Genomic DNA, 45,597 nt, shown 5'->3' on the forward strand with positions numbered 1-45,597 from the left:
GACCAGTAGGTGTACCCGGAGTAGTACACCACGGTAAACGAGCCCTCCCACTGGATGGTCCCAGAGTTCGTTGCGGTGTCCACGTCTCCCGTGCCACCAGAAAATTGGACGTAGTTTCCAGAACTCACACCTGCAGTGTTGACGCGCTCGCCTGCAGGCGTTTGGCATTTGTTGTCCCACGTAATCGGCTGTGTGCCACCATCAGCGGTGGGGCGCAGAATCTTGACATTGCCATCCTGGGCTTTGAACAGTCCGCGCTTTTCGGCGTCATTCGGCCACAGTGAGGATCCCCCGTTGTCAGCCGCCACACCTGCGGAAAGGAAGTTGCACGAACCGGGCAGGTACGCACCTGACCCGGACTCTGCATTGATTCCCCACGTCAGAACGGCGTCTGAGACTTCTAATTTAGACGAATCAGCTTCGGAAGTCCCAGACTCGCTGTTCGGTGATGCCAAGGCTGCTGTACCTACGAGTAGTCCTGTAGCGAACACCAGAATCAAGATTATTGTTCCAGCTGCCACCCATGCGGCTATTGATCGCTTCAACGTGTTTCCTCCTTTGACTCTGCCCAGTCGTCAGCGACTCGCTCCATAACAAGTGTTGGAGCGTTCCCACTGTCTGTGTTGGCTGTTGCTCCCTGGGAATGCATGTGCTTCCCTCTAGCTGCAGACTGCCGTTGCTGATCACCGGAGGAGCTCTCTTTGTCCTCGATAAGTTCAAAGAATCGCATGGGTCCTCGTGACGTCTCATTTTGTGTGTTCGGCTGCTGTGTGTACGAGTATTGTTTGCTGATTACCGGATGACGCATTCCCGAATCATGCATGTCAGCTCGTGCGATCTTGGTATCAACAGTTCTCTCGTATTTGCGCGTGCGCGCCTCTTGTTTCTCACGGAACTTCTGCAGTCTGCGTTTACGTTTCTGCTCCGCAGCAATAGCGCGCTTAGCTCTCCGAGTACGGACACGCTCAAGCGCCTCGGGGTTGACTCCTAGAAGCAGCGACTTCACAGCCATGTAGGAACCGACTCCCACTGCCAGAGCAACTGCGCAGATGGCGAGAACAACACCGATCATCAGCAGAAACACCATGCGGTTGGCATTCGTGTTGAATGCATCAATCTGATCGGGCTCCAGCAGCGGCCCTGAAACTGGCTGTTGTCCACCCGCTGTTCCCGGTGCCGGCGTGGCGGGGGCTTCTGCGTCCTTCTGGTCCTTGTTGTCCTTCGAAGCATTGTCCTTGGGTGCAGCTGACTCTCCGGTAGCGCTGTTGTTTTGCGCCTGTTCGCCACCGGACTGGCCAGCTGCTGCCGCAACCGGGAACTCAATCGGCGTGAAGGTTTCGTTCTGTGCGTTCGACACACCGTGTGCGCCGATCGTGATGATGCCGCAGCGTTCACGCGTGCAGTCAACATCAACCGGATTGCGGTCACGGTCATAGGACGTGAAGCGAGCGCCCGGCAGGATGATCTCGGATGACCACGTGCCGTCGGCCTTCAGCGTGCCGCCGTTGGCAGCGTGCGCTGTCGACGATCCTGGGAACGTGACAAAAAGCTGATAGCCCACCGGATTCGATTCATCGTCATAGGCGTAGCGCAGGTTCGTGCCCGTTTTGCCGCCCTTGCTGGGCTGCCACGTGCCTTCGGCAACACCGAACAGAACATAAATACCGCCGAAGCCGTTCTGCACCGACTGGAAACCGCTGCCGGAGAGTTTCAGGGTCGAGGTGCCGTCAACAGAAGGCGTGCCCGACACAGAAACCCGGGCGGCCGCCTCGGCAGGTTCGGGAGCGACAGCGGCACTAGCGAAGGCGCCCATGCCGCCTATGAGAACAGCGGCAGCCGTGGCTGCCAACCGCCGCAGACCGAGCCGCTTCTTCCGGCTGCCCGGTGCGTGTCCAGGCTGATTCATGACATGTCCTTTCTGGAAGGGCGAACCGGCACCACGAGCGGTGAACCGGATATCGGGTCGGTGAGAACAGTGACGGGATGGCCGTAGGCTTCGCTGATCCGCTCGGCTGTCAGCACGTCTTCCGGTGTGCCGTCAGCAGCAATGCGGCCGTTGTTGAGCAAGGCAATGCGGTCTGCGTAGGCTCCGGCCAGGTCAAGGCTGTGCAGAACCACAACAACAGCGGAGCCGGTGGCCGCGTATTCACGTGCAATCGTCAGCACAAGTTCTTGGTGGCGGATGTCCATGGCTGCTGTCGGTTCGTCCAACAGCAGAATCGGGGCTGCCTGTGCAAGGACGCGGCCCAAAGCGGCGCGCGAACGCTCACCGCCGGACAGCGAGGTGAAGGTGCGGGAAGCAAAGCGGCTCGTATCCGTGCGCTCCAGCACCGCGGACACGATCTTGTCGTCATCAGCTGCCGCCTGCGTCCGCTGCCATGGGGCTCGGCCCATTTCGACGACCTCGAGCACCGTGAAGGGGAAGGACACATCGACCTGCTGCAGCAGAACAGCCCGGCGCATAGCCAGTTCGCGGGTGTTCCAGGCATAGGACGGGTGATCGTTGATGGTGACTGACCCGGATTCTTCCTCAACATCGCCGGTGATGACACCCAGCAGGGTGGACTTCCCGGCGCCGTTGGGACCGACAAGAGCCAGCACCTCGCCGGCCCGGACCTCCAGGCTGGCCCCCTCAAGCACTTTTCTTTCCCCGTCATAGGACACCGTCACGTCGTCCACCGACAGAACCGTGCTTCCAGGTGCGGGTACTTCCGGCAGACGACTTTCGCGGGCCTGACGCAGCTTTTCGATCATGCCCAGCCTCCTGCCTCACGACGGCTGCGGCGCAGCAGGTAGAAGAAGTACGGACCACCGATCAGCGCGGTGAGCATGCCAATCGGGAGGTCAGCGAACTCGATGAGCGTACGTGCAGCAAGATCAGCAAAGGTCAGCAGTGCCGCGCCGCCGAGCACTGAGGCCGGCAGCAGTAGACGGTGGCTTGGTCCCAACAGCATGCGCATCAAGTGGGGAACGACCAGACCAACGAAGGCGATGATGCCGACAAACGCAACAGCCGCACTGACCAGCAGAGCCGACAGGATCATGGCGTACAGGCGCAGACGTTCAACATCGACACCCAGGTGGCGGGCTGCCTTTTCACCCAGCGACACCAGGTCCAGGCCGCGGGCGAGGAACATCGTGAGGAAGATTCCCACGACCACCAGCGGAACGACGATCGCAACCTGTTCCCACCGGCTGCCGTTGAAGCTGCCCATCTGCCAGAACACGATCTGCTCACGTGCCTGCGTGGGGGCCTTGAACACGATGAACGAAATGAGCGCACCGGAAATCGCGTTGACCGCAACACCCGTGAGGATCAGGGTGACGACTTCCGTCCGACCGTTTGACCGCGCCAACACGTACACCACGATGGTGGTCACCAAGCCGCACACAAACGCCAGGAGCGGAACCGTGAATCCGCCCAGGAAGCTCAGGCCGTGCAGAAAGGCGAACGACGCACCGACGGCAGCACCGGAAGACACTCCGATCGTGCCCGGTTCAGCCAGCGGATTTCCGAAGATTCCCTGCATAACCGCACCCGCTATAGCCAGGGCAGCGCCTACGAAAACCGTCAGAACGATCCGCGGGAAGCGCACTTCCCACAGAGCCTCAGAACCGAACTCGTGCGACGGACCCGGCAGCCAGTTGATACCCACCGACTGCAGGACAGATCCCACAACCTCCTTCGGCGGAATGAACAGCTGACCCAACATTGCCGAAAGCAGAGTTCCGCCAAGTAGCAACACCGTCAAAGTTGTGAAGACGGTCGTTACCCAGGCAGCCGAAACCCTCCCGTAATTCTTCTCACTGTGCCTGCCCCCTGGAACCGGGGTGGCAGGTGTCGAAGAAGTAGAGCGGGAGCGGCGCCTCGTGTGCGTTTCTTCCAAAGGCGAACCGGCAAAAGGTGCGGGAGCATTGACACGCTCGGCAGATCTGGAATGAGTAGTGCTCAAGAGTTCTCTCCTTAGGCGTCCGCTTCAGCGGACTCTTCCTGTGGGACGTAGGCGTATTCGGGGGTATGGACCGCAGTGCCCAAGGCGGCGATGACCTCCGCAGTGCGGGGGCCGAAGCTCATCACCTCGTAGTCGCTCATGTCGACAATCCGACGGTTTTTGCCGGCGGGTGTCTGCGCAATGCCCGGCAGCTTGAGGGCTTCATCGATACCGCCGACGCTCTCCAGGCCCTTCGTCATGACCAAAATGACGTCCGGGGCCGCTTTCACAAGCGCCTCAGCGTTGGTTGGGGACATGCCGGAAAAGCCGACTTCAGTCGCAACATCGCGGGCGCCAATGGCCTGAATGAGGGAATCGGCGCCGGAACCCTTGCCGAACCAGTAATAGATGTCGCCACGCAGATACAGGAACACCGTGCGTGGACGGTCGGCCGGGTTGTCCGGGGCAAGCGCATGGATTCTCTTTTCGGTTTCAGTAATTTCTTCGTCCACGCGCTTAGCCAGTTGCTCACCCGCATCCTGCAGGCCCAGCGCCTTTGCAACCGCAACGATCTGCGGGCTGACACCCTGCACACCGTCCTCCGTCGCAGAAGGAATGAACACCACCGGAATGCCGGCATTGCGTAGTTGCAGTTGGACGTCGTAGGGGCCGATGGTCGAATCCGTTAGCACCACGGTGGGTGCCAGATTGAGGATCGCCTCCGCGTTGAGTTCGTGCCCATTCTGAGTGACCAGCGGAAGCTCTTTTTGTCCCGGCATGAGTGATGACATCTGGGTGGAAACATCTCGGCCGATCAAATTGCAACCCAGGCCCAGGCCGACAACCGCGGCGGCCAACCCGCCGTTCTGGTTGACCGCCAGAATTCTCGAGGTGTCACGCACCGTCTGTTCGGGACCATCGTCCGAGGTGACGGTCACTGGGAGGGTTTGTTGCTGATCTGCGAAATCTGCAATTGGCCGGATCTCGGAGGCCCGAGTGTAGGCGGTAGTCGGGCCGTGGATCTTGCTGACCGGTAGCTTCTTTGAGCTGGGAACTTCCGGGATGTCCGGAAGTTGCGCCGCAGGGGTTGCCGGTGGGGGAACACACTCGTTGGAGTGAGCAGCATTGAGCGTGCCGATGTTGTGGAAACCGTTGTTCCACAGGAAAAGCCCAATTGCGAGCACCGCTGCGGTCACTGTTACACGGCGTTTGGTCCGGCGAGGTACACGCCACCTCGTGCGGTTGTACCAAGCTTTAACGTCGGGCTCTGTGTCCCGACGTTGAGCTCGAGATGTGATTTTCATTGCATGTTTCTCCGTGCCAGTGCGTTGGACGCTTTAAGCGAACTATCACTGATCTGTGAATTGACTAACAGGTTACGCTTAGCTAATGATAGCCTTACCTAAGTTACTTAGGTCAAGTGACTATGTCGTAAAAGATTGCGAGCTGTAAAGTGCCGCATCACGTTCACAAGGAGAACCATGAAGTCATCATCAAGCGCGCCTTCGCGCTTTAGCTGGCGCGCCGGCGTGGCCGGAAGCGTGGCACTCGCGTTGGGAGGCGCGGGACTGTTGTTTGCTCATCCCGCTCAGGCAGCAGAAGTGAATGTTTCCGACGCTGTCTTCAGCTGGGGTATTAACGCCGAATCCGGTGCAGGTGCTTTCGCTCCAGGCACATGTAATTTCTTGTCCGCCGGCGTATCCGGCAATGCCGGGCAGTCCTCACCGTGGTCGAAGGAAGATGCCGAAGCTAAGAAGCTGTTCAGCCCGGACGAGGGCAACGTCAAGATCCTGCGTCCCACCGCTGATGGTGGCACACAGCCGATTACGTGGGACAACAAGTGCCAAACGCCTGCAGGTGAGCGCGTCAACACGTGGAACGGCGAAAACGCCAAGCGGTCGGGCAACTTTGTTGAGATCTCCGGCGGTAAGGGCACAATCGACCCTGAAACGAACTCTGGGACCATCCAGTGGGAGGGCTCGTTTACCGTGGTGTACTACTCCGGGTACACCTACTGGTCGGTGAGTAACCCGAAGCTCGAGGTGAATAACGGCAAGGGCAAGATCACCGGAACCTTCTCCGGCTACGGGACCGACATGGCAGACCTTTCCAAGTGGGAGAAGCTCAAGCCTGTTGAAGGCACCATTGCCGACTTCAAGAACAACAAGGTTGAGCTCGATGAAAACGGCTTCACCGTCACTCCTGACTACGAAGGTGTTGACAGTGGACAGCCTGACCAGAATAAGGAGAAGGACGGTTGGGGTTCATTCCCCAAGAGCTGGGTGGACTTCAACGTACAGACAGGCCAGACCCAATACTGGTACACCTCCGGCGGGGCCGCGGACCCACGCAAAAAGCCGACTGAGATCACCGTGGAGTACACGGCTGAAGAGCCCGAACCGCAGGTCGATGAAGAGACGATTAAGAACACCACCAAGAGCACGCCCTCTGTTTCTGACGAGGGCCTGACGGTCAATGTGACCGGCGAAGGCTACGGCGTGCTGCCCAAGGCCAGCACGGGCCGCGACGCCAACGGTGTTTACGTCGCCGTTGTCGACCGCAAGGTCAAGAACAGCGAAATCGAACTGTCGCGTCCGTCCGCTAAGGCGGCTTCTGCTGCGATGTCGTCGAAGGAACCGGTTGCCGTTGAATACGTTCCCGCTGACAAGATCAAGGACGGCAAGCTCGATGCCAAGGTGACCGCAGCAACAGACAAGCTAAACGAGGACACCGACTATGATACCGTCGTGTGGGTTGCTCACGGCAACCCGAACGACGACACGGTCCTCTACCGCTCCAACATCAACCTCGACGAGGAGCAGAAGAACGCGCTGTTCCCTGCCGAAGACCCCAAGGACCCAGAAACGCAGGACCCCAAGGACCCGGAAACGCAGGCCCCACAGGAACCGGAAACGCAGGCCCCACAGGAACCGAAGGAACCTGAAGTTCCAGACACTAAGGAACCCGAGGTGCCTGAAACGCAGGAGCCAAACGAACCCGGCACCCCAGAGAACGGCAACGATGAGCCGACTGACCCGGACACGAAGGAGCCCGAGGTGCCTGAGGCTCAGGAGCCAAACGAACCGGGCACTCCGGAGAATGGCAACGGCGAGCCGACGGACCCGGAAGTCAATGACCCCGAGGTGAAGGAACCGGAAGTGAACGAACCGGAAGCTCAGGGCCCAGAAGGCCAGAATCCTGGTGCGGAAGCGCCCGGAGCGGACGGGCCCGGCGCCGCAGAGACTTCAGGCTCGCAGGGGAGCGACGCTAAGCCGAGCCCTACCGCTTCCAATTCACTGCCGCGTACCGGTGGCACTAATCTGGCGGTCGGAATTGCAGGAATCACATTGCTTGCTGTTGGTGCTGTCGCCATGATTATCTCCAGTCGTCGAGCTTAAATAGAGATCTGACGATACTGGCGCGACTCTTCCCGGCCGGTCGGGCTTTTGCCCGGCCGGTCTTGCGCTTTTCATAAACAACGTGCCTTGCGGAATGCTCTTATCAATCCAAGCAGAAATACCGGGCTAAATGCCGTGTGAAACCGCTCACTTTAAGATAACGTGAGTGAATGCTGAGTAAGCATTGTAAGAATTTCAGGGTGTCACGCTCTCAACGTGGCTAGCGTGACACTTGTGTTTCCTAGTTTGGAGTACGCATGTCAGTTCTCACCAGGTCCGGTATCACCGCACCTACGTCGTACAACCGCTGGCTCATCCCACCAGCAGCTCTCGCAATCCACCTGTGCATTGGACAGGTGTACGCGTTCTCGGTTTTCAAAATGCCACTCGTCGAGCACTTCAACACGGGTGAAGTTGCAGTCGGATGGATCTTCTCGGTGGCTATCGCCATGCTCGGTATCTCGTCTGCAATCGGTGGAACATGGGTCGAGAAAGTCGGTCCACGCCTGTCCATGCTCGTCTCAGGTGCTTTCTGGGTCATTGGGTTCTTTGTTGCGTCGATCGGTATCGCAACAGGTCAACTGTGGCTTGTTTACTTCGGTTACGGTTTCCTCGGAGGAATCGGACTCGGAATTGGGTACATCGCCCCAGTCTCAACCCTGATCAAATGGTTCCCTGACCGTCCAGGGCTAGCAACTGGGCTCGCCATCATGGGCTTTGGTGGAGGTGCACTTATCGCTTCACCAATGTCTAACCAACTCATGGTTGCCTTTGGTGGCGGCGACTCCCCAGAAAACCTGGTCGCCGGCGTGTTCCCCACCTTCATTGTTTTGGCAGTTGTGTACGCCGTCGTGATTGCTCTTGGTGCCTACGTTGTTCGCGTTCCACACCCAGACTGGAAGCCCCAGGGATGGGACCCTGCATCCGTGAAGTCAAAGTCGATGCAGACCACCCGCCACGTTACCGCACGCAAAGCCATCTCAACTCCTCAGTTCTGGTTGTTGTGGGTCGTGCTTTTCACCAATGTGACCGCGGGTATCGGAATTCTGGAAAGCGCTTCACCAATGATCCAGGACTACTTCTCGCAGATCACACCGGCATCTGCTGCCGGGTATGTTGGGCTGCTGTCCTTGGCTAACATGGGTGGCCGCTTCCTATGGTCATCCGTATCGGACATCACCGGACGTAAGTTCATCTACATTGTCTACCTGGGCGTTGGAGTTGGCCTCTACCTGTTGGTCGCGCTGATCGGCCACGGTTCCCTTATTCTGTTCATCTTGGCAACCCTGGTGATCCTGTCGTTCTATGGCGGAGGATTCGCGACCATGCCCGCCTACCTCAAAGACATCTTTGGCACTATGCAAGTGGGTGCGATCCACGGTCGCCTGCTCACCGCGTGGTCAGCCGCAGGAGTCGCTGGACCACTCATTGTGAACACGGTGCTTGAAGCCCGTCGCAGTACTGGAGCTGAAGGACCGGCTCTTTACCAATTGAGTCTGTTCATCATGGTGGGTGTTTTGGCGGTAGGTTTCATCGCAAACGCGCTCATGCGTCCTGTCGCTGACAAGCACTACGCAAGTGACGAAGAAGTTGAACAGATCGCGGCAAGTCATAACCTCAAGACAGGTGAAGACGGTGGTATCGCCGTGAATGCCGGAAACGCGCTACACACTGCTGCGGCGTGGGTCCTCACGGCGATCGTGACAGTGGGCTTGGGTTACGGCCTTGTACAGATTGTGCTGAAATCCCTCCAGCTCTTCGTCTAAAGCCGTCTCACCACGGGTCAACGCCTGTGCAGTTAATCCGCAGTTACTTCGACTGGCGCTTGACCTGCCACGCTCCTGCTAATCCCAGCACCAGAAACAGGGCGGCAGCCAGGAGGACCCACGAAACAGCTGACGCAAAGCCTTGAGTTAATGCGTCCACTACAACAGGGGTCTGCTCACCTAACGGTCCGGCAGGCCCCTGCGACCGTAACTGCGCCAAAACAGTACCTGCCGAAACACGAGTGGCCTCAGCTAGCCGGTCTACCTGAGCTCCCGTGAACCCGGCTGAAGCCAGAGAACCCGGCAGGGTAATCGCCAAAGAAACCGCTAAGGTTGCGCCTGCAACCGCGGTTCCCAAAGCCGAACCGATCTGCCTCACTGTGCTCTGCGTCGCCGAACCTTGGCCAGACACATCCACAGGAATATCTTGTAGCACCGTACCTGTCAGTTGCGCAGAAGCCAGACCAAGCCCCACGCCATACACCGTTAGTGGTAACGCTACGACCCACCCTGGTATCCCAGGATCAACAAGGAACGCCAACACGACAACGCCAAACACCTCTAGCCCTAGACCAATCAGCACCGTGCCAGGCGCACCGAACCTTCTCGCCACATGACGCGCGGCCGCACCTGACACAAAGGCACCAACAGCCATCGCCGCAAGCACGAGGCCCGCCCCCATCACGCTCATACCCAGGGCGCTGATCAGGTACAGCGGAAGGACGAAAATGATTCCAAATTCGCCCACAGCAACCATGGCAGCGGTGAGGTTACCCCAGGAGAAGGTCTTGTAACTGAACAGGTCGAGGTCGAGAAGAGCGTCGCGCTGAACGCGGGCTCTGTGTTTTTCCCACAGAACAAAGAGAATGATCGCAACGATCGACACCGCCAGGGCAACAGGCACAATTGAGACCGGTGCGGAAACCGGCCAGACCCACCCCAGAACGCCGAAATCGGAACGGGGTGTCCACCAACCTAAATCGGGGCCCTCAATAATCGCAAAAACAAGTGCCCCGCATCCTATCGCGCTCAAGAGCGCGCCATCGACATCCATCCCCGGAAGCTTTTTGCCCCCTCGGGTTTCTGGCACAGTAAACGCGGCCGCCACAATCACCAACAAACCAATGGGCAGATTCACTAAGAAAATCCAGTGCCACGACACCCACTGAGTTAAAGCGCCGCCCGCCAGCGGCCCAACCGCAGCGGCACCAGAAATTACGGCACCCCACACGCCGAAGGCCACCGCACGTGACTTACCGCGGAACACCGCATTCACAGTGGATAATGTTGACGGCATAATCAGTGCCGCACCAACTGCCTGGACTGCCCGGGACAAGATGAGCACACCCGCAGTTTGAGAAAGCGCGGCCAGAAGACTTCCCAGAACAAACACAGCGGTTCCAGCAATGAACAGTCGTTTGCGTCCCCAACGGTCCGCCAGATTCCCTGTCGTGAGAAGCAACCCAGCAAGCACGACTGCGTATAAACTATTTACCCACTGTGCGTCCGTGAGGTTCAAACCCAGATCACGAATGATGGTCGGCAAAGCGACCCCAACGATGGTTCCATCGAGCACAATGAGGCCCAAACCTACAGATAAAACAGCGAGCCCGAACCAGTCACGTCGTGACGGCTGTTGAAATGCTTTGTTCACATATTCATACAACCACTCGCGGAGGTGCTAAACATCGCGCCAGGGGTTGACTTCTCAATCAACTAAAAGTTGTACCGCTGCCTCAAAATCTTCATCACTCGATACACCAGTGGTTCCATACAACTCACGGTTCTGCTCAATCGCAACGAAACCCACCACAAACGAAACCAGCCTCTCAAGGATCGTCTGGTGCGCCTCGGGAAAGGTGGCGCGCACCGCGCCCTGAAGAACCTGAGGCGTGACTTCCTCACCTTTGAGCGCGAACGCCAACAAGAAAATCTCAGCGCCATCCCGATATGACGCAAGTACGCGCCGCAAATGGACAGCCACCTGCGTGAACGTGTGCGGGGGAGTGCCACACGCTTGATCCACCTGCTCCGACATGCGGCGCGCAACCAAAATAAAAACCTCCTGCTTATTAGCCACATGCCAATACAGCGCAGACGGTTGCACATCGAGTTCCCGGGCCAGACGACGCATAGACAGGTCGCCCAAACCGAACTCAGACGCGATCTTTAACGCCGCGTCAGTAATGATGTCGGTACTCAGAGCCATATCCCTTAGCCTACGTTTGGATTGCCTTTCCTTCCTGGTTGAAAAGGCTTGAATGTTCAAGAATATCCACATGGGAACACTACTTCGCCGATACATGTGGGTCGTCCTGACGTGCGTCATCGCATTGTTGTACGGGGTCTTGGCTCTGTCCGGGCAGAAAACCCTGGGCACCTGGATCGGTGGAGTGTACGTAGCGATCTTCATCGTAGTGACCCTGGTGGGCATGATCCGCGATATTGCCCGTGGAAACTGGGGTCTGGACATTCTTGCTGTCGTCGCAATGGTGTCCACCTTAGCTGTAGGTGAAGTGCTCGCATCCATCATTGTGGTCCTCATGCTTTCTGGGGGAGAAGCTCTTGAGGACTACGCTCAGCACCGGGCGGCACGCGACCTAGAGAATCTTCTCAAACACTCACCGGCAATCGGCCACATCCTTGAGGGTGGCACGCCCAGAGACATTGATGTCGAAGACGTTGAAATCGGTGACCAACTTCTTGTTAAACCTAACGAAGTCGTTCCAGTGGACTGCACGCTCAAAAGCGACACCGCGAGCTTCGATGAGTCGTCACTGACAGGTGAGAGCCTGCCTGTGACCAAAACTGCAGGCGATGAGATTCTCTCCGGTGTGGTCAACAGCACCACCGCAGTGACAGTTACCGCAACAAAGCAAGCTCACGAATCACAGTTCCAACAAATCGTTGCTCTCATGAGCGAGGCGGAAGAAAACCGTGCACCTATTGTGCGCCTCGCAGACAGGTACGCAATTCCGTTCACCGTGCTATCCCTGGTCATCGGTGGTGTTGCTTGGTTTGTCAGTGGCTCGGCTACCAGGTTTGCTGAAGTGATGGTGCTGGCTACCCCGTGTCCGCTGCTCATTGCGGCCCCAGTTGCTTTTATTGGTGGTCCGGCACAAGCGTCGCGCAATGGCGTAATCGTGAAATCAGGCGCGGTCCTCGAACAGCTCTCCCGCATCCAGTCGGCACTCTTCGACAAGACCGGCACGCTTACCCGCGGAACCCCCGAAGTCACCCGCGTTGTCCCGGCGCACGGCTGGGACGAGGAGGAACTCTTGCGGTTCACCGCCTCGGCGGAACAGTACTCCACCCACGCGCTTGCACGCGGAATCATCGAGGCCGCTAGGAATCGTAACCTCAGCCTCAGCGACACCGACACGGCAGACGAAGTTGCCACCAATGGCGTGTGGGCTGTTATCGACGGCCACGACCTGCGCGTAGGTAAAAAGAGCTTCATCGAAGAGTCGGTGGGCTCCATCGAAGCACCTACGTTGGAGCCTGGCGAAGGAGCTGCCTTCGTCGCCATCGACGGCGCCTATGCCGGAACAGTCATGCTGGCGGACCAGATTCGCCCAGAAACACCTCGGGTCATATCCTGGTTGCGCGACAACGGTGTCAAAAACGTTTCAATGCTCACCGGCGACAACGCTCACACTGCCCAGCACATTGCGCAACTGGCTGGCATTGACGATGTCAAGGCTGATCTTCTGCCACCTGACAAAGTTCGGCTTGCCGGCGAAACCAAGCCCAGTCCCGTCCTCATGCTAGGTGACGGGATTAACGACGCCCCGGTTTTGGCGCGCGCTGACGTTGGGCTGGCTATTGGGGCTAAGAGCGCAACAGCCGCGTCCGAGGCGGCAGATGGTGTGATTTTGCGTAATAGTTTGCGCTCGGTTGTGGAAGTCCTTGCGATCTCAAGGCACACAGTGTCTGTTGCCCTGACCGCTATTTGGTTGGGCATCATCTTGAGCGTGGGGTTAATGCTGGTGGCCGCAACGGGCGCTATTCCTGCCGTGTTTGGTGCGTTGACGCAAGAGATTGTGGACCTTGTAGCTATTTTGTACGCACTGTTGGCACTCCGGAGCCCTCGAACGTTGAAGAAACTGCGTGAAGAAGAGCACACTTCCGTGTAATTAGGTGAAGTGTGATTAGGTGAAGTGGCGCGTCAGCGTTAAGATGGACGGGCAGTTTTGCACCGGGATATGGCGCAGTTTGGTAGCGCGCCTCGTTCGGGACGAGGAGGTCGCAGGTTCAAATCCTGTTATCCCGACCATTGTGTAAGGCGGAATGTTTAGACCCGGCTGTGTAAAGTCAATACACGTGCACACAAAATTTACCGGAACCGTCACCCACTTGTGGGTTGGAAAAGCCCAGTGGCAGAACTACTCGGGAAGAGATATCTTCACCGGCGCTCATAAGCATCTCGTTGACACGATCGCGGTTCACCCTCATGGCGCGGAAGGCGATGAACAGGGCAACCGGAAAGTACACGGTGGCCCAGAAAAGGCCCTCCTGCTCTACACTTACGACGATTACACGCAATGGGCGGCTGACGGCTACCAATTTCAGCCGGGGAACTTTTTCGAAAACGTCACGATCGACGGCATTGCCATGCGCGACATTCACCTGGCCGACACCCTGCAAATAGGTGAAGTCACAGTGCAGGTCTCCCAGATTCGCCGGCCATGCACAACACTGGCGCACCGGTGGAACATGAAAGAGCTACCCCGCCTAGTACAAAGCACGGGGCGCAGCGGGTTCTATGTGCGCATTCTTCAACCCGGCACCATACGAACTAATGACCCAGTGACATTCATCAAGCGGGAACCGCGAAGCGTGGCTCTGCCCGAGGTCAACCGGGTTATGAACATCGACCGCACCGACGCTCAAGGAATTCGCGCCCTCATCGACGCACCAGGCATGCCACCACGGTGGGTGGAGCAGCTGCAACGTCGCCTTTCTGGCTACGTGACAGACGAATCTGCTCGCCTAGGCGAGTAGGTGTGCCTAGACGAGCAGATGTAGAGTCGAGGATTCTTATGACTCGCGCAGTTTGCGCTTGAGGATCTTACCTGCCGAGTTCTTTGGCAACGCGTCGACGAAGTGAACAGCCTTAGGTGCCTTGAAGGCTGCCAAACGTTCCTTGACGTGCTCGATCACCGTTGTCTCGTCAAGCTCCTGGCCTTCCTTCACAACGACGTAGGCAGTGATCGCTTCGATCCACTTCTCGTCCGGCTGACCAACAACAGCTACCTCTTCAACTGCGTCGAGTTCGAAAATACTGTCTTCAACCTGACGACCTGCGACCAGAACACCACCGGTGTTGATGACATCCTTCACACGATCAACAACCTTGATATAGCCCTGCTCGTCGGCCACAGCGAGGTCACCAGAGTGGAACCAACCTCCCGCAAAAGCTTCTTCAGTGGCTTCTGGTTTGTCCCAGTAACCCAGGCACAGCTGAGGCGAGCGGTACAGAATCTCTCCCTGCTCACCAGGTGCGACGTCGTTGCCTTCCGGGTCAGCCAAACGGGCTTCCACAAACGGAACGGGACGACCAGCAAAGTCTGGGCGCTCGTCGTGTTCCTCCGGGCGTAGAACAATCGCCAGGGGACCAAGTTCGGACTGCCCCATGCAGTTGTAGAACCCGAGGTTGGGAAGAGTTTCACGCAGCTTTTTCAGGATTGGTCCCGGCATGATCGAAGCACCATACATGGCACGCTTTAAGCTGGACAGGTCACGGGTCTGCAGGTCTGGGTGGTGAGCGATTGCAACCCATACAGTAGGAGCAGCGAAGAACGCCGTGATCTTTTCACGCTCAATGATCTCTAGCAGCTGCCCAGTCACAGGTGCAGGCACGATGATGTTAAACGAGCCCTTCATCAAGGACGGGATCAGCAGAACGTGCATCTGCGCGGAGTGGTACAGAGGAAGTGCGTGCACCCAACGGTCGGACTCTTCGGGGTCCAGCGTCAGCAATGCTGACTGGTATTCGGTGAGCAGGGCGCGGTGCGTCATGATCGCACCCTTGGGGAGGGAAGTGGTTCCCGAGGTGTACAGGAGCTGGGCAATGTCCGTGTCGACGACGTCGAACTCGCCTGGCTCCGAAGGCTCTACGTCTGTCTGCTGTGCAACTTCCAGGAGGTCTGCGAAGGGAACAATCTCTACGTTCTCAGCCTTTGCCGATTGCACGTGGCGAATGAACTCACTTCCCACGTAGACGCGCTTTGCACCCGAGTTTTCCAGCATGTACTCCAGCTCTTCACGGGTGAGCTGGTAATTGATAGGCACGTGAATGAGTCCGGCGCGTGTACACGCCAAGAACAAAATGGCAAACAGGTCGCTGTTCTTGTCAAACGCTGCCACACGGTCGCCTTTTTCAAGGCCTTGACTTACCAGGTGGCGAGCCACAGCGGTCACTGCTGATTCCAGCTGCGCATACGTCCATGAACGGTCATCGAAAACGATTGCGGTCTTGTCTGGGACGCGTGACGCGGAGCGGCGGATAACGTCGGAGATCGTGTTGCGGTTAACAGATGTGATTGAAGTCATAAAAAGAATCCAACCACCAGATGCGTGCGAATCATAAAAGATGACAAATATTTCAAAACTTGAGACGTGTCACGTGCTCAGGTACACCGTTAAGCTCACGCGACATATGAAAGAGTAGAGACATGACACACGCGACACTTGCAGACATCATCGCGCACATCGAAGAACTGTGGCCCACCGAATACGCCGAATCATGGGACTCCAACGGCCTCGCAACCGGTGATCTCAACGCTCGCGTGTCCACGATTCTTATGGCTCTTGACCCCATGGACGCGGTGATCGACGAAGCAGTTGCTCTCAACGCCGACCTGCTCTTCACCCACCACCCGCTTCTTCTCCGCGGTGTCACCAGCGTCGCTGCACACACGTTAAAAGGCGGTGCCCTTACCCGGCTCATTTCGCATGGCATCGCACAGTACAACGCGCACACCAACGCCGACTCAGCGCAAGGTGGCGTATCTGACGTCCTGGCCGACATGCTAGAACTCACAGACCGGCAGCCAATCACCTCGGGCCCCAACCACGCAGAAGGCGTTGGCCTGGGACGCGTAGGAACCCTTCCTAAACCCCGCACAGTCTCAGAACTTGCATACACTCTTGCCCGCTCAACACCAGCAACTAAAACCGGAATCCGCGTGGCCGGAGACCCCAACGCGACCGTCTCACGGGTAGCCGTTTTGGCAGGCTCAGGTGACTCCCTCTTCGACGAGGTCCGGGCCCACGGCGCTGACGTCTATGTCACCTCGGACTTGCGTCACCACCCTGCAACGGAAGCCCGTGACACCTCCCACAGAACAACCAACACGCCACACCTCATCGACGTGGCACACTGGGCGGCCGAATCCCCATGGATGAGCATTGCCGCAACTCAGCTGGGGGAGAAGCTCAAAGAGAACGGCTTTGACGTCGACATTCACGTCTCCACCACCCGTACCGACCCATGGGACCTGCGCATTGCATCCCATGACGACGCCTAAGGAGAGGACGGCCATGGAACTCACGCCTGAACAGCACAGCGCCACCCTTGAATGGATTCGGGTATCTGCACAACTGCGCAAGAACCGGGCAGACGCACAGCAAAAAGAGCTCAAAGAGGAACTCACCGCGCTGGTGGCTCAGCACAAGGAACAAGCGGGGAAGATCGCAAAGTTGAACGCCCACCGTGAGGCCGTTCAAAAGCAGGTGCGCGAACTCAACGCACGTAGCACCGACCTCGAAGCGGAAATCAGCGGGCGCGAACAACGGATGAACGACGGGACTGGGCTCACGTCAAGCGACCTGGTAGCGATCGGCAAAGAGATCGACACGCTCAAGGAAAAACTGCAACGCACAGAGGACGAACACCTTGCGGCCTTGCAAGAAGAAGAGCGCGTTACTTCCGCAGTGGAAACCGCCACGGAAGAAGGTCACGCGATCGCCGCGCGTGGAAAAAAGCTCCAAGAAGAACGCGCGCGCACAGCCACAACGCTTGACGCTCAGGCCCAAGAGCTTTCGTCACAACTGGCGGGGCTGGCGAAGAACATGGGGGACTTTGGCACTCAGGTGACACAACGCGCCCAGGACGGGCCCGGAGCTGCCACGTTACGCGCAGGCAGCTGCGGCGGGTGCGGTGCGGCACTCAGCGGAACAGCCCGTGACGCCTTGGCAAACTCAGGCCCGTACAGTGTGGCCGAATGCGAAGAGTGCGACAGTTACGTCATCAAGGAAGGGTGAACTCTCAGACCACAATCGTGATCTCAGGGTGGTCGTGCTCGACAGTGAACGCCTCCTCAAGCGCGTCCACCACGCCTTCGGGAGTCGTGGGTATCTGCTCGTCTCGGTTTAGCAGGTGTCGCGCCACCAGCCCACGTGTATGTTTCGCGTTGTGTGAAACAGTTTTGCGCACCCCGTCAGCCTCAGTGACCACCTTGACTGGAAGCGTATTCGCCCCCGGCCACGCATGCCGGTAAGTACCCGAACGGCAGTCGACAACGACCTCGGCGGCCCACGCGTCATCCAAAACCGGTGACAGCCGCTTCTTCCACCACGTAGCGAGCTTGGGAGTCATGGTGTACCGGTAGGCAGGAATATGATCACGCGCATTCACCACACCAAACAGGGCGCTGCTGATGAACACCGCGTCCAAGCGATCCTCATGTGTCACCGTGTCCGCGTCCAAGGCCGTGTAAAGGACACCCGTGTATGTGTTGATGGCAGGCCCGGCCGAGGCGGTAAAAAGTTCCGTATTGCGTTCCACTTCCGGCGCCAAGCGTTGACTCACACCTAACTCTTCCCACCCGCGTTCGCGGGCAGAAATCTCCATGAGTGTGTCACACATGTGTGAGCGATCCTCAGTGAGTTCTGGGAAAGACAGCTGGTCAAGGTTCAGCGGATCGCCGTGCGTGTGCGGAGTCTTGGATTCCGACGGAGGCAAAAGAATAATCACACGTCGATCCTAAGGTAAAATGTTCCGCTGGACAGGTCGTGGGACGACTACGTGAAAACGAGGAACGTCCGGGCTCCACAGAGCACGGTGGTGGGTAACGCCCACCCGGGGTAACTCGCGGGAAAGTGCCACAGAAAACAGACCGCCACGTAAGTGGTAAGGGTGAAAAGGTGGTGTAAGAGACCACCAGTGTTCCAGGTGACTGGAATAGCTTGGTAAACCCCACCGGGAGCAAGATCAGACAGACAGCGTAGGCTGCTCGCTTAGCTGTCGGGTGGATCGCTTGAGCGCCGTGGCAACACGTCGCCTAGATAGATTGTCGTCGCGTGGACGCGGGTAACTGCCCCACGTACAAAACCCGGCGTATACGCGGCCTGTCCCTCACAGGTTTTTACCGGCCCGGATCATGCGTGCTGGTGCGCGAACAGCGCGGCCCCCACGATCCCTGCGTCATTGTGTAACTGTGCCGTGACAACGGGGACTGGCACGTCGATGAGGTGCAACCACGACGCGTGCTGGGAGGAAATCCAGCCACCCACAATGATGAGTTCCGGATTCGTTAGGAGCACGATCTGGTCGAGGTATCTTTGCAGGCGTCCGGCCCATTCTTCGTACGTGAGCCCTTCGCGGTCTTTTGTGGACACAGAAGCGTAGCGTTCACCATTTTTGCCGTCGACAGTGATGTGGCCCAATTCGGTGTACGGATATAGTTCGCCACGTGTAAACAGGGCCGACCCGATCCCGGTCCCCAAAGTGAGCATGAGAACTGATTTGTCCTGGGCCTGTGAACCCGCGCCAAAGCGCATTTCGGCAAGACCTGCAGCATCTGCGTCGTTCAAGAACAAGCACTGCGCACCCGTCACGGATGAGAAGACGGTCGAAACATCTTCTCCGATCCACGATTGGTCCAGGTTCCCTAAAAAGGTCACCTTTCCTCGGCGAATTGATCCGGGGAAGGCAAGCCCAATGGGCAGTGACCGTATTCCGTCAGGGATCGTGTGGCGTGAGCGCTCTTCAAGTTCGTTGAGAGCCTGGCCTACGGCCTTTGCCACATTCGTAGCCGTTGAAGGCTGGGGAGTGGGAATGCGAAGCTGTTCGTCCATGAGGGTGCCTGTTGCCCAGTCCACACATGCGACTTTGATGCCAGTTCCGCCAATATCAATTCCCACAGCCCACTGCTCTGACACGGCTACTCCTCGTTATTCCTGATCGGGCAGGGTCAAGATCTCTGATCCGGTTTCGGTCACCACTAGGGTGTGTTCAAACTGGGCAGAACGTTTGCGGTCCTTTGTCACGATTGTCCAGCCGTCGTCCCACGCGTCGTATTTCTCAGTGCCGAGGTTGAGCATGGGTTCGATCGTAAAGATCATTCCCGGCTCCATGACTTCGTTATGTGCAGGGGCTGCGTCGTAGTGGGGGACGATGAGTCCTGTGTGGAAGTCTCGGCCTACACCGTGCCCGGTGAAGTCGCGTACCACGCCGTAGCCAAAACGATTAGCGTACTTTTCGATGACGCGACCGATGACGTTGATTTCACGCCCAGGCTTTACGGCCTTGATGCCCCTCATGGTTGCTTCGTATGTGCGTTCCACCAGGAGTTTCGACTCTTCGTCAACGTCACCGACAAGGAACGTGTAGTTGGTGTCACCGTGCATATCGCCGATGTACGCAGTGATGTCTAGGTTAATAATGTCACCGTCTTGAAGGACAGTGGAGTCAGGGATGCCGTGGCAAATCACTTCGTTGACAGAAGTACAGATGGACTTGGGGAAACCACGGTAGCCCAAGCATGACGGATACGCGTTGTGGTCGAGCAAGAATTCGTGTGCGATCTTGTCAATCTGGTCAGTAGTCTTCCCGGGGATACACGCTTTTCCAGCTTCCACGATTGCGTTCGCGGCGATCCGTCCAGCTATCCGTACACGTTCAATTTCTTCATCCGTGTACATGTTTCCGCCCAAACCTTCAGTGGGTTCACGCTTGCCCACGTACTCAGGGCGTGGAATTGAAGACGGGACGGACAGCTGAGGCGAAACAGTGCCTTTAGTGAGGTTACCAATCGAAGTCATGATGCTTCCATGATAGTCATAGGGGCCCAGCTTATGGCTGGACCCCTATGTGACTCGTCATAAACTACTTGAGAATCTCGTCGACCGGTGTGAACTCCATGTTGAACGCTTCTGCAACTGCGTCGTTCGTGACATGACCCGCGTCAGTGTTCAGACCCTTTGCCAGTGCAGGGTCCTTGCGCATGGCGTCCTTCCAGCCCATCGACGCAATCTTCGTTGCGTACTGCAGGGTTGCGTTCGTCAATGCACGCGTGGAGGTAGCGGCAACAGCGCCCGGCATGTTTGCCACGCAGTAGTAGATCGAGTCGTGAACCTTGAACGTGGGGTCGTCGTGAGTTGTAGGACGCGAATTTTCAAAGCATCCACCCTGGTCGATCGCAATATCAACCAGAACCGATCCCTTACGCATGTTCTTCACCATGTCGTCTGTAACCAACTTAGGCGCACGCTTACCAGGGATCAGAACAGAACCGATTACCAGGTCGGAAGTCGACAGAGCCCTCTCGATCTCATAAGCGTTCGACACGGTAGTCTGCATGAGCGAACCGAAGGTCTCGTCAATCTGACGCAGACGTGCAATGTTGATGTCGATGATTTCCACATGCGCACCCATGCCTGCAGCGATTCGGGCCGCGTTCGTGCCAGCGACACCAGCACCAATTACGGTGACGTGGGCGCGTTCAACGCCCGGGGTACCTGAAAGAAGAACTCCGCGACCGCCTCGGGGTGAAAGAAGCTCAGCGGCACCTACCTGCGGGGCAAGGCGCCCAGCGATTTCCGACATGGGCGCGAGGAGTGGTAGCCCGCGGTTTTCCAGCTGGACCGTTTCATATGCGATAGAGGTCGTGCCAGCTTCAAGAAGTGCCTTGGTGAGTGGCTCGTCAGCTGCCAAGTGCAGGTAGGTGAACAGTGTGAGGTCTTCACGCAAGAAACCGTACTCAGATGCGATAGGTTCTTTGACCTTCATAACCATCTCGCCGGCTTTCCAGGTTTCTTCCGCTGTATTGGCAATCTGTGCGCCAGCCTCGATGTACTGTTCGTCAGAGATAGCCGATCCAACACCCGCGCCTTTCTGCACAGTCACCGTGTGACCAGCGCGAACAAGCTCAGTGACACCAGCAGGAGTGACTGCGACGCGGTTTTCGTTGTTTTTGACTTCTGTGGGGACTGAGATATGCATCCGTTCTCCTTTGTTCGTGACGCACGTGTGCAAGGTCTTTACTCAGCAGTTCGAACAATACTCACTCATGCACAGTTATCCAAAATGCGGACTTACCGTTGTTTTTTCAGATCTTTTGTGTGTCGGTCGCGATACGCTGAACGCGTACACCATTGATCGGAGGGAGCTCTCATGGCAGACACCGGTGACGAAAAGTTCTTCTTCAATTTGGAGACTGGCCAAGTCGAAAAAGGCAAGGTCAGTGCGTGGGATAAACGCATGGGCCCATACGACACACAAGAGGAAGCTCAGCAAGCTCTCGAAACAGCTCAAGAACGTACCCGTGAGTGGGACCAGGACGATCAAGAGTGGGAGAACAATTCATGACCGACCACCGTCGCTATGTGCTCCAGACCATCGAGGACAAGGATGTCCGGTTTATTCGATTGTGGTTTAGCGATGTGCTGGGACGGCTGAAGTCTGTAGCGATCGTTCCGGCGGAACTCGAAAGCGCATTCGATGAAGGTATCGGTTTCGACGGGTCATCAGTTGAAGGCTTCGCACGGATCTATGAATCCGATATGGTTCTCAAACCTGACGCTTCGACATTCGAGCTCCTCCCGTGGCGAGGAGGAGACGACCCTACAGGCCGTATTTTCTGCGACATCAACACCCCTGAAGGTGTTCCTGCTTCCGCTGACTCAAGGCAAGTGCTCAAACGCACAATGGAGAAGGCAGCCCAAATGGGATTCACCTTCTACGTCCACCCAGAAATTGAGTTCTACCTGTTCAAGTCTGGTGAGCTCAACGGCCAACCCCCTGTTCCCGTCGACACAGCCGGATACTTTGATCACGTCAACGGCGGAACAGCCAACGACTTCCGACGTGCAGCGGTGCAAATGCTCGAAGAGATGGGCATTTCTGTGGAGTTTTCCCATCACGAAGGTGGGCCGGGGCAAAACGAGATCGACCTACGGTACGCCGACGGCCTCACCATGGCTGATCACGTGCAGACTTTTAAGACCGTCATCAAAGAGGTTGCACTAGAACGTGGCGTCTACGCGTCATTCATGCCTAAACCCTTGGCGGATGAACCTGGCAACGGCATGCACACGCACATGTCGCTGTTTGAAGGCGATGACAACGCATTTTATGAACCAGGCGCACGCTATCAACTGTCCAAGATTGGCCGGCAGTTCGTCGCCGGGATCCTCAAACACGCGCCGGAATTCTGCGCTGTCACCAACCAGTACGTGAACTCGTACAAGCGTCTGTGGACCGGCCACGAGGCTCCTAGCTTCATCTGTTGGGGCCATCGCAACCGTTCGGCGTTGGTCCGCGTTCCGCAGTACAAATCAGGCAAGTCGTCCTCAGCGCGCATTGAGTACCGTGGCATGGATTCTTCGGCTAACCCGTATTTGGCGTATTCCGTTCTATTGGCTGCGGGCCTGAAAGGGATCGAAGAGGAGTACGTGCTTCCTCTCGAGGCCGAAGATGACGTGTGGCAGCTGTCCAATAACGAACGTCGTGCCCTTGGCATTGAACCTTTGCCGTCGAGCTTGTCGCATGCTGTACACAACATGGAACACAGTGAACTTGTCGCTGAAACCCTGGGCGAAGAAGTGTTCGACTACTTTTTGAAGAATAAGCGCGATGAGTGGTCCCAGTACCGTGCTCAAGTGACACAGTTTGAGCTGTCTCGCCACTTCAACTCCCTGTAATGCGTAAAAAAGATCCTGCTCGTCAACGCAGTCAGGCACTTGAGCGAACGCAACGTTTCTTGGGCCAGTTTGATGAAATGTTGGGCACGGAACTAGCTCAGGATCCGGAAAGTGCGCTGGCTGCGGCGGCTGACCGGGATTCGGCCGCACTTGGCCTTGTGCGGATTGCCGAGACGTGCCACCAGAACGACATTAACCTGCGACAGCTACTCGACGAGTCGCCCATTCTGCTTAATCGGCTGATCATCGTCTCCGGTGGTTCGGAAGCAACAGTCGACCACCTCGTTCGCTGGCCACAGGTCATCCGCACTCTGGCACATGAACCGGACTTCATCGACTCACTTGCTTCGACTCCAGAGGGCCTCGAGGACACTTTCACTGAAGCGTTAGCGGACCAGGGATCGTTGCTAACGGGGGAGCAGGGTATTACTGTCCTTCGTCGCACGTATCGGGATTTGGTGACTCGTCTTGTTGTGCAGGATCTTGAGCATTCGCAGCCAGAAGAGATTGTGGAGGATGTCACCCGGGTTCTGTCAGATTTGGCTGCCGCGGTCTTTCAGGCCGCGTATAAGATCGCCGAGGTCGAACAGGGGGAGCGTCTACGTGCCCGTATCGCTGTTGTGGCGATGGGTAAGTGTGGTGCGCGCGAACTTAACTACGTGAGCGATGTCGATGTGATTTTCGCGTATGCGCCACGTGAAGGTGAAGAACTCGACGATGAGGTTCGTGCACAGGCCACCGATTTGGCAACCCGGGTTACTGAACTGATATCTGGGGGCGCACATGAACCGGCGCTGTGGGAGATTGACACAGCTCTGCGTCCTGAAGGTAAATCGGGGGCATTGGTTCGCACGATCGACGAGTTCGTTCAGTACTACCAGAAAGTTGCGCATAACTGGGAGTTCCAAGCGCTTTTGAAAGCCCGTCCGATCGCTGGTTGCCCAGAATTGTGCGAGCAGTTTGAGGATGACGTGTCACCGTTTGTATGGACGGCCGGTGCGCGGTCCGGTTTCGTTTCTGAAGTGAGGTCCATGCGACGTCGTGTGGTGTCGCTGATCCCTAAGAACGAGCTGGACCGGCACATTAAGCTTGGTCCCGGTGGCTTGCGTGACGTGGAGTTCACGGTGCAGCTTCTGCAGCTGGTTCACGGCCCGCACGATAAGGACCTCAGAGTCCGCTCGACCGGTGGTGCTCTCCGCATTTTGAGCTCGCACAACTATTTAGCGTCGCATGAGGCACGTACACTGGCATCGGCATATAGGTTCATGCGCGTTGTTGAGCACCGCTTGCAGATTCCGCGCATGGCTCGTGAAGCGGTTCTTCCGGAACGCACCAGCAAGCTCAGAGCGTTAGCCCGAAGCGTGTATCCGGTCGAGGAGCGCAGTGTTGACCGTTTGAAGAAGGAACTGGCGGGGCACATGCGCGCGGTGAGAGCGCTGCACAAGCAGATTTTCTACCGTCCTATCCTTGATGCGGCGACGGGAAGCGCGCAGATGTCAACCGTGAGCGAGGCAGTTGCGCGTGACCGATTGACAGCTTTTGGCTATCAGGATCCCGCCGCGGCTATGCGCCATATTCGCGCACTGTCCACGGGTTTGAACCGGGTGGCCTATGTGCAGCGTCAGGTTTTGCCAGCGCTTCTTGATTGGTTCTCCCGAGGTGTCGACCCCGATGCTGGCTTGGTGGCGTTCCGTAGGTTGTCAGAGGGACTGTCACACACCACGTGGTACTTGGCTATGCTGCGCGACTCTGGTGTGGCCGTCAAAAACATGGCCCGCGTTTTGTCGCTTTCTCGTTTTGCATCTGATCTATTGATTTCGCACCCCCAGTCGGTCCAGTGGTTAGGAAACAACGAACGTTTACAGCCCAGCGAACCGGACGCAATCGCTACCCGCATGCGCGAACGCAGTCGTCGGCGCGATGACGGAGTTGCTGCTATTCGTAAGGTGTATGGCGAGGAGATTCTCCGCACGTCCTTGGCGGACACCTTGGGACTCTACGACTTGGACACTGTCATGACAGCCCTGACCAACGCTATGGACATCACCGTGCACCAAGCGCTTTCGCACGTGCGAATGAGGCTCGACGCGATGTCTGGCATTGACGACTACCGGTTCTGCATCATAGCGATGGGGCGTCTAGGGGGCGCGGAAATCGGCTACTATTCGGATGCCGATGTGATGTTCGTATATGAGCCCGGTGAGACGCTCACCCCGGCTCAACGCGAAGCTCTTCCGTCACATGCCAAACAGGTAGCTCTGACCCTGACGTCAGAGCTTGAAACCAGGTCTGCTGAACCCATTGTGGATATTGACGCCGATCTGCGTCCCGAAGGTAAGTCCGGGCCATTGGTTCGTACTCTTGCGTCCTATGCAAAGTACTATTCCGCATGGTCCGAACCGTGGGAGGCGCAAGCACTTTTGCGTGCTCGGCCAATCGCCGGAGATGAAGAGCTGGGGCAGGCATTTACTCGGCTTATTGACCCGCTGCGCTACCCCGAAGAAGTCCCGGAGTCCTCGCTTATGCAGATGCGTCGGTTGAAAGCGCGCATGGAAAGTGAACGCCTTCCCCGAGGTGGTGACAAGAAACGCCACCTCAAGCTAGGGACCGGCGGGCTCAGTGACGTTGAGTGGACCGTCCAAATGTTGCAGCTCCAGCATGCTCACACGCACCCAGGGCTACGCACAACATCCACCCTTGACGCTCTGCACGCCGCCACCCAGAACGGGCTCATCGACGAAGACTCAGCTCACAAACTTGAAGCCGCGTGGACAATCGCTTCACGTGTGCGTAGCGCTGCTGTTCTTTACAAGGGTCGCGGTTCAGACTCTCTTCCCACTGACGAAACAGAACTTGAAGCAATCGCGCTTCTCTTGGGTTACGAACCAGGTGGCGGGTACCAACTCGTTGACGACTATTTGGGTGCAACGCGCAGGGCCCGAAAAGTCATGGAACACGTGTTCTTCGGGTTCGAACCGGAAGACATTTAACGTGCGTCTTCGCCAAAGTTGAGTCCCAAGAGCGCGTTTTCAACGACCTCGGTCAGGGCGGGGTGGATCCACATTTGCCCACGGGCCATGTTGTCAGCGGGAATCTTGAACGCCATAGCCTGCACAAAAAGCTGAACCAGCGAGGCGGCTTGCTCACCGATGACGTGCGCGCCAAGAATTTGCCGGGTGGTTTTGTGGGCGAGTACCTTCGCAAAACCAGGCGCGTTTAACGCCCACCCGAAAGCAACGCCGCCGTACTCACATGTGCTCGACACATAATCAACGCCTTCTTCACGCAACTGCTCTTCTGTCGCACCCACGGAACCGATCTGTGGGTGACTAAACACGGCTGCGGGGATCACGCTGTGGTCGGTGCTCACAGGCGTTGGTTCAAGCCCTACATCTACCAGAATGTTGTGCTGTACAGTACGAGCTTCGGCGTTGGCAACGTGCTTCAGCAAGTGTTCTGAGCACACGTCACCCAGTGCCCACACCCCATCAAGAGGTTCACCGCTTGATGACATAACGCGTTGGTACTCGTCGACGACCAGCCGGTCACCGTCTGTGGTGGCGTCCAAGGCGTCTACGTTGAGTGCGTGAGTGGAACGCGTGCGACCGACGGCTACCAGCATGAGGTCGGCTTCCACCGCCGAGGTGTCCGCCCCCTCCGCACGCCCCGTTTCCTTGAGTGTGAGGGTGACTCCGTCTGCTGTGTCAACGGATTCAACTTCTACTCCGAAACGCACGTTGACGCTTTCACAGAATTGTTGCGTGAACGCCTGGGAGACGTCGTGGTCGTGATTACCTAGCAATCGGTTTCCGCGGGCCAACACGGTGACCTCGACACCTAGAGACGAGAAAATGTGCGCGAACTCCACAGCAATAAAACCTGAACCAACAATCACGAGAGAACGTGGGAGTGTAGGGATCCGCATGATCGAGTTTGAGGTTTTGACAGGGTAGTTTTCTGTGTCGACCCGGTCCCAGTCCAGACCAGTGGCCTTGAGTGGAGTGGGGGAGGACCCGGTAGCGATCACTACGCGTTCAAAGGTGAACGTGTCACCGGAGGCGGTTTGGGCGGAATTACGGCCGGTAAAGTGGACACGCTCTGGATACACCGTGACGTTGTCGAGTCGATTCGTGCGATAGTCTCGACCGTCCGCTTCGATCGCGTCGATACGGCCGAAAACCCTGTTAGAAAGCCCGGGCCAATCAACGCCGTTAAAACTCGTCTGCAGATTCAGATGCGTCGAATCTGTGGAACTGTGCGCGACCTCGGCCGGATATACGAGCATTTTCGTAGGAATGCACCCAACGTTCAGGCACGTCCCTCCAAACAACCACTCTTCAGCGATCGCAACCTTGAGATGGCTGAAGCGGTCGTCAACGATTGAGTTCCCAGAACCCGTCCCAATAACAAGAAGATCAAAATGCGCCATAGAAAAAGCATATACACCGGCCTTGAACAGCCGGTGTATATGCTCAGCGACTCTATGTGCTCAGTCGTTCGTTGCTGTTACAGAGAGTAGTACAGTTCGAACTCGGTGGGCGTTGGGCGAAGACGCATCACGTCGATTTCGTGAGTGCGTTTGTAGTTGATCCACGTGTCGATGAGGTCATCGGTGAACACGTCTCCCTGTGTGAGGAAGTCGCGGTCGTTGTCGAGTTCATCGAGTGCCTCTTCCAACGATGCGGGCACGTGCTTGATGTCCTGCAATTCCTCTGGCGGGAGCTCGTACAGGTCCTTGTCGACTGGTTCTGGTGGCTCAATGCGGTTACGAATTCCGTCTAAACCAGCCATGAGCTGAGCAGAGAACGCCAGATACGGGTTGGACGAAGGATCCGGTGCACGGAACTCCAGACGCTTGGCCTTAGGGGAGTCCCCGGTGACTGGAATGCGGATCGCAGCCGATCGGTTACGCGCCGAGTACACCAAGTTGATAGGGGCTTCGTAGCCAGGAACCAGACGGCGGTACGAGTTGATGGTGGGGTTGGTGAATGCCAGAACAGCGCCCGCGTGTTCGATGAGGCCACCGATGTACCAGCGGGCGAGGTCCGAAAGCCCGGCGTATCCGTTTTCGTCGTAGAACAGAGGCTTCCCGTCTTTCCAGAGCGACTGGTGGCAGTGCATTCCCGAACCACTGTCGTCCATGAGCGGTCGAGGCATAAACGTGACCGTCTTGCCCCACTGTTCAGCCACTGAGCGAACAATGTACTTGAAGTCGAGAAGCTGGTCGCCCGCCTTCTGCAAAGTGGCGAACTTGTAGTTGATTTCCTGTTGCCCAGCGGTTCCGCATTCGTGGTGCGCACGCTCCATCTCAAACCCGATCGACTCGAGGGTGAGAGAAATCTCATCACGAATATCCGCGTCTTTGTCCTGTGGGCCCGCTGCGAAATATCCGCCGTTCATGGGGGTCTTGTAGCCCAGGTTGCCACCAAGTTCTTCGCGCCCGGTGTTCCAGGCGGCTTCTTCCGAGTCAATCTTGTAGAAGCTGTGGCCTGGTGTTACCGAGTAGCGAATTTCGTCGAACATATAGAACTCGGCTTCTGCGCCAAAGAACACGGTGTCCGCGATTCCCGTGGACTTCAAGTAGGCTTCGGCCTTGGCCGCGACCTGACGGGAGTCGCGCGAATACGGTTCATCGGTAAACGGATCCACAATCGAGTGGTTGACAACGAGTGTTTTCGCATCGCGGAACGGGTCGATGTACGCCGAGCTGACATCGGCGAGCAACTTCATGTCTGATTCGTTGATCGTTTGGAACCCGCGAACTGACGACCCATCAAAGAGTAAGCCGTCTCGAATCTCATCCTCCCCGTATGCACTAGCTGGAAGATTGAAACGTTGCACTACTCCCGGCAGGTCACAGAACCTGACGTCCACAAACTTCACGTCGTGATCTGCAAGATAGGCAACTAGTTCACTTGGTGTCGAGAACACATTTACTCCTAATCGGGTTTTTCACCAGTGATTCGAGTTTAACGGCCTAGCATGAAGGAACCATGTCTGAATTGTTTCGCGCGTGTTTCGGCCCGGCCGAATTGGGTATTTCCCGAGGTGGGTAAGAGTGAGGGCGATGGGTGCCGGTGGCAGGGTGCACAGGTACACTGGGCGGGTGACTCGAACAGCAGGCTCGCAGTCGGCCAACGACTACCCAGGTAAGAAGTACGGATTCCCTCAGTCGGGACGAGGTTCCGTCGCTCCCGTCATTCGTCGCTTGGGGGCGCTCTTCATTGACTGGGGGATAGCCTTTGGCTTTTCTGTTCTGTTTTTTGACAACAACGAGTGGGTCACTTGGGTGCTGTACTCGCTTGAAGTGCTCATTATGTTGCCACTGTTGGGGTACACGATCGGGTACCGAGTTTTCGGCCTGCTGCTCATGACAACAGAGGGTCAAAAAGTGAACGTGCTACGTGTCCTGTTACGTCACCTTGCGTTCTGCCTGGTGATCCCGGCGATCATTTATGATCCTGACCGCCGAGGTCTCCACGACTACGCAGCGAAATCGGTTGTGGTTCGGAGTTAACTTAGCGACCTCGGATTGCGCGACGGTCGGGACGCGCACGGTTAGGGTCAATGCCCTTGGGGATAGGTGGCCGGCTGGTCATCGATCCCAGTGAGGAGAGGCGTTTGCGAACTGCCAGAACTTCGTCCTTGTGCAGTTTGCGTGGCAACTTGTGCACGGTGGACACAAGGTTGTCCATGGGCACCTGGTCCTTACCCTCGCCTGCTTGAATGATGGTGACAGGCACATTCGGAAGCACACGCTCGTGACGCTTGCGCTCTTTTTCAAGCATCTTGTACGTGCGATTAGCCGGGCCTTCGCTGACAAGCACAACACCACCTCGGCCGGTGGAGCGGAACACCATGTCCTTGGTGCGCGGATCAACCGCGATGGGCTGTTCATCCATGAGCCAGCTCCTGCGAGCCGAGTTCAAAACAGCGCCAATCGCACCGGGCTTCCCACGCATTTCAGCAAACGCGGCTTTCTCCGCGTAACGTCCCAAAATCCACAGGGCAAAAACAATACCGCCCATGAACCCGAGGATTCCCCATAGCCACACGGGTGGAAGGAGGAGTCCAATGAGCACACCCACAAGCGTGATACCCGCGACCGCGGCAAGCATGATCCACGGAAGCGCTGGGTAGTGTTTGCGTGCAAGCTTAAACACTTCGCGCATCTGCGCGATGCGACCGGGATTTGCAGGGTCCTTGGGTTTACGTTTGAACAGTCCTCGGGAACGTTTTTCTTTGTCAGCCATAGTCTCTCGTTTGTGTACTTCTACTTCGACCTAGAATTTTACCTCTTCGCCAGCACCAAACGTATCAACCACCGACTGTGCCTCCTGCTTTGCAGGGAATTCCTTGTCGAGGTGACTTAAGTGAGCAGGGATTTCTTGTCCACGTTTACGCATCGCACCAGCCCACAGGCGTCCTGCTCGGTAGGACGAACGCACCAGCGGACCTGACATGACACCCAAGAAGCCGATCTCCAGGGCAGCGTCACGCAGTTCAACGAAGTCCTGTGGCTTGACCCAACGGTCGATGGGGTGGTGGAGAGAGCTGGGCCGCAGGTACTGGGTGATGGTCACGAGGTCGGTTCCCGCTTCGTGCAGATCGCGTAGAGCTTCAATAGCTTCTTCGTTGGTTTCGCCCATTCCCAAAATAAGGTTCGATTTGGTGATGAGCCCGGCCTTGCGTGCTTTTGTCAGCACTTCAAGCGAACGTTCGTAACGGAAAGCGGGGCGAATGCGCTTAAAGATCCTTGGTACTGTCTCGAGGTTGTGGCCCAAGACTTCTGGTCGCGATGAGAACACTTCATCGAGGGCGTCGTCCCTGTTTTGGAAGTCAGGAATGAGCAGTTCGACACCAGTTCCCTGACCGTCCGGGTGTTCAAGGGCGTGAATCCGGCGCACAGTTTCGGCGTAGATCCATGCACCGCCGTCCGGAAGATCATCGCGCGCAACACCGGTCACGGTTGAGTAGCGAAGGCCCATCTTGGCTACCGACTCTGCAACACGTCGCGGTTCGTCGCGGTCGAGCTCTTGTGGCTTTCCGGTGTCGATCTGGCAGAAGTCACAACGACGCGTACACTGCTCGCCACCGATGAGGAAGGTTGCTTCTCGGTCTTCCCAGCATTCGAAGATGTTCGGACAGCCGGCTTCTTCACACACCGTGTTGAGCTTGGAGTTACGGACTAAAGATTTGAGTTCGGTAAACTCTGGCCCGATGTTTGCTTTAGCCTTGATCCACTTAGGCTTGTCCTCAATAGGCGTTTGCTGGTTACGTGCTTCAACTCGAAGCAGTTTGCGACCTTCAGGAGCAATTGTCACTTTTTAATTCCTTCTTATGCGGTGATGTGTTCGTTCAAAAGTTCAATCAAGCGGTCTGCTACGTCGCTGGGGTTGACGGTTCTACCAATCTCTGCAGAAATTGACGTGACACCAGCATCAGCAATGCCGCATGGAACGATCATGTCGAATCCTGCGTTGGAGTTCGAGCAGTTGAGGGCAAGACCGTGCATGGCCACTCCCTGGTGGATACGAATCCCGATCGCTAAAATCTTGCGTTCTGGTTGTGTGTCGGTTGCTGGCAACCATACCCCCGAGCGTCCTTCGACCTGGCCTGCCTGAATACCGTATTCGGCCAACAGGGCAATGCCGGCCTTTTCGATCTGATCCACGTACAGGCGAACCTGGTGGGCTTCACGCAGGCGGTAAATAGGGTAGACAACCAGCTGGCCGGGGCCGTGCCACGTGATTTTCCCACCTCGGTCGATATCGATAACAGGAGTACCGTCCTGAGGTCTCTCGTGGGGTTCTGTGCGTTTGCCAGCTGTGTACGTAGCGCTGTGCTCGAGCACGAGCAGGGTTGATTCCCGTGTCCCATTCACCACGTCGCTGTGGTACTGGTTCTGCACGTCGAGTGCATCTGTGTAGTCAACAAACTCGGGAGCGAAACCCAACTTTTCGACAATGAAAGCCATACCGATAACCCTAGACCGGATAGTGTCGACACCCAAATACAAAGTGACGAACATGACACTCTAGTTTTTCTTACACTCACAAAGTATGCTAAATAACATCAAACGATATCAAACAGCGTTGTTTGGTTGTTGAAAGCATGAACGGATCTAGTGTCATGGAACCCATCGAAGAATACTTACGGAACCTCCATAAGAAGAACAACAGCAGCACTTCTCAGTCATCCGACCCTCCCAAAGAGGAGGAACCTGAAGCACCTGAACCATTGAACGAGCATTCACCTGACGCGGCCAACGCGCCCACAACGGAGTTGCCAACGGTTGTCGCCGCACTGCGAAAAAACGAACCGGAAGGCACTCAAAAGCGGGGTACTCCCAAACAGAGAAGTCGTACACAACCCACCAGAAAAAACAGACGCACCCAAAAACGACCTCGGCGCTATGACCTCATTATCATGGCTGCAGGAGTGGTACTCGTTGCTGTGATTGTCATGCTCGCCTTTGTTCCACGGGGCAGTGAGCAGACTGTTGCCCAAAGCGCTCCTAGTGGTTCGGAGAAACGACCAACTCACGAAGAGTCAGCCCATGATGCCGTGATTCGTTTGTGCAATGAACGAGCTCTGGCCTTCAGTACGGCCGATGAAAAACTCTTGCGCTCTCTTACCGTGGACGGTTCACCTGCACGGCAGGCAGAAAAATTCGATGATCTTCACAAGTACGGGGGAGTGGACATCGCAATTGACGCTACCGACATCGACGTGGCCAGCGAGACGAATGATTCTGCCGTCGTTACCGCAACAGTCACCGCTCACCCGGAGAAGGGCGTGCGTCTGACACTCACACTCAAGAAGGTGGACAAGCGGTGGCGCGTTTGGGAGGTCACAGAGTAGACATAGATAAACAAAGCGGGAGGTGCATACACACCTCCCGCTTTGTTCTTAGCTCGACTTACAGGTCAAGGTCAGCTTCGAAGTTTCCTTCTTCCAAACGAGCCTTGATGGTCTGCAGGAAGCGACCTGCGTCAGCACCATCAACCAGTTCGTGGTTGTAGGTCAGCGGCAGGTAGACCATGTCGCGGATCGCGATGGACTCTTCGCCGTCCTCAGTCTTCACTACGACTGGGCGCTTGGTGATCACACCGGTGCCCAGAATTCCCATCTGAGGTGCATTGATGATTGGCGTGTCAAACAGCGCGCCTACTGAGCCGATGTTGGTGATGGTGAAGGTTCCACCAGACAGTTCATCGGGTCCGATCTTTCCAGAACGCGTGCGCTCTGCAAGGTCGTCGATCGACTTCGACAGTTCAGCCAGCGACATTCCACCTGCGTCCTTGACAACCGGAACCAGCAGCCCACGTTCGGTGTCTACCGCGATTGCCAGGTTTTCGTGGTCGAAGTAGGTGATTTCCTTAGCGTCAACGTCGTACTGTGCGTTGACCTTAGGGTGAACCTGCAGGGCTTCGACAACAGCCTTTGCGAAGAACGGCAAGTAGGTGAGTTTCACGCCGTGAGTGCTCTGGAATGCGTCCTTGTGCTGCTTGCGCAGACGCGAAACGCGAGTCATGTCCACTTCGATCACCTGGGTGAGCTGAGCGGAGTTCTGGAGCGAATCGCGCATACGTGATGCGATTGTCTGGCGAATGCGGGAAGCCTTCTGCGTGGTGCCACGCAGCTTCTTCACGTCCTCTGGGATTTCCACCTTGTGTGGGCCCTTTGGAGCAGCCGGCGCCGAGGTGGTTGCAGCTGGCGAAGAAGAAACAGCGTTGACGACGTCTTCCTTGCGGATACGTCCGCCAACACCCGTTCCTTCGACGGTGTCCAGATCCACGCCCTTTTCGCGTGCAAGCTTGCGCACCAGAGGAGTCACATAAGCGCCAGCGTTTGGACGTGAAATGCCCTTGACCGACTGTGTCTTGACTTCTGCAGGTGCGTCAGCTTCCTTCTTAGGCTCTTCCTTAGGAGCCTCTTCAGCCTTGGCTTGTTCCTTCGGCTCTTCCTTCTTAGGTTCTTCCTTAGGAGCCTCTTCAGCCTTGGCTTGTTCCTTCGGCTCTTCCTTCGGCTCGTCGTCCTGTGCAGAAGAGTCGTCAGCGGAAGCGTCGCCGGATCCAATGCGAGCCAGTGGAGCACCGACCTCAACCTCTTCGTCTTCAGCAGCGAGCTGCTCAAGAAGAACGCCGGCTACGGGTGAAGGGATTTCGGTGTCGACCTTGTCGGTCGAAACCTCGACGAGTGGTTCGTCGACCTCGACTTCCTCGCCAACTTCTTTGAGCCAGCGAGTAATGGTTCCTTCGGTCACCGACTCACCCAGAGCAGGCATAGGAACCTCGCTTGATTCACCCGATGAAGCTGGCTTCGAGTCGTCCGACTTTTCTTCTGACGCCTCCTCAGACGAGTCTTCCTCAGCGCTGTCATCGCGTGAAGCGTCTTCGGCAGGTGCTTCCTCTGCTTCTTCCTGAGGCTCTTCTTCAGCTTTGTCATCTGACGAGTCGCCACCACCGGAGCCATCGCCAATGATCGCGAGGTCTCCACCAACTTCTACAACGTCGTCCACATCAGCAAGAATCTTTTCGAGGACACCTGCGTACGGGCTAGGGATTTCGGTGTCGACCTTGTCGGTCGAAACCTCAAGTAACGGTTCGTCGACTTCAACTTCTTCGCCGACTTCTTTGAGCCAGCGAGTAACGGTACCTTCGGTGACGGATTCACCGAGGGCCGGCATCTGTACGGAGTTAGACATGTATTTTCCCCTGAATCAGTTGTGGAAGTGGAGTGGCTTACCGGCAAGGGCGAGCATAGCTTCGCCGATTGCTTCGTTCTGAGTTGGGTGTCCGTGGATCAGGTGTGCGACTTCTTCTGGGAATGCTTCCCAGTTGATGATGAGCTGCGCTTCACCAACCTGTTCGGAGAAACGTGCTCCAATTCCGCACAGACCCACAACCGGCCCTTCCTTGACGCGGACAGCCTTAACGAAGCCGTTGGTCTTGAGAATCGCAGACTTCGCGTTACCGCCCAGTGGGAACTTCACGCTTGCGATCTTGTCTTCGCCATACTTTTCTTTAGCCTGGTCCTCGGTGAGTCCCACGGAGAAGATTTCGGGTTCTGAGTAGGTGGCGCGTGGCACACCGTTTTCATCGACTGGAGTTGGTTCAAGTCCCGCAATTTCTTCCGCTACGAAGATTCCGTGACCGAAAGAACGGTGCGCCAGCTGCAGACCAGGAACAATGTCACCGATTGCCCAGATGTTACCAACGCCGGTGTGCAGACGTTCATTGGTGACAACGAATCCACGGTCGAGCTTGATACCAGCTTCTTCATAACCGAAGCCAGCAGTCACCGGTCCACGACCAACAGCGACAAGAAGAACATCAGCTTCGAGTTCTGAACCGTCTTCGAGCTGAACCTTTACGCCGTTGTCGTCCTGTTCGACGCTCTTGAACTTCACGCCCAGTTTGGACTTGATCTTGCGGCGGCGGAATGCCTTTTCAAGTTCCTTCGAAATGTCGGCGTCTTCGTTTGCGACGAGGCGGGGGAGACCTTCAACGATGGTGACTTCCGAACCGAGCGATGACCAGATGCTTGCGAACTCACAACCGATCACACCGCCACCCAGAACGATCGCGCTGCCAGGCACCTCGGTGTGGCTCAAGGCTTCAGTGCTGGTGAGAACGCGTCCGCCAATTTCAATTCCGATGGTCTTAGGTTCGGAACCAGTAGCCAGGATGATGTTCTTTGCTTCAAGCTCAAGTTCACCCTCGTCGGTCGACACAGTCACAGTCGACTGGTCCTTGAGCTTGGCTTCACCGCTAATCAGGTCGACACCGTCGGCCTTGATCATGCCGGACAGACCCTTGTGGTTACGGTCGACAATTCCGTCTTTGAACTTGACCGCCGCTTCCATGTCTACACCCTGGAACTCGGAAAGGATTCCGAAGCTCTTGGAGTCGCGAACGTTGTGCGCGATTTCGGCTACGTGCAACAGCGCCTTAGTGGGAATGCACCCACGGTGGAGGCACGTACCGCCCACCTTGTCGCGTTCGATAAGTGCGACCTTCATGTCAAGCTGTGAAGCACGGATTGCAGCCGAGTAGCCAGCTGTTCCGCCTCCCAGAATGACCAAGTCGTACGAGTTCTTAGAATCAACCACGATGAGCTCCTCATACTCGTGAAAACAAATTGCCGTATCAGCGGTTACTCTTATCTTTCCACGAACTGGGAAAAATTTGGCAACACGTTGCGGGAAGAAAGCCGAATGTGGTGCGAACAACACAAAGGTTCACACCACATTCCATGCTTCACGTCCGCATAACCGCTTGCGTGCTTAGGGTTATTTGCTCAGTCCTCGGGCGACTTCAATGAGCGTCCGCACTGGAACACCAGTCCCACCTTCGGGCGTGTAACCCCATGGGCTTGTTGTGAACGACGGACCGGCAATGTCGATGTGTGCCCATTCCGTTCCTTCTTCAATGAATTCCTTCAGGAAGATACCGGCTGCGAGCATTCCACCCTCGCGTGTACCGGAGTTCTTCAGGTCTGCAGTCGCGGAGCGGAACTGGTCGCGGATTTCCTCGGGGAATGGCATTGGCCACATCTGTTCGCCAGCTGCGTGAGCTGCTTCACAGACGTTGTCGCGCGCAGCCTCGGTCCCCATCACACCCGTCGTGCGCTTACCCAGCGCCACAATCTGAGCGCCGGTCAGCGTTGCAATGTCAATGACAACGTCCGGGTTGTCCTTCTGTGCGGAAACCAGACCGTCAGCCAGCACCAGGCGCCCTTCAGCGTCGGTGTTGGTAACTTCAACGGTCTTACCACCCAGAATCGTGACAACATCTGAGGGACGCTGAGCGTTGCCGTCAGGCATGTTCTCAGCCAGGCACAGCCATGCGGTGACCTTGACGTTCAGCCCGAGGTCGGCAACGGCGAACAATGTGTGTGCGGCTGCCGCTGCACCACCCATGTCCGACTTCATCTCTTCCATCGACTGGGCAGGCTTGAGCGACAGTCCACCAGAGTCGAACGTGATTCCCTTACCCACAAGCGCCAAGTGCTTCTCAGCCTTCTTGGGGGAGTACTCGAGCTTAACCAAACGAGGACCACGTGCGGATCCACGTCCCACGCCGTGCAGACCACCGTAACCGTTTTCTTCCAGGTACTTGGCGTCGTAAATCGTAGCCTTGACCTTACGCCCCTTGGAGAGTTCGCTGACACGGTTAGCAAAAGTCTCTGGGTACAGGTCCAGCGGAGGCTGGTTCACGAGGTCACGCGCACCAATCACACCGGAAGCGATGATGTGAGCTTCTTCAACAGCGTCCTTGAACTTCTTAGCGGTGATAACAGTGATCTCAGAAGCGGTCTTCTTCTTGTCGTTCACATAGTCGTTGTAGCGGTACGCACCCAAGACGGCGCCCAACGTGATAGCAGCTGCGACCTCGGCGGTGGGGGTGGGGAGCGCAAAGGCGACAGAGACCTCGGCGTCCAACCCGCGGGTAAATGACCCCACATGCTGACGCAACTTTTCGAGGTCATCTTCCAACTTCTCAACTTCACCAACGCCAATGACCGCGACGCTTTTCGCACTTACACCTTTGGGCGCAACGACACGCACTGACGAACCAGCTTTACCAGCGAAGTCGATCGCATCAAGCGCGCCTGTGAGCTCTTTGACGACCGATTTGTCCAACTCAGCGAGAACAGCGCCGTTGTGTGTTTTCGCTACGACCAAAATGTCAGCCTTCACCTTCGATGCAGAAACATTCGAAGCCGACACTGAAACCGGGACTGTTGGCATTAGTAACATTCCTTCCGTTTATTGGGTTCTTTTCGATACTAGACCAACCGGCCGGATACGATGAGAGTGTGTATGACTTCTTGTTTCGTAACGTCCTGACTCACGTCGACCCAGAACGCGCACACCACATGAGCTTGACTGCGCTCAGGGCGCTGGATACGGCAGGTCTTGGTTCCTATTTCGCCGAGATGTACGGGACAGCGCCCGATCCAGCGAACGTGCTTGGCCTTCGGTTTCCTAACCGTGTGGGGCTGGCAGCAGGGTTCGACAAAAATGGTAGCGCGATCCGTGCTCTTGCACGTCTGGGTTTTGGCCACATTGAAGTCGGCACGATCACCGCCCACTCACAACCGGGCAACCCTAAGCCTCGCCTGTTTAGGCTCACAGATCACGAAGCGATTCTTAACCGCATGGGCTTTAACAACGACGGAGCCCGGCAGGCCGTCTTCAACATCCGGGCTGAGCTCAAGAAGTTGCGGGTGCTACCTGAGTCACGAAGGCCCATCGTTGGGATCAACATTGGGAAGACCAAGGTCGTTCCTGCCGAAGACGCGGTCAGCGACTACGCGACCTCGGCACGCCTTTTGAGCCCCCTTGCGGACTATATGGTCATCAACGTCAGCTCACCCAACACGCCGGGGCTACGCGACCTACAAGCGATCGACACGTTGCGTCCCATTGTTGACGCCGTGCGCGCTGAAGCAGATGAGGCTGTGCGCAATCCACGCTCGACTCTGGGTCACGTACCACTACTCGTGAAGATTGCGCCTGATCTGAATGACCAGGACATTCTAGAAGTCACTGACATGTGCATCGATGCTGGCGTTGACGGGCTCATCTGCACGAACACCACAATTAACCGTGAGGTTTTAAGCGGAAAAGACAAGGAGCTGGCCCAAGCAGAAGCCGGTGGCATCTCTGGGCGCCCGGTTGCTGACAGGTCGCTCGAGGTGTTGCGCCTCATCAGGTCTCACACCGACGCGCTCACGTTGGTTTCCGTAGGCGGAATAGAAACTGCGGCCCACGCTCACGAGCGTCTGGCCGCAGGTGCGTCGCTGGTGCAGGGCTACACGGGAATGATCTACCGCGGACCCGGCTGGGCGTCACAGATTACGAAGGGTATTCGCCACGCTTAACCTTGGCGCGCGGCGTGCGCAGAACCCGTAGCTGGATGGCGCGCATAGTCGCGTAGAAACCGAGTCCGCGTTCCAGGTTCTCCTTGCCCCCGAACTTTTGGGCCATACGTCCTCGGAGCTGATAGTTGAGGAAGATCGAATCCAGGATGATCAAGGCAAACAGTCCGTACACCACGATTGTCGCGTACAACTGAATCTGCTGATTGCTGAAAATCCCCACGATCAAAACAACCACGGCCACGGGGATCAGTAGCTCGCCAATCGAAAACCGCGCGTCCACAAAGTCACGCACGTAGCGTCGCTGCGGCCCTCTGTCGCGGGCAGTCAAGTAACGCTCGTCACCCTCGAGGACACCTCGGCGGGCCTCATCACGTTGTTTCGCCATTTCCGCACGGTACTTACGCTTCGCCTCTTTCCGGTCATCGGGCACCAGCGAGCGTTTCCGCTTCGCTTCCTGCTCTTTGCGGGTGGGCGTGGGCCTGTTCTTTTTAGCTTCGGCATCACGAACGGTCGGCTCTTCTGGAGCCGTGTTCTGCTCAACTTCCTGAGCATCCGTCGCTTTGTCTTTTTTCCGTCCAAACACGCCCAACATAGTATCGGAAGTATGACTAACAACTCGCACCCCGCCCAGGCGGGACACCCAGATTCAGCTGTTTCCGACGTTTTGACGCCCGAATCTCTACGCGCGGCCCTCGACGCAGAGTTTGATCGCGTGCTCGCTCAACTCTCGGAGTTGGTCGCCATCGAGTCTGTCGCATGGCCGGCCTATGATCGCGCACATGTAGAAAAGAGCGCCGAGGTCGTCGCCCAGATGGCGCGCGAACTTGCCTTTGATTCGGTAGAGATTCTCACCGCAACAACCCCCAGCGGGGAAGAAGGCTACCCAGCTGTTGTTGCGCGCAAAGCAGCACCAGAAGGTCGCCCCACCGTTGTCCTGTATGCCCACCACGACGTTCAGCCCACCGGCGACGTTGCGCTGTGGAATACCGAACCCTTCGTCGCAACTGTCAAAGGCGACCGCATGTACGGACGTGGAGCCGCCGATGACAAAGCCGGTGTCATGGTGCACTTAGCTGCGCTCAAGCTCTTAGGGGACAAACTCAACGTGGGGGTGGTCCTCTTCATCGAAGGTGAAGAAGAAGCCGGCTCGCCTAGCTTCAACAACTTCCTCCACACGTACCGGGACAAACTCGAAGGCGACGTGATCGTGGTGGCCGACTCTGGTAACTGGGCCGAACGCGTGCCAGCGCTCACCGTGAGCCTCCGCGGCATGGTTGCTCTTGAGTTCTCGCTCACAACGCTCAACCACTCTGTTCACTCTGGAATGTACGGAGGCCTCGTTCCCGATGCGGGCATGGCGATGATTCGCCTGCTGAACACGCTCCATAACGATGACGGCTCCGTTGCGGTAGAGGGGCTCGTTCAGAATGAGGACGTTGCAAACGACTACGACGAAGCGACAATCCGCAAGGACTCCGGCGTTCTCGACAGCACCGAACTGATTGGGTCCGGTCCATTCGCAAGTCGCGTGTGGTCCAAGCCTGCGCTCACTGTAATTGGCATCGACATTCCGGACGTCGACCACTCGTCGAACACTCTGCAAGCGTCAGTACGTGCCAAAGTTTCCATGCGTCTGGCACCCGGCCAGGACCCACAGGACGCTTTGTCGAAGCTCAAGCAGCACGTAGAGGAAAATGTTCCATTTGGCGCAACCTTGGAGTTTGGCCCAGAGGAGTCGGGTGCACCGTGGCAAGCCAATCTGGACGACCCGCGTGTGGCTGTTGCTAAACAAGCAATCAGCGACGGGTTCGGCACAGACGTCGTCGATATGGGACTCGGTGGGTCCATTCCTTTTATCGCGGACCTGTTAGAAGTTTTCCCACAAGCGTCGATCTTGGTCACAGGAATTGAAGACCCTGATACACGTGCCCACAGCGCAAATGAGTCTCTATTCTTGCCGGACTTCAAGTCAGCGATCGTTTCAGAAGCTCTGCTTCTTCACCGGTTAGGTCAGTCGGAATAGAATAATCGGAATAGAATGCGCGTACAGTACGTTACGCATGAACGGACGACGTGTGACGGAATACTTATTAAGGAGAACACATGACCGCAACAGCAACGCACGGTGTTGAACTCTCAACGGTTGCCGCCGACAAAGTCCGTAGCCTCCTTGAACAGGAAGGTCGCGACGACCTCCGTCTGCGCATTGCGGTGCAACCAGGCGGATGCTCCGGGCTCATTTACCAGCTCTATTTCGACGAGCGCGTCCTCGATGGTGACGCGGTTCGTGACTTCGACGGGGTTGAAGTCATCGTTGACCGCATGAGTGTTCCCTACTTGGACGGCTCAACTATCGACTTTTCAGACACCATCGAAAAGCAAGGCTTCACCATCGACAACCCCAACGCTCAGGGATCCTGCGCGTGCGGTGACTCCTTCAGCTAAAAGCTGGATCACCGCGTAAACTGCGACGACCTCGGCGATGGACCCCAGGGACCTGTGTTGCGTCAGCAACGAACTCACGGTGCCTGGGGTCCTTTCTGCTTACCGCAGTGGACTCTTCCCTATGGGGCTAGGTGAACAGGGGAGTGGCCCAATAGGGTGGTGGTCGCCCGTGAATCGTGGGGTATTGCTCCCTGGGGGCTTGCGCGTGAGTAAGAGCCTGCGGAAGTCGATGCGCCGGTTCACGTTTTCTTGTGATGCCGCCTTTCCCGAGGTCGTTGATGCGTGCGCTGACCCAGACCGTCCGGGCGCATGGATCACGCCAGCTATTCGCGATTTGTATTGCAAGCTCCACGACCTAGGAGTTGCACATTCGGTTGAAGTCTGGCGGGATGGCTGTCTGGTAGGTGGTCTCTACGGCGTGTGGTTGGGAAGGCTGTTCGCCGGCGAATCGATGTTTCACCGTGTGACTGATGCGTCGAAAGCGGCACTTGTAGAGCTGGTTCGTACCCTGGATGCCGAGTGTGGCGATACCTGGATCATCGACACGCAGTGGCAAACCCCGCACTTAGCGAGCTTGGGTGTGTCGCAGATGTGGGCGGGCGAATACCGTGATCGGCTTGAGCTAGCGCTACACGATGTAGATTTTTCAGGAATTTCCCATAAATCGGGCAGTTAACGTGAATTTCTACCGCATGTAGCGGTAAGGTGTATTCGTCAAGGTTTGTGCTCGGACTTTTTGGCTGGCTTTTTGCCGGGCATTACGGTTCGACTAGGTTTCGAAAGGCTGCACGTGGATTCTCCGAATCAGCCAGTACGCAAGCCCGGCGCACGCTGGGCTAAGCGAGTTGGCGTATTAGGCGGACTAGCCAGCACGGTACTTCTCGCAGGTTGTACAAAAGAGCAGTGGGAAGTCGGCTTCTTCCCCCCAGAATCAAAAGGTGCAACTAGCCACACCGACCATTACATCGCGTTGTGGAACGGTAGTTGGATCGCGTTGCTGGCCGTAGGTGCTATCACCTGGGGCCTCATGCTGTTCTGCATCATTGCTTACCGCCGTCGCAAGAATGACCGCGGTCTGCCCGTTCAGGTGCAGTACAACATGCCGGTTGAAATCATGTACACCGTTCTCCCCATCATCTTGGTTGTGGGCTTCTTCTTCGCAACTGTGAACACACTCGACAAAACGGTGTATGACGACACGCCAGGCGAAGTGAAGGTCGAGGTTGTTGGTAAGCAGTGGGCTTGGGACTTCAACTATCTGACTGAAAACGCGTACTACGGCGGAAAGCAGGTCAACCTCGACGGGACCGAACAGCCTGGAATCGACGCACCGACTCTGTACCTCCCATCGAACACCGACGTCGAGATCGAACTGCGGTCTCGCGATGTCATCCACTCATTCTGGGTTCCTGCATTCCTCGAAAAACGTGACATGATCCCAGGTCGCACTGAGAAGATTCACCTTCGCATGGACAAGGAAGGCGAATACCTCGGAAAGTGTGCCGAACTTTGCGGTGAGTTCCACGCAGAAATGATCTTCAACGTCAAGGTTGTTCCTCTTGACGAGTACAAGGCGTACACCGAAAAGCTCAAGGCCGAAGGCAATGAGGGTCGCCTCGGACCAGAGCTGGACCGTACCGAATGGTACAAGAACCCTTACACCAAGGAAGGGGATAAGTAATGACTGCAGTCGTCAATGAAACCCAGTCATCTATTGACGAACCCAAAGTACCTAAGAGCCTGGGTAAAGTCATCGTCAACTGGATGACGTCGACTGACCACAAGACCATTGGGTACATGTACCTGATCACTTCGTTCATCTTCTTCTGCATCGGTGGTGTCATGGCACTGCTGTTGCGCGCCGAGCTCTTCGAGCCAGGCATGCAGTTCATCGAAACGAAGGAACAGTACAACCAGCTGTTCACGATGCACGGAACGATCATGCTCCTGATGTTCGCAACACCGCTGTTTGCTGGTTTCGCGAACGTAATGATGCCTCTGCACATCGGTGCACCTGACGTCGCATTCCCACGTCTGAACGCGTTTGCCTTCTGGCTGTTTCTGTTCGGATCGCTCATCGCGTGCTCCGGATTCCTGACACCTCAGGGTGCCGCATCCTTTGGTTGGACCGCATATGCGCCGTTGAGTAACACGACCTACACGCCGGGTATTGGTGGTCACCTGTGGGTCCTTGGACTTGCGTTCCAGGGCTTCGGAACCATTCTTGGTGGTGTTAACTTCATTACCACCATCATCACGATGCGTGCACCTGGTATGACCATGTTCCGTATGTCCATTTTCTCGTGGAACACCCTCATTACCGGTATCCTCATCCTGATGGCGTTCCCTCCTCTTGCGGCTTCGCTGTTCGCTTTGGGAGCAGACCGTATCTTCGGTGCACACATCTTCAGCCCTGAAACTGGTGGACCGATTCTGTGGCAGCACCTCTTCTGGTTCTTCGGACACCCAGAGGTCTATGTGATTGCGCTTCCATTCTTTGGAATTGTGTCGGAGATCTTCCCTGTCTTTAGCCGTAAGCCAATCTTCGGTTACAAGATGCTGGTCTACGCGACAATCGCCATTGCTGCGCTTTCGATCTCTGTGTGGGCACACCACATGTACGTGACCGGAGCTGTTATGTTGCCGTTCTTCGCGTTCATGACCATGCTCATCGCGGTTCCTACAGGTGTGAAGATCTTCAACTGGATCTTCACCATGTACAAGGGATCCTTGACCTTCGAAACGCCTATGCTCTGGTCAATTGGCTTCCTCGTGAGCTTCGTGTTCGGTGGACTCACCGGTGTGATTCTTGCTAGCCCAGCGCTTGACCAGCAGATCTCTGACTCGTACTTCGTTGTGGCTCACTTCCACTACGTGATCTTCGGAACCGTGGTCTTCGCGATGTTCGCTGGATTCTACTTCTGGTGGCCAAAATGGACTGGAAAGATGCTGAACGAAACCCTGGGTAAGATCCACTTCTGGTTGCTGTTCTTCGGTTTCCACGGCACCTTCTTGGTGCAGCACTGGTTGGGCGCTGAAGGTATGCCACGTCGTTACGCTGACTTCTTGCCACAGGACGGTTGGACGTTCCTCAACCAGGTGTCCACGTGGGGAGCGCTTTTGCTTGCTCTCTCGATGATCCCGTGGTTCTGGAACGTGTGGATCACTGCACGTAACGCTCCTAAGGTTACGGTTGATGACCCATGGGGTTACGGCGGATCGCTCGAGTGGGCAACCTCGTGCCCACCTCCACGCCACAACTTCACGTCACTGCCACGTATCCGTTCAGAGCGTCCTGCGTTTGACGCTAACCACCCTGAACTGTTGGAGCTGGCTGGACACCCTCGCGATTCCTACTCGCTGCCTGCTAAGAACGAAGGAGCTTCCAAGTGAAATCAGCCGGATGGATCATGCTGACCACTGCGTTCTTCTTCATTCCAGTGGGTATTGTGTACGGGTTCCTGACCGACTTCCAAGAAATGGTTGGTTTCCCTGCTCTTATCGTGACCGGCCTCATGTCGATCATGGTTGGTGGCTACATTCTCTTGCACCACAAGAGTGTTGGCGACCAGCCTCAGGACAATGAAGCTGGAGAAATCTCTGACGAGGTGTATGAGTACGGGTTCTACAGCCCATGGTCGTGGTGGCCAATCGTGCTTGCTACCGGTGCAGCTATTGTCTTTATCGGAATCGCAGTTGGCTTTTGGATTACGCCCTTCGGAGCTGCGATTGCACTCGTGGGTCTTGTAGGTCTTGTTTACGAATACGACCGTGGAGACCACGCGCACTAATCTCATATAGATCACTGGGGGCCGCAGCGTTTTTACGCTGTGGCCCCTTTGCGTATCTGGGGGTTAATGCTCAAAATGTGTGTATGGGCCTGGCGTGTCAGGGGTGTCTTCCTGCCCATCCTTGTCGGAGTTTGATGCCGTCTTCGTAGGTGAAGCCGGTGTCGTATTCTGCGGGTCCGAGGGGTTCGTCGGGTTGTGTGTTGGTGTGTGGTTTTGGTGGGTTCCAGTGGGTTTCGGTGACGAAGTCCCAGGGGTTTTTGGGGTTGTGTGTGGCTTTGTAGAGCAGCCAGTCGATGCCTCGGCGGGCGTGGTTGATGGTGAGTCCGCGGTGGTTTCTTAGGAAGTTTTTGATGGCTTTGTTCGGACCTCCTTCTAGCGAGTTGATTGTGTTCGCGACTGGTTGGGTTGTGTGGGTGTTCAGCCAGGTGAAGAGCTCGTTAGT

At 56.6% G+C, this 45,597-nt stretch carries 38 protein-coding genes, 1 tRNA gene, 1 other RNA gene and 2 pseudogenes; 20 read left to right on the forward strand and 22 right to left on the reverse strand.

Annotation, left to right across the window (positions count from 1 at the left end):
- From QP868_RS09420 to QP868_RS09440, 5 genes and pseudogenes are all read right to left on the reverse strand, one after another.
- Positions 1–545: pseudogene (locus QP868_RS09420) on the reverse strand (hypothetical protein); the annotation flags it as partial.
- The gene (locus QP868_RS09425; RefSeq protein ID WP_284926311.1) at positions 542–1,906 is read right to left on the reverse strand and encodes a hypothetical protein; all 1,365 of its coding nucleotides are present in this window, start codon (positions 1,904–1,906) and stop codon (positions 542–544) included. The gene QP868_RS09425 and the pseudogene QP868_RS09420, both read right to left, overlap by 4 nt.
- The gene (locus tag QP868_RS09430; protein ID WP_284926312.1) at positions 1,903–2,754 is read right to left on the reverse strand and encodes a heme ABC transporter ATP-binding protein; all 852 of its coding nucleotides are present in this window, start codon (positions 2,752–2,754) and stop codon (positions 1,903–1,905) included. Before QP868_RS09430 ends, QP868_RS09425 begins: the two co-directional genes overlap by 4 nt.
- A complete protein-coding gene (locus tag QP868_RS09435; RefSeq protein WP_284926346.1) occupies positions 2,751–3,752 on the reverse strand; it encodes a FecCD family ABC transporter permease in 1,002 nt (333 codons plus the stop codon). Before QP868_RS09435 ends, QP868_RS09430 begins: the two co-directional genes overlap by 4 nt.
- Before the next feature lie 212 nt (positions 3,753–3,964).
- Positions 3,965–5,236 (reverse strand): heme/hemin ABC transporter substrate-binding protein, encoded by a 1,272-nt coding sequence (locus QP868_RS09440; protein WP_284926313.1) that lies wholly within the window; start codon positions 5,234–5,236, stop codon positions 3,965–3,967.
- Positions 5,237–5,413: 177 nt separating this feature from the next.
- Between QP868_RS09440 and QP868_RS09445 the strand changes: the two genes are divergently transcribed.
- Positions 5,414–7,330: an HtaA domain-containing protein gene (locus QP868_RS09445; RefSeq protein WP_284926314.1), complete on the forward strand. Its 1,917-nt coding sequence runs from the start codon at positions 5,414–5,416 to the stop codon at positions 7,328–7,330.
- Between the two features lie 257 nt (positions 7,331–7,587).
- Complete coding sequence (locus QP868_RS09450; RefSeq protein ID WP_284926315.1) at positions 7,588–9,096, forward strand: OFA family MFS transporter; 1,509 nt, start codon at positions 7,588–7,590, stop codon at positions 9,094–9,096.
- Between the two features lie 43 nt (positions 9,097–9,139).
- Here QP868_RS09450 and QP868_RS09455 read toward each other — a convergent pair whose 3' ends face one another.
- Both QP868_RS09455 and QP868_RS09460 read right to left on the reverse strand, forming a co-directional pair.
- Positions 9,140–10,750 carry a DHA2 family efflux MFS transporter permease subunit gene (locus QP868_RS09455; protein WP_284926316.1) on the reverse strand — a complete coding sequence of 537 codons (1,611 nt, stop codon included), beginning with the start codon at positions 10,748–10,750 and terminating at the stop codon, positions 9,140–9,142.
- Between the two features lie 54 nt (positions 10,751–10,804).
- Positions 10,805–11,305, reverse strand: a complete 501-nt coding sequence (locus QP868_RS09460) for a TetR family transcriptional regulator (protein ID WP_284926317.1) — start codon at positions 11,303–11,305, stop codon at positions 10,805–10,807.
- 70 nt (positions 11,306–11,375) lie between these two features.
- On the opposite strand from QP868_RS09460, the gene QP868_RS09465 reads away from it, so the two are divergent.
- The 3 genes from QP868_RS09465 to QP868_RS09475 all read left to right on the forward strand — a co-directional run bounded on the left by QP868_RS09465 (position 11,376) and on the right by QP868_RS09475 (position 14,100).
- Entirely contained in the window at positions 11,376–13,232 is a 1,857-nt protein-coding gene (locus QP868_RS09465; protein ID WP_284926318.1) for a heavy metal translocating P-type ATPase, read from the forward strand.
- 63 nt (positions 13,233–13,295) lie between these two features.
- A tRNA-Pro gene (locus QP868_RS09470) sits at positions 13,296–13,372 on the forward strand.
- A gap of 47 nt (positions 13,373–13,419) precedes the next feature.
- Positions 13,420–14,100, forward strand: a complete 681-nt coding sequence (locus QP868_RS09475; RefSeq protein ID WP_284926319.1) for an MOSC domain-containing protein — start codon at positions 13,420–13,422, stop codon at positions 14,098–14,100.
- 36 nt (positions 14,101–14,136) lie between these two features.
- Here the strand turns inward: QP868_RS09475 and QP868_RS09480 are convergent, their stop codons facing one another.
- Positions 14,137–15,651 (reverse strand): fatty acyl-CoA synthetase, encoded by a 1,515-nt coding sequence (locus tag QP868_RS09480; RefSeq protein ID WP_284926320.1) that lies wholly within the window; start codon positions 15,649–15,651, stop codon positions 14,137–14,139.
- A gap of 122 nt (positions 15,652–15,773) precedes the next feature.
- On the opposite strand from QP868_RS09480, the gene QP868_RS09485 reads away from it, so the two are divergent.
- Together QP868_RS09485 and QP868_RS09490 are read left to right on the forward strand one after the other, a co-directional pair.
- Positions 15,774–16,628, forward strand: a complete 855-nt coding sequence (locus QP868_RS09485; RefSeq protein ID WP_284926321.1) for a Nif3-like dinuclear metal center hexameric protein — start codon at positions 15,774–15,776, stop codon at positions 16,626–16,628.
- Between the two features lie 13 nt (positions 16,629–16,641).
- Positions 16,642–17,364 (forward strand): zinc ribbon domain-containing protein, encoded by a 723-nt coding sequence (locus QP868_RS09490; protein WP_284926322.1) that lies wholly within the window; start codon positions 16,642–16,644, stop codon positions 17,362–17,364.
- A 4-nt stretch (positions 17,365–17,368) separates the two neighbouring features.
- On the opposite strand, the gene QP868_RS09495 is transcribed toward QP868_RS09490, so the two are convergent.
- The gene (locus tag QP868_RS09495) at positions 17,369–18,076 is read right to left on the reverse strand and encodes a YaaA family protein (protein WP_284926323.1); all 708 of its coding nucleotides are present in this window, start codon (positions 18,074–18,076) and stop codon (positions 17,369–17,371) included.
- Positions 18,077–18,107: 31 nt separating this feature from the next.
- On the opposite strand from QP868_RS09495, the gene rnpB reads away from it, so the two are divergent.
- An RNA gene (rnpB, locus tag QP868_RS09500) (RNase P RNA component class A) lies at positions 18,108–18,458 on the forward strand.
- Positions 18,459–18,480: 22 nt separating this feature from the next.
- On the opposite strand, the gene ppgK is transcribed toward rnpB, so the two are convergent.
- From ppgK to ald, 3 genes are all read right to left on the reverse strand, one after another.
- Positions 18,481–19,263, reverse strand: coding sequence for a polyphosphate--glucose phosphotransferase (gene ppgK, locus QP868_RS09505; RefSeq protein WP_284926324.1), 783 nt, complete (start codon positions 19,261–19,263; stop codon positions 18,481–18,483).
- A 12-nt stretch (positions 19,264–19,275) separates the two neighbouring features.
- The gene (map, locus tag QP868_RS09510) at positions 19,276–20,145 is read right to left on the reverse strand and encodes a type I methionyl aminopeptidase (protein ID WP_284926325.1); all 870 of its coding nucleotides are present in this window, start codon (positions 20,143–20,145) and stop codon (positions 19,276–19,278) included.
- A 64-nt stretch (positions 20,146–20,209) separates the two neighbouring features.
- Positions 20,210–21,325: an alanine dehydrogenase gene (ald, locus tag QP868_RS09515; RefSeq protein ID WP_284926326.1), complete on the reverse strand. Its 1,116-nt coding sequence runs from the start codon at positions 21,323–21,325 to the stop codon at positions 20,210–20,212.
- A 171-nt stretch (positions 21,326–21,496) separates the two neighbouring features.
- On the opposite strand from ald, the gene QP868_RS09520 reads away from it, so the two are divergent.
- Genes QP868_RS09520 through QP868_RS09530 form a run of 3 tightly spaced genes read left to right on the forward strand, consistent with a single transcriptional unit; the run spans position 21,497 to position 26,015 of the window.
- Positions 21,497–21,691 carry a hypothetical protein gene (locus QP868_RS09520; RefSeq protein WP_284926327.1) on the forward strand — a complete coding sequence of 65 codons (195 nt, stop codon included), beginning with the start codon at positions 21,497–21,499 and terminating at the stop codon, positions 21,689–21,691.
- Positions 21,688–23,025 carry a type I glutamate--ammonia ligase gene (glnA, locus tag QP868_RS09525; RefSeq protein ID WP_284926328.1) on the forward strand — a complete coding sequence of 446 codons (1,338 nt, stop codon included), beginning with the start codon at positions 21,688–21,690 and terminating at the stop codon, positions 23,023–23,025. The genes QP868_RS09520 and glnA (QP868_RS09525) overlap by 4 nt, the downstream gene beginning before the upstream one ends.
- Positions 23,025–26,015 carry a bifunctional [glutamine synthetase] adenylyltransferase/[glutamine synthetase]-adenylyl-L-tyrosine phosphorylase gene (locus QP868_RS09530; protein WP_284926329.1) on the forward strand — a complete coding sequence of 997 codons (2,991 nt, stop codon included), beginning with the start codon at positions 23,025–23,027 and terminating at the stop codon, positions 26,013–26,015. The genes glnA (QP868_RS09525) and QP868_RS09530 overlap by 1 nt, the downstream gene beginning before the upstream one ends.
- On the opposite strand, the gene QP868_RS09535 is transcribed toward QP868_RS09530, so the two are convergent.
- The gene (locus tag QP868_RS09535; RefSeq protein WP_284926330.1) at positions 26,012–27,454 is read right to left on the reverse strand and encodes a mycothione reductase; all 1,443 of its coding nucleotides are present in this window, start codon (positions 27,452–27,454) and stop codon (positions 26,012–26,014) included. The two genes, QP868_RS09530 and QP868_RS09535, sit on opposite strands and share 4 nt — an antisense overlap.
- Before the next feature lie 77 nt (positions 27,455–27,531).
- Positions 27,532–28,956: a type I glutamate--ammonia ligase gene (gene glnA / locus QP868_RS09540; RefSeq protein ID WP_284926331.1), complete on the reverse strand. Its 1,425-nt coding sequence runs from the start codon at positions 28,954–28,956 to the stop codon at positions 27,532–27,534.
- A 175-nt stretch (positions 28,957–29,131) separates the two neighbouring features.
- On the opposite strand from glnA (QP868_RS09540), the gene QP868_RS09545 reads away from it, so the two are divergent.
- Positions 29,132–29,542, forward strand: coding sequence for an RDD family protein (locus QP868_RS09545; RefSeq protein ID WP_284926332.1), 411 nt, complete (start codon positions 29,132–29,134; stop codon positions 29,540–29,542).
- A gap of 1 nt (position 29,543) precedes the next feature.
- Here QP868_RS09545 and QP868_RS09550 read toward each other — a convergent pair whose 3' ends face one another.
- From QP868_RS09550 to lipB, 3 genes are read right to left on the reverse strand one after another with little or no spacing between them, the layout of a single operon-like run.
- Complete coding sequence (locus QP868_RS09550) at positions 29,544–30,278, reverse strand: DUF4191 domain-containing protein (protein ID WP_284926333.1); 735 nt, start codon at positions 30,276–30,278, stop codon at positions 29,544–29,546.
- 30 nt (positions 30,279–30,308) lie between these two features.
- Positions 30,309–31,349, reverse strand: a complete 1,041-nt coding sequence (gene lipA / locus QP868_RS09555) for a lipoyl synthase (protein ID WP_284926334.1) — start codon at positions 31,347–31,349, stop codon at positions 30,309–30,311.
- Between the two features lie 14 nt (positions 31,350–31,363).
- Positions 31,364–32,002, reverse strand: a complete 639-nt coding sequence (gene lipB, locus QP868_RS09560) for a lipoyl(octanoyl) transferase LipB (RefSeq protein WP_284926335.1) — start codon at positions 32,000–32,002, stop codon at positions 31,364–31,366.
- Between the two features lie 155 nt (positions 32,003–32,157).
- Between lipB and QP868_RS09565 the strand changes: the two genes are divergently transcribed.
- On the forward strand, positions 32,158–32,889 hold the full coding sequence (locus tag QP868_RS09565; RefSeq protein ID WP_284926336.1) for a hypothetical protein: 732 nt from the start codon (positions 32,158–32,160) through the stop codon (positions 32,887–32,889).
- Between the two features lie 58 nt (positions 32,890–32,947).
- Here QP868_RS09565 and sucB read toward each other — a convergent pair whose 3' ends face one another.
- The 3 genes from sucB to QP868_RS09580 form a co-directional block, all read right to left on the reverse strand.
- Entirely contained in the window at positions 32,948–34,735 is a 1,788-nt protein-coding gene (sucB, locus tag QP868_RS09570; RefSeq protein WP_284926337.1) for a 2-oxoglutarate dehydrogenase, E2 component, dihydrolipoamide succinyltransferase, read from the reverse strand.
- Positions 34,736–34,750: 15 nt separating this feature from the next.
- Entirely contained in the window at positions 34,751–36,142 is a 1,392-nt protein-coding gene (gene lpdA / locus QP868_RS09575; RefSeq protein ID WP_284926338.1) for a dihydrolipoyl dehydrogenase, read from the reverse strand.
- Positions 36,143–36,322: 180 nt separating this feature from the next.
- Positions 36,323–37,783: a leucyl aminopeptidase gene (locus tag QP868_RS09580; protein ID WP_284926339.1), complete on the reverse strand. Its 1,461-nt coding sequence runs from the start codon at positions 37,781–37,783 to the stop codon at positions 36,323–36,325.
- Here QP868_RS09580 and QP868_RS09585 point away from each other — a divergent pair.
- Positions 37,738–38,919 carry a quinone-dependent dihydroorotate dehydrogenase gene (locus QP868_RS09585; protein WP_284926340.1) on the forward strand — a complete coding sequence of 394 codons (1,182 nt, stop codon included), beginning with the start codon at positions 37,738–37,740 and terminating at the stop codon, positions 38,917–38,919. The two genes, QP868_RS09580 and QP868_RS09585, sit on opposite strands and share 46 nt — an antisense overlap.
- Here the strand turns inward: QP868_RS09585 and QP868_RS09590 are convergent.
- Positions 38,894–39,511 carry a DUF3043 domain-containing protein gene (locus QP868_RS09590; protein ID WP_005884806.1) on the reverse strand — a complete coding sequence of 206 codons (618 nt, stop codon included), beginning with the start codon at positions 39,509–39,511 and terminating at the stop codon, positions 38,894–38,896. The genes QP868_RS09585 and QP868_RS09590 overlap by 26 nt on opposite strands.
- A gap of 12 nt (positions 39,512–39,523) precedes the next feature.
- On the opposite strand from QP868_RS09590, the gene QP868_RS09595 reads away from it, so the two are divergent.
- The 6 genes from QP868_RS09595 (at position 39,524) to QP868_RS09620 (ending at position 45,155) form a co-directional block, all read left to right on the forward strand.
- The gene (locus QP868_RS09595; RefSeq protein ID WP_284926341.1) at positions 39,524–40,942 is read left to right on the forward strand and encodes a dipeptidase; all 1,419 of its coding nucleotides are present in this window, start codon (positions 39,524–39,526) and stop codon (positions 40,940–40,942) included.
- An 80-nt stretch (positions 40,943–41,022) separates the two neighbouring features.
- Positions 41,023–41,364, forward strand: a complete 342-nt coding sequence (locus QP868_RS09600; protein ID WP_005884802.1) for a HesB/IscA family protein — start codon at positions 41,023–41,025, stop codon at positions 41,362–41,364.
- Between the two features lie 37 nt (positions 41,365–41,401).
- The gene (gene aat, locus QP868_RS09605; protein ID WP_284926342.1) at positions 41,402–42,040 is read left to right on the forward strand and encodes a leucyl/phenylalanyl-tRNA--protein transferase; all 639 of its coding nucleotides are present in this window, start codon (positions 41,402–41,404) and stop codon (positions 42,038–42,040) included.
- 114 nt (positions 42,041–42,154) lie between these two features.
- A complete protein-coding gene (gene ctaC, locus QP868_RS09610; RefSeq protein ID WP_284926343.1) occupies positions 42,155–43,045 on the forward strand; it encodes an aa3-type cytochrome oxidase subunit II in 891 nt (296 codons plus the stop codon).
- A complete protein-coding gene (ctaD, locus tag QP868_RS09615) occupies positions 43,045–44,757 on the forward strand; it encodes an aa3-type cytochrome oxidase subunit I (protein WP_284926344.1) in 1,713 nt (570 codons plus the stop codon). Before ctaC ends, ctaD begins: the two co-directional genes overlap by 1 nt.
- Positions 44,754–45,155, forward strand: a complete 402-nt coding sequence (locus QP868_RS09620; protein ID WP_284926345.1) for a cytochrome c oxidase subunit 4 — start codon at positions 44,754–44,756, stop codon at positions 45,153–45,155. Before ctaD ends, QP868_RS09620 begins: the two co-directional genes overlap by 4 nt.
- Positions 45,156–45,252: 97 nt before the next feature.
- Here the strand turns inward: QP868_RS09620 and QP868_RS09625 are convergent.
- A pseudogene (locus QP868_RS09625) lies at positions 45,253–45,597 on the reverse strand (IS256 family transposase); the annotation flags it as partial.

This window comes from Brevibacterium sp. UMB1308A (assembly GCF_030230605.1).
GTDB lineage: Bacteria > Actinomycetota > Actinomycetes > Actinomycetales > Brevibacteriaceae > Brevibacterium.

Excerpts from the sequence above, each read along its gene's own strand:
- QP868_RS09425 (WP_284926311.1), bottom strand. The coding sequence starts at position 1,906 with ATGAATCAGCCTGGACACGCACCGGGCAGCCGGAAGAAGCGGCTCGGT.
- QP868_RS09430 (WP_284926312.1), bottom strand. The coding sequence starts at position 2,754 with ATGATCGAAAAGCTGCGTCAGGCCCGCGAAAGTCGTCTGCCGGAAGTA.
- QP868_RS09440 (WP_284926313.1), bottom strand. The coding sequence starts at position 5,236 with ATGAAAATCACATCTCGAGCTCAACGTCGGGACACAGAGCCCGACGTT.
- QP868_RS09445 (WP_284926314.1), top strand. The coding sequence starts at position 5,414 with ATGAAGTCATCATCAAGCGCGCCTTCGCGCTTTAGCTGGCGCGCCGGC.
- QP868_RS09450 (WP_284926315.1), top strand. The coding sequence starts at position 7,588 with ATGTCAGTTCTCACCAGGTCCGGTATCACCGCACCTACGTCGTACAAC.
- QP868_RS09460 (WP_284926317.1), bottom strand. The coding sequence starts at position 11,305 with ATGGCTCTGAGTACCGACATCATTACTGACGCGGCGTTAAAGATCGCG.
- QP868_RS09465 (WP_284926318.1), top strand. The coding sequence starts at position 11,376 with ATGGGAACACTACTTCGCCGATACATGTGGGTCGTCCTGACGTGCGTC.
- QP868_RS09480 (WP_284926320.1), bottom strand. The coding sequence starts at position 15,651 with ATGACTTCAATCACATCTGTTAACCGCAACACGATCTCCGACGTTATC.
- QP868_RS09485 (WP_284926321.1), top strand. The coding sequence starts at position 15,774 with ATGACACACGCGACACTTGCAGACATCATCGCGCACATCGAAGAACTG.
- QP868_RS09490 (WP_284926322.1), top strand. The coding sequence starts at position 16,642 with ATGGAACTCACGCCTGAACAGCACAGCGCCACCCTTGAATGGATTCGG.
- map (WP_284926325.1), bottom strand. The coding sequence starts at position 20,145 with ATGACTTCGATTGGTAACCTCACTAAAGGCACTGTTTCGCCTCAGCTG.
- ald (WP_284926326.1), bottom strand. The coding sequence starts at position 21,325 with ATGCATATCTCAGTCCCCACAGAAGTCAAAAACAACGAAAACCGCGTC.
- QP868_RS09520 (WP_284926327.1), top strand. The coding sequence starts at position 21,497 with ATGGCAGACACCGGTGACGAAAAGTTCTTCTTCAATTTGGAGACTGGC.
- glnA (WP_284926328.1), top strand. The coding sequence starts at position 21,688 with ATGACCGACCACCGTCGCTATGTGCTCCAGACCATCGAGGACAAGGAT.
- QP868_RS09530 (WP_284926329.1), top strand. The coding sequence starts at position 23,025 with ATGCGTAAAAAAGATCCTGCTCGTCAACGCAGTCAGGCACTTGAGCGA.
- QP868_RS09535 (WP_284926330.1), bottom strand. The coding sequence starts at position 27,454 with ATGGCGCATTTTGATCTTCTTGTTATTGGGACGGGTTCTGGGAACTCA.
- QP868_RS09550 (WP_284926333.1), bottom strand. The coding sequence starts at position 30,278 with ATGGCTGACAAAGAAAAACGTTCCCGAGGACTGTTCAAACGTAAACCC.
- lipB (WP_284926335.1), bottom strand. The coding sequence starts at position 32,002 with ATGGCTTTCATTGTCGAAAAGTTGGGTTTCGCTCCCGAGTTTGTTGAC.
- QP868_RS09565 (WP_284926336.1), top strand. The coding sequence starts at position 32,158 with ATGGAACCCATCGAAGAATACTTACGGAACCTCCATAAGAAGAACAAC.
- sucB (WP_284926337.1), bottom strand. The coding sequence starts at position 34,735 with ATGTCTAACTCCGTACAGATGCCGGCCCTCGGTGAATCCGTCACCGAA.
- QP868_RS09585 (WP_284926340.1), top strand. The coding sequence starts at position 37,738 with ATGCAGAAACATTCGAAGCCGACACTGAAACCGGGACTGTTGGCATTA.
- QP868_RS09580 (WP_284926339.1), bottom strand. The coding sequence starts at position 37,783 with ATGCCAACAGTCCCGGTTTCAGTGTCGGCTTCGAATGTTTCTGCATCG.
- QP868_RS09590 (WP_005884806.1), bottom strand. The coding sequence starts at position 39,511 with ATGTTGGGCGTGTTTGGACGGAAAAAAGACAAAGCGACGGATGCTCAG.
- QP868_RS09595 (WP_284926341.1), top strand. The coding sequence starts at position 39,524 with ATGACTAACAACTCGCACCCCGCCCAGGCGGGACACCCAGATTCAGCT.
- QP868_RS09600 (WP_005884802.1), top strand. The coding sequence starts at position 41,023 with ATGACCGCAACAGCAACGCACGGTGTTGAACTCTCAACGGTTGCCGCC.
- aat (WP_284926342.1), top strand. The coding sequence starts at position 41,402 with ATGGACCCCAGGGACCTGTGTTGCGTCAGCAACGAACTCACGGTGCCT.
- ctaD (WP_284926344.1), top strand. The coding sequence starts at position 43,045 with ATGACTGCAGTCGTCAATGAAACCCAGTCATCTATTGACGAACCCAAA.